Source organism: Streptomyces roseolus (assembly GCF_014649855.1).
Classification (GTDB): Bacteria; Actinomycetota; Actinomycetes; order Streptomycetales; family Streptomycetaceae; genus Streptomyces; species Streptomyces roseolus.
In genome coordinates, this window is the sequence record NZ_BMTV01000001.1 from 169260 (window position 1) to 225453 (window position 56194).

Here is a 56194-nt window from a genome sequence, read left to right on the forward strand (position 1 = left end):
CTCCAGGGCGTCGATGGCCTTGCGGCCCTCCGCCTTGGGGAGGGTGAAGGAGATGTCGGTGAGACCGGTGGAGGCCGCCGACACGTTCTGCACGATCATGTCGATGTTGATCTCGGCGTCCGCGACGGCCCGGAAGATCGCCGCGGCCTCGCCCGGCTTGTCCGGCACGCCGACCACGGTGATCTTCGCCTCGGAGGTGTCGTGGGCGACACCGGAGATGATGGCCTGCTCCACCTTGTCCCCTGTCGGTTCGTTGCTGACCCACGTGCCCTGGAGTCCGGAGAAGGACGAGCGGACATGGATCGGGATGTTGTAGCGGCGCGCGTACTCGACGCAGCGGTGCAGCAGCACCTTGGAGCCGGAGGCGGCGAGCTCCAGCATGTCCTCGAAGGAGATCCAGTCGATCTTCTTCGCCTTCTTCACCACACGCGGGTCGGCGGTGAAGACGCCGTCGACGTCGGTGTAGATCTCGCAGACCTCGGCGTCGAGCGCGGCGGCGAGCGCCACGGCCGTCGTGTCGGAGCCGCCGCGGCCCAGCGTGGTGATGTCCTTCTTGTCCTGGGACACGCCCTGGAAGCCCGCGACGATGGCGATGTTGCCCTCGTCGAGGGCGGTGCGGATCCGGCCCGGCGTGACATCGATGATGCGCGCTTTGTTGTGGACCGAGTCGGTGATGACACCCGCCTGGCTTCCGGTGAACGACTGGGCCTCGTGGCCCAGGTTTTTGATCGCCATCGCCAGCAGGGCCATGGAGATCCGCTCTCCGGCGGTCAGCAGCATGTCGAACTCGCGTCCGGCAGGCATCGGAGAGACCTGCTCGGCGAGATCGATCAGCTCGTCCGTCGTGTCGCCCATCGCGGAAACCACGACGACCACCTGGTGGCCGTTCTTCTTGGCTTCCACGATCCGCTTGGCGACGCGCTTGATGCCCTCGGCATCGGCAACGGAGGAGCCTCCGTACTTCTGCACGACAAGGCCCACGTGCGCTCCTCGCTCGGTCGGTGCCGCAGCCCGCGCTGCGGTCGGCTCAGTCTAACGAGCGACCGAAAAACACCGACCGGATATCACATCCTGAGACACTGTGCTCAGAGAATGATCAAAACTCCTTGGCCGCGCCCGAAGGGCGGCCGCGCAGGCCCAGGGGTCCGGCGATCTCCTGCAGCATGACCCGGCCCGCCTCTTCGGCGAGGTCGTCCTCGGTGAGGTCCTCGTCGGTGTCCAGGCCGTCGAGGGCGGCCAGCGGCTGGTCGAGGCGGACGTGGGCGACGAGGGACTGGAGAGCGCGGAGGGTGGCCGAGGCGGTGGGGCCCCAGTTGGAGAAGTAGGAGAACTGCCACCACCACAGCGCCTCGGAGGTGCGGCCCGCGCGGTAGTGGGCGAGGCCGTGGCGGAGGTCGGCGACGATGTCCGCGAGGTTGTCCGAGATGCGCGCCGGGACGGGGGCCTTGCGGGGCTCGTACGGGTCGAAGACCTCGGAGAAGACGTCCACCGGGTCGAGCATCGCGGCGAACCGCTCCCGCAGGTCGTCCACGTCCGGCTCCGGGCCCGTGTCCGTCTCGTACCGCTCGTCCGGGACGATGTCCTCATGCGCGCCGAGCCGGCCGCCGGCGAGGAGCAGCTGGGAGATCTCCAGGAGCAGGAAGGGCACCGCGCTGTCCGGCTCGTCCCCCTTGGCGACCTCGGTCGTGGCGACGATGAAGCTCTCGACCGAGTCGGCGATCTGGACCGCGAAGTCGTCGGGGTTCTGCGTGATGGAGTGCAGCGTGGGGTCAGACATCGAGGAGCCTCCCTGAGAGCTCACCGGCACCGGCCCGGTCCTCCCGCGCCCGGTCGTCATACATCTAGCAGCCTCCGCCCCTCGAAGGCACGGCCGAGCGTCACCTCGTCGGCGTACTCCAGGTCGCCGCCGACCGGGAGGCCGCTGGCGAGCCGGGTGACCTTCAGCCCCATGGGCTTGATCATCCGCGCCAGGTACGTGGCCGTGGCCTCGCCCTCCAGGTTGGGGTCGGTGGCCAGGATCAGCTCGGTGACCTCGCCGTCCGCGAGGCGGGCGAGCAGCTCCCGGATCCGCAGGTCGTCGGGGCCGACGCCCTCGATCGGGCTGATCGCGCCGCCGAGGACGTGGTACCGCCCCCGGAACTCGCGGGTCCGCTCGATCGCGACGACGTCTTTCGGCTCCTCGACCACGCAGATGACGGTCCGGTCCCGGCGCGGGTCGCGGCAGATGTTGCACTGCTCCTGCTGTGCCACGTTCCCGCAGACCGCGCAGAACCGGACCTTCTCCTTGACCTCCAGGAGGGCGTGGGCCAGCCGGCGCACGTCCGTCGGCTCGGCCTGGAGGACGTGGAAGGCGATCCGCTGCGCGCTCTTGGGACCGACGCCGGGCAGCCTGCCCAGCTCGTCGATCAGGTCCTGGACCACGCCTTCGTACAACGGAACGCCCTTTCCGGGTGTGCTCTTGCCTTCTTAACGGTAGTGGCTCGGCGTGCTCGCTAGAAGCCCAGGCCCGGCATTCCGCCCAGGCCCTGCGCCAGCGGGCCCAGCTTGGTCTGCTGGAGCTGCTGCGCGTTGTCGTTCGCGGCCTTGACGGCGGCCACGACGAGGTCCGCCAGGGTCTCGGTGTCCTCCGGGTCCACCGCCTTCGGGTCGATGACCAGGGCGCGCAGCTCGCCGGAGCCGGTCACGGTGGCCTTCACCAGGCCGCCGCCCGCCTGGCCCTCGACCTCGGTCGCGGCGAGCTCCTGCTGGGCGCGGGCGAGGTCCTGCTGCATCTTCTGCGCCTGCTGGAAGATCTGCTGCATGTTGGGCTGGCCGCCACCGGGGATCACGGTCACTCCTCGTGGGTCGAAGGTCGCCCGGTCACGTCTGGTGCCGGTGTTCCGAACGTCTCTGATCAGCTTAGCGAGCCCGTGCGAACCGTGGGGTCCGGCGCGGGGTCCGTCCACCGTGGTGGGGAGGCGTGGGCGTGGAGGTGGAATCCCGCGCCGAGTGCTGCTCCTCGCGGCTTGTGCCGGGTGGTGGGTGTGCTGATCGTGGTCACGCTCTGGTGCCGGTGGGCTGCTCGGGGCAGTCGGGGCCGGTCCGTTGGTGCGTGTCCCTCCGGACGCTTGCCCGCCAGGCCGTGGGGCCCGACGGGGGAGGGAACCCCGCGTCGCCTGGGCGCGGGGCGGTGGGTGCGTGGCCGGGTCGGGCCGGTCTTGGACCGGTCCGACCCGGCGGTCTTCGGGATGGTGGTGATGACGGCCGTGGCTTCGAGCCGGCCGGCCACCGTCCGGATGACCACCTGTCCGCTGGTGCGGTCGGTGACGGACTTGGTCTGGTGGGTGAGGCCGCGTGCGGCGATGCGGCGCCAGGCGCCCTGGTCGCGGTCACCCTGCCACCCGCAATCGGGCTGGGGGCAGAGGGCCCATTTCCAGCCCGGGGTGGTGGGTCGATCGGGTGCCTTGCGGTGCCGCAACGGGGTGAGGCAGTGCGGGCAGTGCCGGGAGGTGTTTCCGGCGGGGACGGTGACCACGGCGATACCGGTCTCGGCGGCGAAGTGCCGCATCCGGTCGGCGATCTGCCCGCGTACGGTCTGGGAGAGGCAGGTGTTCGTCGTGCGGCCCATGCCCCTGGCTTCCAGCGACCTGAGGTCTTCCAGGTAGATGACCGTGGGCCCGGCCGCGATGGCCTGGTCGACGGCCCAACGGGCCGCACTCCGGGCGAGGGCGTCGTTGAGGTTCGAGCGGCGCGCCGAGACGCGCCGGATCTCCTCCGCCAGCACCGCGTGCTTGCCGTCCAGGGCGGGGTCGGCGAGCCGGGTGTAGTGGCCGGTCTTGCCGTGCAAGTGCTCGGAGGTGCGGCGCAGCCGGTGTTGCTTGGCCACAACCCCGGCGGCCCGGAACTGGGCCCCGGCACCGAGGGCGGTGATGGTCCCGTCGGCGCGCAGCCGGGCGGCTCCCGCGGACAGCAGGGTATTCAGGCCCCAGTCCACCCCCAGGGCCACGGTGTGCCCGGTGCGCCGGGCCTGGGCACGGGATGGGTAAAGGCCAGGTCGGCCCGGGTGGTTCCGCCCGAGGGGCGCAGGGTAGGCAGGTGGAGCACCGCGTCCGCCGGGACCGTGGACGGCAGCTGGATCGGGCAGGCCACCCACGTCCAGTCGCCGTACGAAGTGGGGTCGGGCCGGACGGGCAGCTGGAGACGCAGCAGCGCACGGCGTCCGTCGTCGGAGCGTTCGATAGTGGCCTGCTGGCCGTCGCACGCGGCGAGCAGCAGCATCCGCGCCGCGCCCGGCGAGGGTTCCAGCTCGAACACACCGGCCGGAAGACGCCCGTGCCTGCGCGCGTACGCGGCGACCTGCCGGGTGCGGGAACGGATCACACTCGACGGCAGATGCTCCCCGCCGGGAATCGCGGCCCGTACCTGCTCCCACTCCGCAGGTGCGCGCTTGTCCGGAGCGGCGGGCCAGGCCGCCAGCACCCCGGAGATCACATCGGCGCGCCACTTCACCGACCGCAACATCCGCCCGGCCTGTTCCTGGGCCATGCGCACGATCCGGTCGTTCACCCGCACCCCGTCCGGCGGGGCGACCGTCCAGCCCAGCCGCCGCAGTGCCATCCACGCGTTCGACGGCAGGCTACGGCCCCCCGCGTCCGAACCCGACGCCAGCGTGTCCACATCGACAGCATTCCAGTGCCCGGACAGCAGCGCACCGGTCATCCCGGCGACCAGATCGGCGCACCAGCCCACCCGCTCCGCCAGAACGGCAGGCGTGATGACCTCCCCGGTCTTCTCGTCCACACCTGACCGGAGCAGGACGGGTGCGGAGGCGGTACGAGCCGCCTCCCCCTCGCCCAGCGGCAGCTTCCGGCCCACCGGCCCCCTCCCCTCACCCCTGGTGCCGTCATCCGGTCAACGACACCACCGCGGAAGGGTCACGCATTCGGTCCACGAACTCTTGGACGAAACCGACGCCTCCGCAAGCGCCCGGTCAGACCGACGGACAGCGCAGCACGGGAGATCCCTGAGGAAACCGATGAACCTACGTGGTCGGGGACCGCCCTGCCGCGACAACTCTTTCGAGTGAGAAACTGCGGGCTCCTCTACCTGATCAACACCCTCTTGCGGGCGGAAATCCCGGGATTCCGGGCCCGCCGCCCTCCATTCGGCGGTAGGAAGGGCAGGCACCACGTGCACCGCACGTCACAGAAGGACACGAGCGCCACGAACGCTGGGCTGAGCAGAGGAGTCCCCCGGTGAGCCACCAGCCGGAGATGCAGCCGCCGGGGCAGCCCGGGGAAGACGTCCCCAGAGATCTGACGGGGAAGCCCTTCCCCCTGGGCGACTGGGGCGAGCCCGCGGAGCGGCTCGACGAGCTCTACCGGTGGGTGGAGGCAGGCGCCCTGCGCACCGCCGAGTGGTACCTCTCGGACCGGGTGTGGAAGCGCCGCGCCGCCCGCGTGCTGCGGGCCGGCACGGCGCTGGGCGTGATCGCCGGGGCCGCGCTGCCGCTGCTCGACCTGACCGGGGCCGCCGAGGGCACGGCGGGCTGGGGCTACCTGTCGCTGCTGCTCGGCGCCGCCTGCATGGCCTGCGACCGGTACTTCGGGCTGACCTCGGGGTGGATAAGGGACGTGGCGACCGCGCAGGCGGTGCAGCGCCGGCTCCAGGCCCTCCAGTTCGACTGGGCCTCGGAGAGCGTGCGGGAGGTGCTCGGGCCGACGGAGGGCACCGCCAGCGAGGCCGCCGAGCGGTGCCTCGGGGTGCTGCGGCGCTTCTCGGAGGACATCACGGAGCTGGTCCGGGCGGAGACGGCGGACTGGATGGTCGAGTTCCGTTCGGGTCCGGCGCCGCTGGCGCTCCAGTCGGTCGGGGTCGTACCGGCCCGGCCGGAGGCGGCGCATCCGGCCGGCCGCTTCCCGCTGCCGCCGGGCACCCGGCCGAACATGCCGCGCCAGCGTCCCCCGGAGACCCGCTGAGGGCCCCCGGGGCGGCGCCGGGACGGTCTAGCTGAGCATGATCATCGAACCCTGGGCGAGGCTGCGGGTCGCCGCCGCGTGCAGCCCGAGCCAGACGTGCCGCTCGCGGGCGAAGGGGCCGTCGTCGTACGGCACCGGCGCGGCGGGCTCCTCCAGGCCGGTGGGCCGGGCGGGCGGCGCCGGGGCGGCCGGCGGGTTCATCGGGTCGATGCCGAGGGCCGGGGCGACGAACTCCAGTTCCCTCAGCAGCCCGTAGGAGGAGCCGAGCGGGCCGCCGCCCTCCAGGAGCTCGTCGTTGGAGAGCGGGACCGGGAAGTCGACCGGGACATAGGCGCCCGCGTGGTCGTAGTGCCAGACCAGGTGGGACTGCTGGGCGGTCGCCTCGAACATCTCCAGGAGCTGTTCGTAGTCGCCGCCGAGCTCGCCGACCGGCTCGACCGGCAGCCCGCAGATCGCCAGCAGATAGGCCCGGCGCAGGAAGTGCAGGGCTTCGTAGTCGAAGCCGGCGACCGGGGCGACGTCGCCGGAGAGGCCGGGCATGTACGCGTACACGGGCACGGTCGGCTGGCCGGCGGCGCTCAGCACGGCGTCGTAGGCGGCGAGGTCTTCGGCGAAGGGGTTGTCGGGGCTGTGGCACAGCACGTCGACGAGGGGGACCAGCCACAGGTCACAGGCCAAGGGAGGCTCGCTCTCCGTCAGTTCCGGGGAGGCCAGGGTAGTCGGCGGTGCCGACGACGCCCACCCGTGGGAGGCCTGCCCCGGGAAGCGCGGCCTCAACCCGGCGGCGGGTCACCGGCCGGTCCGGGCCTCCAGGCGGTCCGCCCACTCCAGGGCGTGCGCGTTGTAGGCGCGTACGACCCCGATGGCGGACTCCGCGTCGCCGCGGGTCACGGCGTCGATCAGGTCGATGTGGCCGGACCAGAGCCAGCCGTGCAGGGCGCGCTCGGCGCGCAGGTGGGGCACGGAGAAGGCCCAGGCCTGGACGCGGAGGCGGTGCAGGAAGTCGGCGATGGGGTCGTTGCGGGCGACGAGACGGGACAGCTCGCGCCAGTACCGCAGGTCGTAGCCGATGAGGACGTCCAGGTCGCCGGCGAGGGCGGCGCGGGCGGCGGCCTCGCCCCGGCGGCGGATCGACACCAGGACGACCCCGAGGCCGGGGTCGGGCTCGTGGAGCGCCGCCCGGGCCCGGGGGGTGTGGCCGCGGAAGAGTCCGTCGGCGACGAGCATCCGGGCCTCGACCATCTGCCGGTAGTCGGCCACCGAGAAGCGGTGGACGCGGAAGCCGCGGTGCTGGTCGGAGTCGAGCAGGCCCTGGGCGCAGAGGTCGACGAGGGCCTCGCGGACGGGGGTGGCGGAGACGCCGTACTGCTCGGCGATCTGCTTGACGGTGAACTCCTGGCCCGGCTGGAGACGCCCCGCGAGGACCTCGTCACGGAGCGCGTCCGCGATCTGCCGGCTGAGGGTGCTGCGGGTGACGGCGCTGTTCGCGGACGTGCCGGGCATGCGGATGGGAGCCCCTCCGTGAGGTTCCGCACGACTCTAACGGATGCCGGATCCGGGTCGGCCGGCCCCGGCGGGCCCGGCACCGCCCGCGGCCCGCGCCCACGCGCCGGGCCCTCAGCGGGGGTCCGGCGCCAGGAACGGGAAGGCGCGGTCCCGGCGCACGGGCACCGCGAAGGTGGCGCGGCTGCGGACCTCCATGAAGGCGTTGATGCCGTTGCGCCGCCGGACGCCGATGCGGCCGTCGTGGGTCGGGGCGTCGGCCGCGTTCATCGTCGCCCGGGTGGCGTTGAAGTCCTCCATGGTCCGCTGGAGCGACACGAAGTGGGTCCCCGGCACCCCGTGGTCGAGGGTCGCGAAGTCCCGGCGGTTGATGCGCGGGACACCGGCGAGGCGGGCGCGGCCGGTGGCCTGGGCGTGGCCCACGCGGCCGTGGTCGGCGGCCACCCGCGGCAGGCTGTCCGCGTCGCTCGTGGCGTCGTCGACCAGCTTCTCCGCCTCGTCGGCGCCGACGCGCGGCGAGTACATCAGGGCGCTGCGGGTGTCGGCGTCCTGTTCGTACCAGCTGTCGACGTCGAGCTCGATGTAGCTGACGTGCATGGTGGTGCCGCCGCGCAGCGGGCCGGAGGCGACGGAGATCCGCTCCTCGGGGGCCTGATTCCCGCGCAGCCCGGAGTGGAAGCCGAGCATCAGCGGCGCGCGGTCGGGTATGCCGGAGCCGGGGCGGCGGGCGGCGGGCAGACCGCGGCCGACGAACCCGGTGCGGACCTCGGCCAGCCGCAGCCGGTCCCGCTGGTCGAGGGGGCCGTCGCCGAAGAGCCGGCCGGTGACCTCGGCGAGGGTGGCCTCGTCGTCGGCGGCCAGGTGCAGGCAGGCGTCGTAGGACTCGAGGCGCGGGTTCTCCCAGCGCGCCATCGGGACGGGCCGGTTCACCGGGGACCGGACGCCGGTGTACGCCTCGAAGTAACCGGGTCCCCAGCCCAGGCAGGTGAGCAACCCCTGGGGTCCGTAGGGGAGTTCGCCCTCCAGGGTGCGCAGCGCCGACTCCAGGTGCGCGGCGTCGGCGGCCGTGGGCGCGCCGCCGGTGAGGTCGAGGAGGAGCAGCCGGTGGAAGCGCGGCGCGAGGGGGCGGCCCTCCTCGTCGTGGAGGAAGGTGCCCTCCCAGGCGTGCTGGGCCGCGGGCAGGTCGGTCATGACGGTTCCTCACGGTCGGGGCCGGCGTCGGCGCCCTCGGCGTCCCGGCGCAGCCCGGCGAAGGCCGCGTCCCAGTCGGTGAGCGGCTCGCCCGGCTCGTTGAAGAGGGCGAAGGTCGTGCCGCGGGCGGACGGCTCCTCCACGGCGGCGACCATCGCGGCGGCGAGGTCCGCGCGGGAGATCATGCCGTCGGTGCGCGGGTGCTGGGTCAGGGTCAGGGCGTGCGAGCCGGCCGGATCGTCGGTCATCCAGGTGGGCCGGACGATCGTGTGGGGCGCGGGGCCCGCGCGCAGGGCCCGCTCGGCGGCGATCCGCGCGGGCAGCAGGGTGGCGACGGTCCGGTTGAGCGGGTGGGCGGCGCCGTGGCCGACGGCGAAGGAGCTCAGCAGCACGAGGTGCGGCGGCGCCGGACGGACGGCGGCCTCGGCGAGGACCAGCCGGGTGGCGTGCTCGGTGTGGCGCACCGGGTCGCCCCGCTTCGGTACGAGGACGACGGCGTCCGCGTCGCGCAGCGCGGCCCGCAGGGCGGCCGCGTCCTCGACGTCGTCGACGAAGCGCACGTCGTGGCCCCGGCCGGCGGCGTGGCCGGCGACCCGGCGGCCGGTGGAGGCCGCGAAACCCGACGAGACGACGGCGATGCGGGCGGGGGCCGGCGCGGTCACGACGCGCCGCCGACGAGGAGGACGGCCTTGCCCGCGAGCCGGCGTTCCCGCAGGGCGGTCATCACCTCGGGCAGCCGCTCCCAGTCGTCGGTGCGGGCCACGACGGGCCGCATCCGCCCGTCGCGGATCGTGCGCAGCAGCAGGCCGAGGTCCTCCGCGACGGACTCGCCGGAGCCGAACACCCAGAAGGGGTGCAGGGTCTGGCGGGCGTGCGGGACGAAGGAGGAGATGGAGAGGGCCGCCGTGCGCCCCGACGAGGTGCCGAGGAGGACGAAGTGGCCGACGGGGGCGAGCATCTTCAGGGCGGCGGTCAGGACCTCCCCGCCGACGGACTCCAGGATCAGGTCGAAGGGGCCCTCGGCCTCGTCGGGGGAGGTGATCACGTGGCGGGCGCCGAGCGCGGCCAGGTCGAGCGTGCGACGGCTGCCGTGCAGCGCCGTCACCTCCGCGCCCTCGGCGGCGGCGAGCTGCACCGCGAAGGAGCCCACGCCGCCGCTGGCGCCGGTGATCAGCACGCGGCGGCCGAGCAGGGGTCCGCCGCGGCGCAGCGCGCGCAGGGCGGTCAGGCCGGCCACGCCGAGGGTGGCGGCCTCCTCGACGGCGACGCCCTCGGGGATCGGCGCGAGCCGGTCGACGGGGACGGCGGTGTACTCGGCCCAGCCGCCGAAGTCGGCCATCGCCGCGACCCGGGTGCCGGCGGCCGGTCCGGTGCCGTCGGCGGCCTCCTGGACGACGACGCCCGCCAGGTCCTGGCCGGGGCGCCAGCCCTCGGCGCGCTCGGCGAAGAGGCGCAGCTCGCCGCGGTTGACGGAGAACGCGCCGACGCGCACCAGGACTTCGCCGGGTGTCGGCCGCGGCAGGGCGACCTTGCGCAGTTCGGGTCCTTCGGGGGTGCCGACGTAGGCGCGGACGGCCTCGGGAAGGGGTGTCAGGGTCATGCCCCCCACGCTAGGAACGGGCGGCCGGGTGAGGGAAAGACCGGTCGGCGATGGATCCAGAAGCACTGGTGATGAATGGGGGCGGCACCTAGCCTGGCCCGGTGACTCCTGACGCCCGGCTGCTGCGCTACTTCCTCGCGGTCGCCGAGGAACGCAACTTCACGCGCGCCGCCGAGCGGCTGCACATCGCGCAGTCCGCGCTGAGCGCGCAGATCCGCCTCCTGGAGAGCCGGCTCGGCGTCCGGCTGCTCACCCGCACCACCCGGACGGTCGAGCTCACCGAGGCCGGCCGGGCCGCCCTCGAACGCGGTCCCGCCGCCCTGGAGGCGCTGGAGGAGGTGTGGGAGGCGGCCCGGCGCACGGGGCGCGGCGAGCGGGGGCCGCTGCGGCTCGCCTACAGCGCGACCACCGGGTACGGGACGGTGCCGCAGCTGGTGGAGGCCCTGGCGGAGCGCCATCCGGAGATCCGGGTCAGCGCGGAGATGACGCGGACGCCGGCCATCGCGCAGGCGATCCGGGAGGGCCGCGCGGACGCGGGGGTGGTCCGCGACTCGCCCCCGGTCGACGGGGTGCGGACCCGGCTGCTGCGCGAGGCGGCACAGGGGCTGCTGGTCTCCGAGGACCACCCGCTGGCCGGCGTCGCGTCGGCGCGCCTGGCGGACGCGGCTGCGTACCCCGTGCTCGTCCACGCCCGGGAGGCGAACCCGACCGCGTACGACGCCCTCGTCGGGATGTTCGTACGGGTCGGGCTGCGGGCGGAACTGGTGGAGCGGCCGATGGCCTTCGACCCCACCCAGCGGCTGCTGCGCGACGGGCAGGCGGTCGGCCTGGTGCCGGAGACGTCCCGGGACGGGCTGGCCGACTGGCTGCGCTGGGTCCCGCTGGAGGACGCGCCGCCGCAGCGGATCCACCTGGCGCTGCCGGACGGCCCGCTCGCACCGGTGGCGGCCCGGTTCGAGGAGGCGGCGCTGGCGCTGGCGGCGGCGGAGGGCTGGCTCCCGGCCTGAGCGCAGGTGACGGTGCCCTGCCGGTCCGTACGCGCGTGACGGCGCCCTCCCGACTCGTACGCGCGTACGGGTCGGGAGGGCGCAGGGCACGACCGGGGGCGGCCCCGGGACTACAGGCCCGCCGGGAGCAGGGGGATCAGCCCCCCGCGCCGCCCGGCGGACGGCCGCGCGGCGCCGGCCGCGACGGAGGCGGCCCCGGCGTGCGCCGTCGGGGCCCAGCTGACCAGGGCGGATCCCAGCGACATCCCGCCGCCGAACGCGGTGAGCACCAGCAGGTCGCCCTCGTCGAGGAGGCCCGCGCGGTGCACCTCGTCGAGGGTGACGGGCACGGACGCGGCGCCCGTGTTGCCGTACCGCTCCAGGGACAGGTGCATGGCGGCCGCGCCGAGCCCGAGCCGGGGCCTGACCTCGGCCAGCATGACGCCGTTGGCCTGGTGCGGGACGAGGTGCGCGACGTCCTCGCCCCGGGTGCCCGAGCGCTCCAGGAGGTCGCGGACGGCGGCGGGCAGGCGCTCGTTCACGAACGCGCGCACGCCCCGCCCGTCCATGCGGAAGAAGTGCCCGCCGTCCTCCAGGGTCTCGGCCGACGCGGGCCGCCGGCTGCCGCCCGCGGGCACGCTGATCAGGCCGTGCGCGCCGCCCTCGGTGCGCAGGTCGGTCCGCAGGATTCCGCGTTCCGCGGGCACGGGCCCCAGTACGACGGCCCCCGCGCCGTCGCCGAAGAGGATCGCCGTCCTGCGGTCCGAGTAGTCGAGGATCCGCGAGTAGACGTCGGCGCCGATGACGAGGCCGTACCCGTCGCCGCCGTCCGCGCGCAGCATCCGCTCGGTGACGGACAGGCCGTAGACGAAGCCGCTGCACACCGCGTTGATGTCGAAGCAGGCCGCCCGCCGCGCGCCGATCAGGTCCTGCACGATGCCGGCCGTCGCGGGCTGCGGGTGGTCGGGCGTCGACGTGGCCACGACGAGGTAGGACACGTCCGCCGGGCTCAGGCCGCACTGGGCGAGGGCCGCCCGCGCGGCCTCGGCGGCGAGGTCCGAGGTGGCCTCGTGCGGGGCCGCCCGGCGGCGTTCCCGGATGCCGGTCTTGCGCACGATCCATTCGTCGGAGACTCCCGCGGCGCGGGCTATCTCCTCGTTGCCTACCACCTGTTCGGGCAGCCGGGAGCCGGTGCCCACGATCCCGATGGGGTTGTGCATGGCCTCTCCTGAGGGTGGGTGGAAGCTCATCGGATGCCGCTCGCCGCCGGTTCCGGCGCCGGGGCGGCGGCCGGGGCCGTCGCCAGACGCTCCCAGCCCCGCCGTGCGGCGTGCTCGGCGAGCACCGGGTCGTCGCCGATCACGACCGCCTGCCCGGCGAAGGCCAGCAGTTCGGCGTCGGTGGCGTGGTCGCCGTAGGCGGTGCACGCGGCCCGGTCCAGTCCGCGCACGGCCGCGACCGCGCGCGCCGCCCGGCCCTTGGCGTCCCCGATCATCGGGGTGACCACCTCGCCGGTGAGCACGCCGGCGCGGACCACGGGGCGGGTGCCGATCGCCCAGTCGGCCCCGAGGTGGGCGCGGACCGGGTCCAGGCAGGCGAAGAAGGAGCCGGACAGCAGGACCACGAACTCGCCCCGCTCCTTGTGCCGTTCGAGCCGGGCCACCGTCTCGCCCAGGAAGACGTCGCCGCCCGTCAGCAGCGCGTCGAACCAGGCCCGGCCGGTCTCGGCGAGCTCGGCCCGGCGCTCGCCCGCGTACAGCCGGTAGTAGTCGCGGTTGATCTCCGCGCGGGGGACGCCGCGCGCCGCGTCCCGGTGCAGTCCCGCCGTCAGGCGGTCGTACGTGCCGTCCGGCTCGCCGCGGCGGGCCAGGTGGAAGCGGAGGAAGGAGAACATGCTCTTGACCCGGACGAGCGTCTCGTCGACGTCGAAGAAGGCCGCCCCGGGACGGGCGTTCCCGCCCGCCATCAGCCCAGGTCCCCGAGGCGCGAGAAGCCGAGGCCGAAGAGGCATATCGACTCGCCGTCCTGCCGGGCGTCGACCCGCACCCGGAGCTGGTCGACGCCGGCCCGGTCGCCCTCGCCGCCGTCCTCGCCCAGCTCCACCAGTCCGCCCTGCGTGTAGTACGCCCCGGCGGCGTCGCGGTCGGACCGGAGGACCTCGCCGACCTCCGCCGTCAGCTCCGTGGCGTGCTCCAGCTCGCCGAAGCGGCTGAAGACCACCGACAGGTCCGTGGGGAAGGTCCGCGACGGGGACATGCCGTGCACTTCGAGCGCCCCGAACAGGGCGAGCTGGCGGGCCGCCTCGGCGAGCACCATGCCGGGCAGGTGGTCCTGCGGGTGGTCGAACATGCTCGGGTGGTCGCCCGGGACGCGCAGCAGCGCCTCCGCCGTGGCGCCCTCCCGCGCGGCGTGGTCGATCACGACGTTGTCGCTGTTCTTCCGGCCGACGCGGTACGGCTCGACCGAGCCGCCGCGGCCGGTGTGCGGGTAGGCGTCCGAGCTGGGCAGCGCCTTGCCGTCGCGGTTGCGCAGCCGCAGCGCCAGGTAGTCCTCGGGGGACTTGAACCGCAGGCCGACCGAGGCGCGGCCGATGACGGTGCCCCGCACGTCGATGTCGATGTCGTAGTCGAGGCCGGTGGTCAGGCCCTCGCGCCTGCGGTGGCCGGAGACGGTGACCCGCAGGGTCATCGCGCACGGCGCCGCGCCGACGACGATCCGTTCCGGGCGCGTCAGGTGGATGCGCAGGTGGGTGAGGATGAACTTGTGGCCGGTGGGGACCCCGTAGAAGGCGTGCGCGCCGGCCAGGGCCGACTGCCTGCAGGCCTCCAGGAGCAGCACCGGGTCGTACATGCTCGGGCGGAGCAGGTGGTCGCCGTAGTAGGCGTGCGAGCGGGGCAGCTGGGCGCCCGCGAGGTAGCCGGTGTCGTCGACCGGCTTCAGGTCGGTGAGGAACACCTCGCCCACCGAGTCGCGGTGCACCAGGCCGCGGTCGACGGTGCGCGCGTAGCTCAGTTCGGGCGCCTCGGGAAGCGTTGCGGTCATGGAAGGAACCTGCCTTGTCGTGGGATGGGACGTGACGTGGTTCTCGGGGTGGAACGGTTCGGTGTGGGCCGCGGTACGGGACGGGGCCGGACTCAAGCGGCCCGCTCCAGGAGCGCGCCGGTCCAGGTGAAGCCGGCGCCGGCGCCGAGCAGGAGGACCCGGTCCCCGGGCGCCGTCCCGCCCTGGTCGGTGAGGTGGTGCAGACCGGCGATCTGGTCGCCGGTGCCCAGGTGGCCGACGGTGCGGCCGAAGTCCCACAGGGACCGGTCGCGGCCGCCGGGGAACTCGGGGAAGTAGTTCTCGGTGAGGAGCGGCAGCCCCAGGTTGGGGTAGACGACGTGGCGCAGGGCCGGGTCGTCGCCGTCCGGGAGCAGCGCGGCGCGGATCTCCCGGACCGCCGCGCGGGTGCTGTCGCGCAGCTGGTCCTTGCCCCGCTCGGCCAGGTAGCGCCGCTTGGCCGAGCGGACGTCGTGCTCGGCCGCCAGCAGCTCGGGCCGTTCGGGCGCGGGCGCCTCGTCCCGGTGCAGGCCCTCCAGGTGCGGGGCGCTGACCGTGTGCCGGCGCAGCATCCGCCAGCCGCCGCGGCGGTCGCTCCCCGGGGGCTGCGAGGTGAGGACGGCGGCGGCCGCGCCGTCCCCGTAGACGATGCCGTAGTCGGCGGTGAAGCGGTCGAACCCGGAGGAGCCGAACCGGTCGGCGGCGACGACCAGGGCCGTGCCGCGGCCGCGCCCCCGGAGGAATCCGGCGGCCATGTCGAGGACGAGCATCTGGGCGTTGCAGCCCTGGTTGACGGTGAGCGGCAGCGCCTGCGGGCAGCCGAGTTCGGACTGCAGCCAGGAGGCCGGCGCCCACAGCCGCTTGTGGCCGTGGCGGTGTATGGACGTGAGCACGACCAGGTCGAGTTCCCGCGCCTCGACGCGGGCGGCGCACAGGGCGTCGCGGGCCGCGCGGAGCGCCATGTCGGCCGGGTAGAGCGTCTCCTCGGCGCAGACGGTGGCGTATCCGGTGGCGCGGATCCGGTCGCCTTCGCCGCTCGGGTCGTACGCTTCGGCGGCCTTCTCGACGTCGACGCGCTCGGGCAGGTGGCTGCCGGTGCCGGCGATCGTGACGATCTCGGTCCCGGGGATGGTCGGGGCGGCCCGGTTCACGCGGCCACCTCCTCTCGTCGGTGGTCCGGTGTGCCGTCCGGCCGGCGCGTGTCCGGGGCGAGGACGGCCGCGACGTGCCGGTCCGGGCGGACCAGGACCGCGTCCGCGCCGGCGGGCAGCCAGGCGGACTGGCGGGTGGACAGGGCCAGGCCGCGGGTGCCCGCCGGGAGCGCCCCACGGTACGCCTCCGGGCGGACGCCGGGGCGGAACAGCGCGACGGGACGGCTCGGGTGGGGTACGTGGCCGGGCACGCGGGCGCCCGGGACGAGCTGGTGCGTCTCCCGGCGCGGCAGCGCGTCGGCGGGCCGCTCGGCGTACGTGGTGTAGAGCTGGCTCCACGCCTCGGCGTATCCGGCGAGGGACTCCCGGACGCGCCGGTGCAGGTCCTGGGTGGTCGCCTCCCGCATGGCCTGGAGCAGGCCGATGGCGCTGGTGGCCCGGCCCACCTCTGCGGCGGCGTGGCGGCGCTCCCGGGCGTAGTCGGCCAGGACGCCGTCGCCGGCCCGGCCCTCGACGAGGGCGGCCAGCCGCCAGGCGAGGGCGGTCGCGTCGGCGAAGCCGGTGTTCATGGCCTGGCCGCCGGCGGGCGAGTTGAGGTGGGCGGCGTCGCCGGCGAGGACGGCCCGGCCGCTGTGGAAGCCGGCGGCGAGCCGCTCGTGCACCTGGTAGTGGGCGAGCCGGTCGGTGCGCGCGAGGCGGAGCGTGGCGCCGAAGCCCAGCGCGTCGACGGCCCGGGCGAACGCGGCGCCGGTGACCCCCTCGTCGCGTCCGAGGAGTTCGGGGGCGGCGGGGCCGGCGACGCGGACGAGACCGCCGGGCAGGGGCAGCAGCGAGACGGCGCCGCCGGGGCCCACGTACATCGCCGACGTGTCGGGGTCGACCGCCTGCTGGGGGCTGCCCTCGGCGAGGAGGTAGCTCATGGGGTAGGTGATGCCGTCGAAGGCGAGGCCGAGTCGCCGGCGGACGTCGCTGCCCGCGCCGTCCGCGCCGACCAGGTAGCGGGCCGGGACGGTGAAGGTGCCGTGCGCGGTGGCGAGTTCGACGAGGAGCTGTCCGCCGGGCCCGTCCGTCCTGTGGTCCTCGTAGCGGACCGAGCGGAGCAGCCGGCCGCCGCGCTCGGTGAACGCCGTGGCCAGCGTCCGCTCCACCGCGGGCTGCGGGACGTTGAGGTAGTAGGGGTAGGGGGTGTCGAGTCCGGCGAACTCGACGGTGTGGACGGCGCCGTGGTGGAGGTGGAAGGCGATGCGCCGCTGGCGCACCCCCTGCCGTTCCAGTCCGGCGCGCAGGCCGAGGTCCTCGAGGGCCTCCAGGCTCGCCGCGTGCACCATGACGGCGCGCGTCCGCGGGTCGACGTCCGGGGCGCGGTCGATGACGGTGCACTCGATGCCTCGGCGGCGCAGTTCGCATCCGAGCATCAGCCCGGTGGGTCCCGCACCGACGATCAGGACGTCGGTGCCGTCGCCCGGGAACGCCCCGGATTCGGGAGGGTGGTTCATCGTTCTCCTCTCGCGCGGGAGGCGGAAGGCGGAAGCGGAGCGGGACGGAACGGAGCGGTGGGGGTGCCGGTGGCCGCGGCCGGGGCCGGGGGTGGACCCCGGCCGCGGGTTCGGGGGGTGCCGTCCGGTCAGTCGGTGCCGGCCGCGGCGCGGCGCTTGACGAAGAGCGCGACGAGCAGGCCGACGGCGATCAGGATCAGGCCGTTGGCGAGGATGGCGACGTTGATGCCGTGGAGCGTGGCGGCCTCGGCGGAGGAGTCCCCGCTCGCGCGGATCTGGGCGACCGCGATGGCGCTCATGATCGGGATGCCGATGGTGATGCTGACCTGCTGGGTCAGGGTGGTGATGCCGGTGGCCAGGCCCTGCTGCTCGTCGGGCAGGCCGGAGGTGGCCGTGACCATGAAGCCGACGATGGCGACGACGTGGGCGTAGCTGCTGAGGAAGGCCAGGCCGAGCACGGCGTAGAGCCAGCCGCGGGCGTCGCCGGCGAAGTACAGCGCGCCGACGGTGATGCCCTGGACGACGAGGCCGGCCACCAGGACCGCGCTGCTGCCGCCGAGGACGCCGATCCAGCGCGGGGCGGTGACGCCGCCGAGGAAGGCGCCGACGCCGAGCACGCCGAAGGTCAGTCCGGTCGCCATCGCCGAGTACCCCAGCACGTCCTGGAGGTACAGGGTGATCAGGAAGATCATGGCGGTGAAGCCGATGAAGGTGGCGGCGCCGCCGATGTTGCCCCAGGTCACGCTCCGCAGGCCCAGGACGCGCAGCGGGGCCAGCGGCTCCGGGGCGCGCAGCTCGATGAGGCCGAAGGCGATCAGCAGGACGACACCGACGGCCAGGGAGACCAGGGTGGTCGTGTTCGCCCAGCCGTACTGGCCGGCCGCGGAGATGCCGTACACGAGGGCGATGAGGCCGGCGCTGACGGTGACGGCTCCGGGGATGTCCAGCTTGCCGCCGCGGCGCACCTCGCCCTTGGCGAGGAGCATCGGGGCGACGACGATCAGCAGGACGCCGATCGGGACGTTGATGAAGAAGCCCCAGCGCCAGCTCAGCACGTCGGTGAGCAGGCCGCCGAGGATGGCGCCGCAGGTGAATCCGGCGGAGAGCATGGCGCCGTTGAGGCCGAGGGCACGGTCGCGCAGCGGGCCCTCGGGGAACGAGGTGGTGAGCAGCGCCAGGCCGGCGGGGGTGACCATCGCGGTGGCCAGGCCCTGGGCGACGCGGGCGGCGAGCAGCGGCCCCGACGAGTCCACCAGGCCGCCGAGCAGGGAGGCGACGGTGAGGAGGGCGAGGCCGGCGAGGAACACCTTGCGGGCGCCGACGAGGTCGGCGATGCGGCCGAACAGCAGGCTGAAGCCGGCCGCGCTCAGGGCGAAGGTGGTGGCGATCCACTGCAGGTTCTCCTGGGAGAAGTGCAGTTCACGGCCGATGACGGGGACGGCCACGTTCATGATCGAGAAGTCCACGGCCAGGGTGAACTGGGCGCCGAGGAGGAGGAAGAGCACCATTGTCTGACGGCGCGTCATCTTCCCGTCGGCCGGCGCCGGGGGCGGCGTCGCCGCCGGCGGCCGTCCCTCCAGCGTCTCCCCGGACTGGTTGATCGTTGACATGAGAGGCCTTTCGCTTCCTGTCGGTTGATTAGGCGTCGAGCATCCGGGGAAGAACCGAAGGCGAGCCAGTACCCGCCCCTTCATATGGCCGCCGTGGGTACCACTGGCCGGGTCTGTCTCGTGACGCGATGCCGTGCGTACCGTTCCGGCCATGACCGCAGACACCCGTTCCACCGTCGAGGCGTTCTTCGCCCGCGTCAGCAAGGGCGACGTCGAAGGCGCCCTGGAGTTCATCGCCGAGCCGGTCGACTGGTTCACCCCCGGCGACACCGCGCTCATCCCGTGGATGGGCCCGCGGAAGAGCCGCTCCGACGTCCGCGCCTTCTTCGAGATGGCCGGCGCGCACATGACCCCCGAGTCCTTCGAGACCGCCCACACGCTCGTCGACGGCGAACTCGCCGTCGTCCTCGGCTCCTTCCGGTACCGCGTGAACGCGACGGGCAAGAGCTTCGCCTCGGAGTTCGCGCTCGAACTCCGCGTCACCGACGGGAAGATCACCCGCTACCACATGCACGAGGACAGCTACGCCATCTCCCTGGCCTTCCACTGAGCCGACCCGATCCGCGAGCACGCAGGAGACCACCATGTCGAACGAGAACGAGTGCGATGTGCTCGTCGTCGGCGCCGGCCCGACCGGACTCACCGCGGCCTGCGAGTTGCTGCGGCGCGGGGTCAGGGTGCGGCTGATCGACTCCGCGGCGGGCCCGAGCGTCTACTCCAAGGCCATGCTCGTCTGGCCGCGCACCCTCGACATCCTCGAGGACCTGGGCCTCTCGGAGCACCTGCGGGACGTGTCCGTGGAGCTCCGCCGGATGACCTACTACTCGGAGAAGCAGCCGGTGTCCCGGATGCGGATGACCGAGGGCATGGCCCCGTACTGCCTGCCCCAGCGCAGCACCGAGGAGATCCTCACCGCCGGGCTCAAGGGCCTCGGCGGCTCCATCGAGCGCGGGGTGCGGCTCCTCGCCCTGCACGGCGTCGACTTCTCCGGCGCCATCGCGCCCGGCGGCGACGTCACCGCCACCCTCGAACACTCCGACGGCTCCGTCGAGCGGTTCACCGTGCCCTGGGTGATCGGCGCGGACGGTGCCGCCAGCGCCGTGCGCAACCAGCTCGGCATCGCCTACGAGGGGGCGACGTACGAGAACCGCTTCCTCATCACCGACGCCCGCATCGAGAACAACCCGCTGGCCCCCGACGAGATCCACTACCACCAGTCCCGGCTGGGCGTCCTGGCGATCGTCCCGCAGCCGCACGGCCTGTACCGCTTCTTCACCAACGCGCCCGCCGGACTCACCGAGGGCACCCTCGACGACATGCAGCGCCTGGTCGACATGCGCGGCCCCGGCGGGCTGCGCCTCGTCGACCCCGACTGGGTCACCACCTTCCGGCTGCACCGCAGGCGCGCCGCCTCCTTCCAGCTGAGCCGGGTCTTCCTGGCCGGGGACGCGGCGCACGCGCACAGCCCGATGGGCGGCCAGGGCCTGAACACGGGCATGCAGGACGCGCAGAACCTGGCGTGGAAGCTGGCCTCGGTGGTGCGGGGGCACGCGAGGCCCGAGCTGCTCGCCACGTACACCCCGGAGCGCGCCCCGGTGGCCGACGCCGTGGTCCGCGACACCGATCTGCAGACCCGCGCGGCCATGTGGACCGGCACCGGCCAGGTCCTGCTGCGCGACACGGCGATGAAGGCGCTCGACCGCACCCGCGCCCTCGACCGCTTCTACCTGCCGGTCGCGGCCGGCCGGCGCTGGGTGTACGCGCCCGCGCCGGGAGCCGCCCGGGGGCAGCGGGCGCACCGCACCAGCTGGTGCTCGCTCAGGTCCACGCTGCGCCGGCACGCCCGCGAAGGGGCGGCCCTGCCCCGTGAACTCGCCGTCGAGCTGGGCCTGGCCGGCCCCGGAGCCGACCCCGGTCCGTTCGCGGTGCTGGTCTCCCCCGACCCCCGGCGGGCCGCCGGGGCGGACCTCGCCGAGGCGGTGCGCCGGCTCGCGCAGCCCTTCGGCCGCGCGGTCCGCGTGGTGGACGTGGCGGCGGCGGCGCGCCGCGGCGGGCGGGGCCGGAAGGCCGACCTCCCCCGGCGCGCGGCCCGCGAACTGCACTGCGGACGGCCGGGTTTCCACCTGGTCCGCCCCGACGGCCACATCGTCCTGCACGGACACCGCGAGGACCTCGACGAACTGCACGCGGAGCTCGGGCGCCTGCTGCTGCCCCAGCCCGCCACCGACCATGACACCGACCGGGCGATCCGGTCCACCGGCACTCCCCTGGAGGCAACCATGGCCGTGACCGGCCGCTACGTTCCGCCCGCCCGCGTCGTCGGGGACGGCCCGCACAAGGTGATCGTGCTGCACTCGCTGTTCGGCGGGCACGAGACCTTCAGCGCCTGGTGGCCGTACCTGGACGGGAGCCGGTTCAGCTACGCCTTCATGGACGCGCGGGGCTTCAGCGACGCGCTCGACGAGGCGGGCACGTACAGCACGGACGAGATCGCCTCGGACGTGCTGACGCTCGCCGACCACCTCGGCTGGCAGGAGTTCTCCCTGATAGGCCACTCGCTGGGCGGCCAGCCGGCCCAGCAGGTGCTGCTCAAGGCCCCGGACCGGGTGCGCAAGCTGATCGGCCTCAGCCCGGTGCCGGCCTCCGGCATGCCGATCCCGGACGAGGACTTCCCGCTGTTCGCCGAGGCGGCGCACAAGGTGGAGAACCGCCGGATCGTCATCAACCTGACGACGGGCGACAAGCTCTCGTCGACCTGGGTGAACGCCTGGGCGGAGGCGTCGATGAAGGCGGTCGGCCCGGTCGCCTTCCGCAGCTACCTGGACTCCTTCCGCACCACGGACTTCTCGGCCCGGATCACCGGGGCCGAGGTGCCGGCCCTCGTGGTCGTGGGCGAGAACGACCCGGCGGTCACCGCCGAGGCGATGAACGAGACCTGGATGAAGCACTACCCCCACGGCGAGCTGGCGGTCATCGGCAACTCGGGGCACTACCCCATGGTCGAGACGCCCATCGCGCTGGCCACGCTGCTCGAGGACTTCCTCGCGAAGTAGTCCGCGAGGAGGCGGCGGATATCCGGTATTCCACCTGTCGGTTGCCCGGATATCCGCCGCGATTCGCCTCCCGCCCGACGGCCGCGGGCGCGCCGGCCGGCGGGTGTCGCCGGCCTTCCCCGGCGCCCCTGTTCCCCGGATCCCTGGTACCTCCCCCGCCAGGGGCCCGAGCCGTGCGGATCGGAACGAGGGAATGATTGATTCCCGGAATATCAATCATTCGGTTTCCGGGAACCCCCTCGTCATCTCCGGTAACTGCCGTCGGGACAACCCGACTTGATGAACTTCGGCCACTTGCTATGATCGCCGGACAACCGAATCACCGGGGCCGAGTTCGGGACCTGAAAGTTCAACGGGCAACCGACCCGGCCCGGCAGGACAACAGGGGGAATCACATGGGGCTCGCCTTGCGGAGACCGTGGCATTTGACGCGGCTCGTGAATATGCCATCGGGAACGAACCCGTCCACCGGCCCGTCGGGCCGGCCGTACTTACCGCCCCTCGGATCAAGATCGACGGGGGATTTCCCCCGCGCATGGATTTCGCGCACCGGCCGGCCGCGCCCGACACGCGTCGACGGCTGAGGAGGCGGTCATCCATGAAGAAGGCGACGGGGGAATTGGAGCTCGGGCGCTTCCTGCAGATCAGGCGCGGCCGGCTGAGTCCCGAGGACGTCGGGCTGACCGGTGACGCCGGGAAGCGGCGGCGGGTCTCCGGACTGCGGCGGGAGGAAGTGGCGCAGCTCGCCCGGGTGAGCGTCAACTACTACACCCGCCTCGAACAGGGGCAGAACGGCACCGCCTCTCCCGAGGTTCTGGACGCCCTGGCGACCGCCCTGCGACTGAGCCCGGACGAACGGGCCCATCTGCACGACCTCGCCGCCCGCTCGGGCCCGGCGCCGAGGAATCCGCAGCCCCTGACCGAGAGCGCCCGGCCGGCCGTGGCCCGCATGATCGCGGCCTACGAGAACGGGCCCGCCGTCCTGCTCGGGCGCCGGGTCGACATCCTGGCGTGGAACCGGCTCGCCCGGATCCTCTTCTCCGGCCACATCGACCTCGACCCGGCCGTCCGCGACGGAGACCTGCCCACCCGTGGCGGAGGCCTGCCCAACCTTGCCGAACTGGTGTTCCTGGAGCCGGGGTCCCGCGCGCTCTATCCGCATTGGATGGACGAGGCCCACGAATTGGCGGGATATCTTCGGGTCATGGCGGGCCGATATCCGGGTGACCCGCAGCTTTCCGCACTCATTCACCGCCTCAACGACAAGAGTCCGGAGTTCGCCGAGATCTGGTCCGGACATGTCGTCTGGGACAAGACCCACGGCACCCGGTCCGTGCATCACCCCAAGGTGGGACGGCTGACGCTGTCGTTCGAGACGCTTCGGCTCCCGGACGCCGCTGACCAGTGCATCGTCCTCTACCGGGCAGAATCCGGATCTTCCTCGGAAGCGGCGCTCGCCTCACTCCTGGAGGAATGAACCGGCGGCCGCGCATGGCCGGATTAAGGAATGATCCATAGGGGCAGGCTGGGGGCTGGCGGGGCGTTACATGCCCGTGGAACCGTGTTTCCATGAATGACGCAGCCCGCTTGGGCGATTTCCTCCGGTCCCAGCGCTGTCTCGTCACGCCCGAGGAGGTCGGCCTGCCTCCCGGCACGTCCCAGCGCCGCGTCCCCGGCCTGAGACGGGAAGAGGTGGCGCTGCTGGGCGGGATCAGTCACGACTACTACGCGCGCATCGAGCAGGGCCGGGTGCGGCGGGTCTCGCCCGCCGTCCTGGACGCGATCGCCCGCGCCCTGCTCCTCGACAACACCCAGCGGGCACACCTCTACTGGCTCGCGAACCAGGCCGCGGGCCAGGACGGGGCCGACGCCGTGCGGCGCGTCGCCTCCTCGATGCCGTCGCTGCCCGCGGTGGTGCTCAACCACCGCCACGACGTCCTGGACTGGAACCCGCTCGGGAGCGCGCTGCTCGCCTGGCACCTGCGCGGCACGGCGCCCCAGCCGGGCCCCGCCGCGTATCTCGTCGTCCGGCCCAACCTGGCCCGGATGGTCTTCCTCGACCCCCGCACCCGCGCCCTCTTCGGGGGACGCGACCGGCCGGCGGCCGGGGTGGCCGCCTCGCTGCGGGGAGCCGCCGAGCGGTACCCGACGGACCGCCGGCTCACCGGCCTGATCTCCGAACTGACCGAGAACAGCGCAGAGTTCACCGAGCTGTGGTGGCGGGCATCGGCCGCGTCGGCGGGCCCCGGGCCCCGGAACGCCTGCGGCCCGGTGACGTTCGACCATCCCGTGGCGGGGCGCATGGAGCTGTCCGTCGTCACCCTGGAACACCGCTCGGGCTCCGGCGAGCGGGCCGTGGTCTTCAGCGCCGAGGCGGGCTCCCCGTCCGAGCAGGCCCTCGCCCGGCTGCTCTCCCTCCTGCCGGGCCCGACGCGGTGCGGCGCGCCGGAGAGCGGCTAGACCCCCCGGGGACACCGGGCCCCGGGGGCCCGCCGGGGTGCGCCGACGGGGCGGGGCCCGTCGCGCGCCCCGGTGGGCCGGCGGTCAGACCGTGTGTTCGTCGGCGACGGCGAGGGCCGCGTCGAGGGCCGCCAGACCCTCCTTGACCTCGTCCTCGGAGACGTTGCAGGCGGGGACGGCGTGGGTGCGGTTCATGTTGACGAAGGGCCACAGGCCGTTCTTCTTCGCCGCGGCGCCGAAGGCGGCCATCGGCGCGTTGGCCTCGCCGGCCGCGTTGTAGGGGACGAGCGGCTCCCGCGTCTCCTTGTTCTTCACCAGGTCGAGCGCCCAGAAGACGCCCATGCCGCGGACCTCGCCGACGGACGGGTGGCGCTCGGCGAGCGCGCGCAGGCCGGGGCCGAGGACGGTCTCGCCGATGCGGGCGGCGTGCTCGACGACCTTCTCGTCCTCCATCACCTCGATGGTGGCGACGGCGGCGGCGCAGGCCAGCGGGTGGCCGGAGTAGGTGAGGCCGCCGGGGTAGGGGCGGGTCGCGAAGGTGGCGGCGATCTCCTCGCTGATGGCGACGCCGCCGAGGGGCACGTAGCCGGAGTTGACGCCCTTGGCGAAGGTCATCAGGTCGGGGACGACGTCGAAGTGCTCGGCGGCGAACCACCTGCCGGTGCGGCCGAAGCCGGCCATGACCTCGTCGAGGACGAAGACGATGCCGTACCTGTCGCAGATCTCGCGGACGCCGGCGAGGTAGCCGGGCGGCGGGGTCATGATGCCGGCGGTGCCGGGGACGGTCTCCAGGATGATCGCGGCGATGGTGCCGGGGCCCTCGAAGGCGATGGTGTCCTCCAGGTGCGCGAGGGCGCGCTCGCACTCCTGGGCCTCGGTCCCGGCGTAGAACGGCGAGCGGTAGAGGAAGGGCGCCCAGAAGCGCACCACGCCGGCGGAGCCGGTGTCGGAGGCCCAGCGGCGGGGGTCGCCGGTGAGGTTGATCGCGGTGGAGGTGGCGCCGTGGTACGAGCGGAAGGCGGAGAGCACCTTGTGGCGGCCGGTGTGCAGCCGGGCCATCCGGACGGCGTTCTCGACGGCCTCGGCGCCGCCGTTGGTGAAGAAGATCTTGTTCAGGTCGCCGGGGGTGCGCTCGGCGATGAGGCGTGCGGCCTCGGAGCGGACGTCGACGGCGAAGGCGGGCGCGAAGGTCGCGAGCTTCCCGGCCTGCTCCTGGATGGCGGCGACCACCTTGGGGTGCTGGTAGCCGATGTTGGTGTAGACGAGGCCGCTGGTGAAGTCGAGGTAGCGGTTGCCGTCGTAGTCCCAGAAGTACGAACCCTCCGCGCCGGCCACGGCGAGCGGGTCGATCAGGCCCTGGGCGGACCAGGAGTGGAAGACGTGCGCGCGGTCCGCGGCCTTGACGGCGGCACCGGCCTGGGGATCGGGTACGACATGAGGGGTCATGCCTCCGCACTGTAAGGAACCGCAGGTGGGACGGCCATCACCATCTTGTCCACCGAGAACGCGCCGGACGCGACACTGTGCTCTGCGGGACGGCGGCTGCGGATTCCGGCGCGGCTTCCGACGCGGATTCCGGCGGCGGCGGGCGGTTTCCGCGCGGCGGTGCGCGGATTCCGGTGGACAGGGCGCGGTCGGGCGCGACAGCCTGCCGTCATGACCTCCAGGACCGTTCACCTCGCCGTGTACGACACCCTCGCCGACTGGGAGACGGGGCACGCCACCGCGTGGCTCGCCCGGGACGGCTTCACCGTGCGGACCGTCGGCGCCGAGGCAGGGAAGCCCGTCACCACGATCGCCGGGGTGCGGATCGTCCCCGACCTCGCCCTGGCCGACCTGCGGACCGAGGACAGCGCGCTGCTGATCCTCCCGGGGGCCGAGAAGTACGACGAGGGCGACGAGCTCGCCCCCTTCACCGCCGCCGCCCGCGCGTTCCTGGACGCCGGGGTGCCGGTCGCCGCCATCTGCGGCGCCACCGCCGGGCTCGCCCGGGAGGGCCTGCTCGACGACCGGGCGCACACCAGCGCCGCGTCCTTCTACCTCGCCGCCACGGGGTACGCGGGCGGGGAGCGGTACGTGGAGGCCGACGCGGTCACCGACGGGGACCTGATCACCGCCGGGCCGACCGAGCCGGTCGCCTTCGCCCGCGAGATCTTCGGCCGGCTCGGCGCGTACGAGGGGAAGCGGGACGCCTGGTACCGGCTGTTCCACCACTCCGACCCGGCCGCCTTCGCGGAACTGAACGGCTGAACCGGCGGAACGAGCTGCGCGTCATGGACACGTCGGGGGGCGGTGCCGCCACCAGGGCCTTCGGGTGGGGGACGGTCGGGGCCGCGGTCGCGGCGGTGCTGTGCGCGCCGGCGCAGGTGTCCGCGTATCCGCCGCTGGTGCCGGAGGTGGCGCTGGCGGGGGTGTCGGCGCTGTGCGCCGCGGGCTGGGTGGCGGCCTCGTACCGGCTGCGGGGGAAGGGGCCCCTCGACGCGCCGCCGCGCAAGAGGCGGCCGGACAACAGGGTGCTGCCGTACCTCTTCGCCTTCGGGGTCCCGGTGTCCACCGTGACCGCGCTCCTCCTGCTCTTCACGCCGAGCAGCGCGCGGGGGCAGTGGGAGGAGCGGATGGAGGCGGCCGGGTACGGGGAGCACCGGGTGCCGGTGGTGCGGCTGGCGGGGAAGCCGGAGTACGTGCCGAAGGGCGAGGACAACGACCCGTATTACCTGACCGACGTCGTGGTGCGGGTGCCGTTCCGGGACGGGGCCCGTGAGGTCACCGTGAAGGGGTACTCCACCGCGCCCGAGCCGCCCGCGCCGGGCACGGAGCTGGCGGTGTACTACGCGCCGGGGGCGCCGGACGGACCGGTGAGCGAGCAGGACCGGGTCGGCCTGGACGGGGCGACCGTGACCTGGCTGGCCGTGTTCTTCGTGTGGCCGTGGGCGATCGTCGCCGGCTGCATGCTGAAGTCGCACCTCGGGGTGTCCGCGGTGCGGCGGGTGCGGCGCTTCCGGCCGGTGGTGCACCTGCCGGCCCTCGGGATCCTGCTGGCAGGGATGGTGCTGCTGCTGCCGGTGGCGCTGGAGTTCCCGGTGGCCGGGTTCGCCCGGCTGCCGGCCTTCGTCGGGGCGTTCGCGCCCGCGCTCGCCCTGACCTGGGTGGTCAGGACGAGCGGGTAGGGCGCCGGTGCCGCTAGCAGTACAGGTTCGCGCCCGCCGGGACGCCGAGGATCTGGGTGAACTGCTGGTACTTGGTGACGCGGCTCTGGACCTGGGCGGGGTTGCCGCCGTTGCACTCCAGGCTGCCGTTGATGGCCCAGATGGTCTGGCCGAAGCCGGCGCCGTTGACCATGGCGTTGTGGGCGGTCATGGTGCCGGGGCCGTTCTGGGTGTTCCAGTACCAGAGGCCGGTCATCATGGCGACGTCCGGCTCGCGCTCGACGCGCCAGGGGTTGTTCAGCAGGTCGATGCCGAGGGCGTCGCCGGCGGCCTTGTAGTTGAAGTTCCAGGAGAGCTGGATCGGGCCGCGGCCGTAGTAGGCGGCCTGCCCGGCCGGGCAGCCGTAGGGCTGCTTCGCGTCGCAGTAGTGCGGGTAGTTGGCGGTGTTCTGCTCGACGATGTGGACGAGTCCGCCCGTCTCGTGGGCGACGTTGGCGAGGAAGGCCGCGGCCTCCTGCTTCTTCACGGTGTCGCTGCCGGTGCCGGCGAAGGCCGGGTACTTCTTGGTGGCGGCGACCAGGCCGGCGTACGTGTAGAAGGGGTTCCGGTTCGGGAACATCTGGTTGAACTGGGCCTCGGTGACCACGAATCCGGACGGGTCGGGGGTGCCGCCGCCTCCGCCGGTGCCGCAGACGCCCTCGTCGCGCCAGACGTCGGTGGAGCCGGGACGCTCGTTCTGCGTCCACCACTTCGCGTACCAGTTGTGTCCGTTGTACGAGGCGGTCATGCCGCCGGTGTAGACCTGGCCCGAGTTCCAGGCGGTGACGCAGGCGGGAGCCGCGCCGGCGGTGGCGGGGAGCAGGATCGCGAGCCCGAGCGCCGTACACAGGGCGGCGAGCAGGGCGAGAAGACGTCGCATGCGCTGTCGTCCTTCCGGTGGGGGGAAGGCCAGCGAAGCGGCACTGGTCTGTACCTGTCAAGGTCTAGACCAGGATTCGCCCCCTGGGACCCGGGTCACCAGGGGGCGGAAGAAAGGTTTCTGACGGGCCGTCGGGGCCGATGTCTCAGATCCTCGGCACGGCGGCTCCTCAGATCATCAGGACGATGCGGCCCGGGCGGTGGCCCGCCTCCGCGCGGCGGTGGGCCTCCGCCGCGGACTCCAGCGGCAGCACGTCGGCCACCCGGGTCGCGAGGCCGCCCGTGCCGACCAGTCCGAGCAGCTCCTTCAGGAGCGCCGCGTCGGGGCGGCCGGTCACCGCGTCCACCCGGACGCCCCGTTCGGCGACCGGGACCCGCTCGCCGGAGGCGGAGACGAAGACCCCGCCGTCCTTGACGGCCGGCAGCAGCGGATCGGCGACCAGCGCCGCGTCGAAGACCCCGTCCACCCCGTCCGGCGCGGAGCCGAGCACCCCGGCGACCGCCTCCGCCGGCGTCCCGCGCGGCACCACCGCGTCGGCCCCGAGGACCCGCAGCTCGTGCGCGTCGTCGCCGTGGCCGAGGGCGACCACCCGGTGGCCGGCCCGCGCCGCCAGCTGCACCGCGAACCGGCCCACCACCCCGCTCGCCCCGGTGACGAGGACCGTCGAGCCCTCCGGCAGCGCCATCAGGTCCAGCGCCTGCGCGGCGGTCACCGCGGAGAGCGGCAGGGAGGCGGCCGCCGTGAAGTCCACCTCGTCCGGGACGGGGGCCAGCCACTCCGGCTCCACCAGGACGGTCTCGGCGTACGTCCCCGCGCCGGTCCCGTCCTCCACCCAGGGCACGAAACCGGCCACCCGGGTGCCCTCGGGGAGCCCCGGGGCCGGGTCGGCCAGGGTGCCCGCGAAGTCGTATCCGAGCACGAAGGGCGGGGCCAGCGCGCCGAGCGCGGCGGCGTAACGGCCGGAGCGGATCTTGAGGTCCGCCTGGTTGACCCCGGCGGCCCTGAGCCGCACCCGGACCCGCCCCGGAACGTCCGCGGGGTCCGGCTCCGGGCGGCGCACCGCCCGGAGGACCTCGGGTCCGCCGTAGGCGGTCACTTCGACGACACGCATGGGGTTCCTCCTCCGGAAGGCCCCCTCACGGCCATTACATCCACGCTCCGACGGCCCGGGCAACCCCGGCCGGGCCACCCGGACGACCCCGCCCCGGGGTCCCGCGGGCCGCCGCTGAACGAGCGGCGAACTCCCCGTGTCGAGCCGCTGCACCGACCCCGCCTTCGCACACCCGTCCGTACCGTTCCGGCCATGGAGTGGATAACCGCCGAGAACGTGATCGCCGTCGTCACCGCCCTGATCGGCGTCCTCGTCTCCGTCGCCGCCGTCTGGATCGGCCGCATCACGCCGGGCAAGCGGCTCGGCTACCGCGTCCAGCTCAACACCCTCCTCCACAAGGAGCGCGACACCCAGGACGGCGGGGTGATGACCGTCCGCGACGGCGAGGTGCTCGGCAGCGCCTCCGACGGCGCCACCCTCGTCCTCCTGCGCGTCGAGAACGACGGCGCCGTCGACATCACCCACGGCGACTACGCGCTCGACACCGGGGGCCACGCCCTGCGCTTCACCTTCGGCGAGGGCGCCTCCGCCGTCGACGTCTTGGGCGTCGTCGCCACCGTCCCGCAGGGGTGGGACTCGCTCCGCGACGACCTGAAGCACGAGCCGAAGCTCAGCCGGGCCGGGAACGCCCTCCTGGTCCCCCGGGTCGCCCTCGCCCCCGGCCAGTACTACAAGCTGCTCGTCCAGCTCGCCGGGCCCGCCACCGACGCCGCCATCGAGGCCCACGGCACCATCGCGGACGGCAGGATCCTCCGCAACCGCTCCACCACCCCCGACGACGAGTCCGGCCGCTTCGGCCCCGTCGCCCGCACCGTCACCGTCGTCCTCACCGCCTGTGTGGTCGCGCTCGCCGCGATCATCGTCCGCGAGCAGACCCCGCCGCCGATCGGCTGCGCCCGCGGCAGCCTCACCGTCACCGGATCCACCGCCTTCGCACCCGTCGCCCGGGAGGTGGCCGAGGCGTACGAGAAGGACTGCGCGGGCGCCACCGTCACCGTGGACGCCGACGGCTCCACCGCCGGCGTCCGCGACCTCGCCGCGGCCGGCGCGGCCACGGGCGGCAAGGGCTCCCCCGCCGTCATCGCCCTCTCCGACGGCCACGGCCCGGCCGGCCACCCCCGGCTGCGCGAGCACATGGTCGCCGTCTCCCTCTTCACCGTCGTCGCCCACGACGCCGTGCCCGTCGAGAGCCTCACCCTGGAGCAGATCCGCGCCCTCTACCGCGGCGACGTCGCCCGCTGGAACCGGCTGGAGGGCCCCGGCCTTCCGGCGGACCTCCCCGACCTGCCCGTCCTCCTCGTCAGCCGGGACGCCGGCTCCGGCACCCGGGAGGTCTTCCAGCGCCGGGTCCTCGGCCGCAACGAGCCCGCCAACTCCTCCCGCGACTGCGCCACCGTCGACGACAAGGAGGCGAAGGTGGTCCGCTGCGAACTCGACTCCACCGACCAGGTCCTGGCCACCGTCGCCCGCCTCCCCGGCGCCCTCGGCTACGCGGAGCTCGGCGCCGGCTCCGCCGCGCAGGGCCTGCACGGCATCGCCCTCGACGGCCGCGGCCCGGTCCTGGACGAGCTGGGCTCGTCCCCGTACCCCTACCGGGAGATCGAGTACGCCTACACCTGGGGCGATCCGCCGACCGACTCCCTCACCGCGAGCTTCCTCGCCTACCTGACGCGCGGGCGCGGGCAGGACATCGTGCGCGCCCGCGGACACCTGCCGTGCGCCACCCCGAAGGGGCTGCGGGTCTGCGGCGAGGAGTGACCGCCTTCGGACCGACGGGCCTGCGGGCCGACGGGCCTCCGGGCCGACACCGGACCGTGACCCCGACCGCGCCCCGGGCCGTCCGCCGCGTCTGGCATCCTCTTGCCACGTGGAGCCATTGAACGCGGAAGACCCGGTCGCCATCGGCCCGTTCCGACTCGTCGGCCGTCTCGGGGCCGGCGGCATGGGCCGGGTGTTCCTCGCGCGTTCGGCCGGCGGGCGGACCGTCGCCGTGAAGGTGGTGCACGCCGAGCTCGCCGCCCAGGAGGAGTTCCGGCGCCGCTTCGCCCGCGAGGTCGATGCGCTGCGGCGGGTCGGCGGCACCGGCACCGCGCCCGTCCTCGGCTCCGACACCGCCGCCGCCTCCCCGTGGGTGGCCATCGGGTACGTGCCCGGCCCCTCGCTGCGGGCCGTCGTCGGCGACGAGTACGGGCCGCTGCCGCCCGCCACCGTCCGCGCCCTCGGCGCCGGCCTGGGCCGGGCCCTCGACCACGTCCACCGGGCCGGGCTCGTCCACCGCGACCTCAAGCCCTCCAACGTGCTGCTGACCGTCGACGGCCCCCGGATCATCGACTTCGGCATCGCCCGGGCCGTCGACACCGTCACCGACGGCGGCCTCACCAGCACCGGCGCCGTCGTCGGCTCCCCCGGCTTCATGTCGCCCGAGCAGGTGCGCGGCGAGAAGCTGGGCCCGGCCTCCGACGTCTTCTGCCTCGGCTCGGTCCTCGCCTACGCGGCGACCGGCCGCTCCCCCTTCGGTACCTCCGACAGCGGCGTCCACGCGCTGATGTTCCGGATCGCCCACGACGACCCGGACCTGACGGACGTGGCGCCCGAGCTGACCGGGCTGATCCGGGCCTGCCTCGCCAAGGACCCGGCGCAGCGGCCGACGGCGGCCGAGATCGCCGAGACCCTGCCGGTCGCCGACCCCTGGCTGCCCGCCGACGTCCTGGCCCGCCTCGGCCGGCACGCGGCGCGGCTCCTGGAGGCGGAGAGCGGGGACGGCCCCGAGGGGCCTTCCGGGGCGGAGCGCACGGCGGGCGGCGCGGCCTCCGGCGCCCCGACGCCCGCCCCCGGTCCCGGCCTCGCCCCCGGTCCCGCGTCGGACCCGGGACCGGACCCGGAGCCGGTCCGGCCCCGGTCCCGTGCGCGGCGCCGCGTCCTGGCCGCCGCCCTCGCGACCGCCGCCGTCGTCGCGGCGGCGGGCGTCGGCTACGCGCTGTGGCCGCTCGGCGGCCCCGGCGCCACCCCCGACGGCAAGGGCACCCCCGCGTCCTCCTCGTCCTCCGCCTCCTCCGCGCAGCCCGCCGGGGCGGTGCCCGCCGCCTTCCTCGGCGCCTGGGAGGGAGTCCTGCGCGGCACCGAGGAGAGCCCGCGCGAGACCGTCCGGATCGAGCTCGTGCAGGGCGCCGTCGGCACCAAGACCGCCGTCTACACCCACGTCGGCGACGGACGCCTGTGCATGGGCCGCTCGCGGCTCGTCTCCGCCGACGAGGACAAGGTCGTCCTCGGGGAGTCCGACGTCACCACCAGCGTGCCCGCCGGGCGGTGCATGGCGGCCGCCCACCAGACCCTCGCCCTGCGCTCCCCCGAGGTCCTGGAGTGGACCTCGGGCGCCGCGAAGGCCACCTTCCGCAAGGCCCGCACCGGCGCGGCGGTCCTGCCCGCGGCGTACCTGGGCCGGTGGAAGATGAAGCCGCTCGTCGACGGCCCGGAGGCGGACCGCTACACCGACGAGGTGACGATCACCCAGGGCGCGGTCGGCGCCGCCGTCCTGCGCTCGCTGAGCTCCTACCCGCGCACGGACGAGGAGGGCAACACGCTGTCGGACGCCGTCAACTGCAGCTGGACGGCCATCCTGGCGAGCACCACGCCCCCGTACGTCCTCGGCCCCATGGCCCTGGAACCCGGCGCCGACCCGGAGTGCGTCCGCGACGACCCCGGCAGCTACCTGGTGCTGACGACGTACAAGGGCGAGGAACTCCTCCAGGTCTACCCGATGTACGACACCGAACCGGGCGAGTACCACCGGCAGGACTGACGCCCCCGGCGGGCGTCACCCCCCGAACAGCTCCAGGGCGGCCCGCACCGAGTCGAGCAGCGGCTGCCCGAGCGCGCCGACGGTCGCCGCGATCCCGGCGATGGCGAACAGCGTCCGCCGCCGGTCCGACCCGGCCGCGGCCTCGCCGAGCCCCGCCAGCCCCTCGTCGAGGGCCTCCCGGTCGGCCTCGGGCAGCTGCCCGCGCAGCGCCGCGGCCAGGCCCCGCACGACGGCGAGCGCCTCCGCCTGTTCCGGGGTGAGTGCGGGGGCGGGGGCGTAGTGGTGGTGGACGATGCCGTCGTTGTACCGTCCGCCGTGCATGTTCACGGTGTCGCCGCTCATTTCAGGATCCCCTTGTTCCCGGAGCCGCCGTACATGTTCACGACGTCGCCGAAGTAGTAGTTGCCCGGGTTGCCGATGGCCAGCGAGGCCACGCGCTCGTGGAGCTGCGCGTCGGTGTTCTCGATGGCGTGGGCGATCCTGTGGACGAGGCCGTGGAGCAGTTCCGGCGGCCCGGTCACGAGCGCGGTGGACTGCCCGTTGGTCTCGATGGCCAGGGTGAGGTGGGAGCGGGCGGTGACGACCGCGAGCATCTCGGCGAAGAGGTAGATCAGGCCGATGACCAGGGCGCCCCGGGCCAGGCCGATCAGCACCGAGCCGCCCGCCTCGTCGCTCCCGTAGGGATCGCGCGGGGCGTTGAGCTCGGTCAGCCCCTCGGCCACGGTGAGGAGGAGGAAGGCGAGGACGAACCAGGCGAGGCGCTTGCCGAAGAGCATCACGGCCTCGGAGCGCCGGGGCCGGAGGACGAAGGTGTAGACGCGGACGACGTTCTCCAGCGGATAGGCCGCTCCGCCGACCCAGAGGACCCTGCGGTCCACGCGCAGGTCGAGAGGACTGCTGCCCTGGAGATGGACGGGACCCGGCTTCCCCGGCCCGGGCGGTCCGGGCGATCCGGGTGGTCTCGGCGGTCCGGGCGGTCCGGGCGGTCTCGGCGGGGCGTTCTGGTCCATGGTTCCCCCTGTGACGCATGGGCGTGCGAACGTGCAGGGAGACTCATTAAGGGGTCGACTCCCCTGAAAAACAAGGCTGGTTCAAGCCTCGGAAGAGGGCCGGGACGCACGGAGGGCCCGCGCCCGGCCGAACCGGGTGCGGGCCCTCCGCGGGTGCGCGGGTCCTACAGGAAGGAGTTGATCTCGATGGTCTCGGTGCGGCCGGGGCCGACGCCGATGGCGGAGATCGGGGCGCCGGACATCTCCTCCAGCGCCTTCACGTAGTTCTGCGCGTTCTTCGGGAGGTCCGCGAAGGTCTTGGCCTTCGTGATGTCCTCCGACCAGCCGGGCAGGGTCTCGTAGATCGGCTTCGCGTGGTGGAAGTCGGTCTGGGAGTACGGGAGCTCCTCGACGCGCTTGCCGTCGATCTCGTACGCGACGCAGACCGGGATCTCCTCCCAGCCGGTCAGCACGTCCAGCTTGGTGAGGAAGAAGTCGGTCAGGCCGTTGACGCGGGTGGCGTAACGGGCGATGACCGCGTCGAACCAGCCGCAGCGGCGGTCGCGGCCGGTGGTGACGCCCCGCTCGCCGCCGATGCGGCGCAGCGCCTCGCCGTCCTCGTCGAAGAGCTCGGTCGGGAACGGGCCGGCGCCGACGCGGGTCGTGTACGCCTTGAGGATGCCGATGACCCGGCTGATCTTCGTCGGGCCGACGCCCGCGCCGGTGCAGGCACCGCCGGCGGTCGGGTTCGAGGAGGTGACGAAGGGGTACGTGCCGTGGTCCACGTCCAGGAGGGTGCCCTGGCCGCCCTCGAAGAGGACGACCTTGCCCTCGTCGATGGCGTTGTTGAGGATCAGGGTGGTGTCGGCGACGTACGGGCGGATCTGGTCCGCGTACTGGAGCATCTCCTCGACGATCCGGCCGGACTCGATCGCGCGGCGGTTGAAGACCTTGGCGAGGAGCTGGTTCTTCTGCTCCAGGGCCGCCTCGACCTTCTGCTCCAGGATCGACTGGTCGTACAGGTCCTGGACCCGGATGCCGACGCGGTTGATCTTGTCCGCGTAGGTGGGGCCGATGCCGCGACCGGTGGTGCCGATCTTGCGCTTGCCGAGGAACCGTTCCGTCACCTTGTCGAGGGTGACGTTGTACGGGGTGATCAGGTGGGCGTTGCCGCTGATCAGGAGCTTCGACGTGTCGACGCCTCGCTCGTTCAGTCCGCTCAGCTCGGAGAGCAGGACCGCCGGGTCGACGACGACTCCGTTCCCGATCACCGGGGTGCACCCCGGGGAGAGGATTCCGGAAGGGAGGAGGTGGAGCGCGTACTTCTGGTCGCCCACGACGACCGTGTGGCCGGCATTGTTGCCGCCCTGGTAACGCACCACGTAGTCCACGGATCCACCGAGCAGGTCGGTGGCCTTTCCCTTGCCCTCGTCACCCCACTGAGCACCGAGCAGCACAAGTGCGGGCACAGGCGTACACCCCTTCCGGGTGGGGCATGTCCAAGGTCAGGGGGCGTACGCCGCCTCACCGGTGTGCCCCGGAATAGACGAAGCCCCTGGCGCAATAGCGCAAGGGGCTCTTGCACAAAGATGCTACCCGAGGAAGGACCGAGGTGTCGGATCACGACCAGCTGCTGGTCATCGTCGACCCGGTCGCCCGCCGAAGTGACGGCGAGTCCGTGCGGATCGCGAAGGATGTCCTGTCCGCGGGAGCGGAGGCGAAGATCTGCCTGCCGGACTCCCCCGAGGAATTCTCCCGGGCCCTGTCCCGGCGCGGCTCCCGCCGCCCCGTGGTGCTCGGCGACGACCGGGCGCTGCTGCGCGCGGTGGCCCTGCTGCACCGGGACCGGGCGCCGCTCTCGCTCGTCCCGATCGGCCCGCCGGACGCCCTGGAGGTCGCGCACGGCTTCGGCGTGCCGCGCGGCGCCGTGGCGGCGGCCCGGACGGTCCTGGACGGGGCGGTGCGGAGCCTGGACCTGCTGGTGGACGACAGCGACGGGGTGGTCCTGGGCGAGCTGCGGGTGCCGGCCGTGCCGGTTCCGGCGGCCGGCACCGCCCCCTCCGTCTGGGGGACGTGCCGCTCCCTGGTGCGCACCCTGGTGCGGCCGGCGCCGCCGTTCCCCGGCGTCCTGGTGCACCGGCTGCGGGTGGAGGCGGACGGCGTGCTGCTCGCGGACGTGGACGCCCCGGTCACGGCGGTGACGGCCCGCCCGGCGGACACCGGCCACGGCACGGCCGAGGTCACCGTCCACCCGTCCGGCCCCGCCGCCGCGCCCCGCCGCGCCGTCGCCGGATCCCTCACGGTCTCGGGCCCGGACTTCCGCTACCGCGCCGACGGCCGCACCACGGGCCCGGTCCGCCGCCGCACCTGGACGGTCCGCGCCGACGGCTGGGGCCTGACCCTGCCCCGGGAGCCTCAGGACGCGGCCGGCTCCTGACCCCTCCCGGCCGGCTCCCGGGCCGCCCTCCGTTCCCGCCAGCGGTCCATCAGGGTGAGCATCTCCTCCTGCATGAAGGCGAAGAAGTCGGCGGTCTCGGTGGTGCGGGCGCCGGCGGCCGTGTCGGGGCCGAGGGTGGCGGCGCCGTCGCGGAGGACCTTCTCCCAGCGGAGGAGGACCTGGTCACGGCGGGTGAAGGTCTCGTACCAGATCTCGTTGTGGAGGACGTACCGCTCGCGGCGGGTGCCCGGTTCGCGTTCGCGGGCGACCATGCCGACCTGGGTGAGGTAGCGGATCGCACCGGAGACGGCGGCGGGGCTGATCCTGAGCCGTTCGGAGAGCTCCGCCGAGGTGAGGGAGGCGGTCTCGGAGGCGAGCAGGGCGGCGAAGACCCGGGAGGCCATCCGCTGCATGCCGGCCTCGGTCAGCTCGCCGGCGAAGCGCTCCACGAATCGGGAGACGGCCTCCTCCTGCGGCGGGGTGCCTTCGGTGCTGGTCATGGCACGACTCTATACCGCGCCTTTTTACGGTTCCTTAACTTCACAAGTTTGTGAAATAAGCGTACGTTCCGAAGCATGACGAACGCCATCAGCGTCACCGGCCTCCACAAGTCGTTCGGCCGCACCCACGCCCTCGACGGACTCGACCTCACCGTCGCCGCCGGCGAGGTCCACGGCTTCCTCGGCCCCAACGGCGCCGGGAAGTCCACCGCCCTCCGCGTCCTCCTCGGGCTGCTGCGCGCCGACTCCGGCACCGCCCGGCTGCTCGGCGGCGACCCGTGGGCCGACGCCGTCGCCCTCCACCGGCGGCTCGCGTACGTCCCCGGCGACGTCACCCTCTGGCGCAACCTCTCCGGCGGCGAGGTCATCGACCTGTACGGGCGGCTGCGCGGCGGCCTCGACCGGGCCCGCCGCGCCGAGCTGATCGAGCGCTTCGAGCTCGACCCCACCAAGAAGGGCCGCACCTACTCCAAGGGCAACCGGCAGAAGGTCGCCCTCGTCGCCGCCTTCGCCTCCGACGCCGAGCTCCTCGTGCTCGACGAGCCCACCAGCGGCCTCGACCCGCTGATGGAGGAGGTCTTCCAGGAGTGCGTCCGCGAGGCCCGCGACCGGGGCCGCACGGTCCTGCTCTCCAGCCACATCCTCAGCGAGGTCGAGACCCTCTGCGACCGGGTCAGCATCGTCCGCAAGGGCCGCACGGTGGAGTCGGGCTCGCTCGCGCAGCTGCGCCACCTGACCCGCACCAGCGTCACCGCCGAACTCGCCGGACCGCCCCGGGGGCTCGACCGGCTCGCCGGCGTCCACGACCTGCGCGTCGAGGGCCGCACCGTCCGGCTCCAGGCCGACACCGACCAGCTCGACCCCGTCCTCGCCGCACTGCTCGCCGCCGGCGTCCGCTCGCTCACCAGCACCCCGCCCACCCTGGAGGAGCTCTTCCTCCGCCACTACGCGGACACCGGGGTGGCGTCATGACCGCCCTGGCCGGCACCGGCACCCTCACCCGGCTCGCGCTCCGCCGCGACCGGCTGACCCTCCCCCTGTGGGCCGTGGTCACCGGCGGCCTCGTCGCCTCCGGACCCGGCTCCCTCGGCGGGCTCTACGGCACCCCCGAGGCACGCGCCGAACTCGCGGCCTCCATGACCGCCGACAGCTCCCTGCGCTCCCTCTACGGGCCGGTCTTCTCCGACTCCCTCGGCGGACTCGTCGCCTGGCGCTTCGGCACCTTCGCCGCCGTCCTCGCCGCCGTCGCCTCGCTGTTCCTCGTCGTCCGGCACACCCGCGAGGAGGAGGAGACGGGCCGGCAGGAACTTCTCTCCGCCGGAGCGGTGGGCCGCCGGGCCCCGCTCACCTCCGCGCTGCTCGCGGCGCTGACGCTCAACGCCGCCACCGCCCTCCTCGTCGTCGCCGGACTCGCCGGCCAGGGCCTCGCCGGGGCGCTCGCCCTCGGCCTCGCCGTCGGCGGCACCGGCATGGTCTTCGCGACCGTCGCCGCGCTCGCCGCCCAGCTCACCGAGAGCGCGCGGCTCGCCAAGGGCCTCGCCGGCGGCGTCCTCGGCCTGGCCTTCGTGCTGCGGGCGGCGGGCGACTCCGGCGACGCCTCCGGCTCCTCCCCGCTGACCTGGCTGTCCCCCGTCGGCTGGGCCGAGAACGTCCGCGCCTACGGCGACGAACGCTGGTGGGCGCTGCTGCCGATCGCCGCGGCCGTGCTCGTCCAGACGCTCCTCGCGTACGGGCTCGCCGCGCGGCGCGACGTCGGCGCGTCCTTCCTCGCCACCCGGCCCGGCCCCGCCGCCGGCCGGCTCGCCACGGCCGGCGCGCTCGCCCTCCGCCTCCAGCGCGGCGCGCTGACCGGCTGGGGGCTCGGCTTCCTCCTCGGCGGACTCGTCCTCGGCGGCATGGCGGACGGCGCGGCGGAGCTCGTCGGCGACAACGAGCGGGCGCGGGAGATCTTCCGGCGGATGGGCGGCCAGGACGGGCTGACCGACGCCTTCCTCGCCACCCTGGTCTCCCTCTTCGGGATGCTCGCCGGCCTGTACGCGGTCGGGGCGGTGCTGCGGGCGCACGGCGAGGAGACCTCGGGGCGGGCGGAACCACTGCTCGCGGCCTCGCTCGGGCGGGTGCGGTGGGCGGCGGGCCACCTCGCCCACGCGTACGCCGGCTCCGCGCTGATCCTCGCCCTCGCCGGCCTCGGCCTCGCCCTCTCGTACGGCGACGACCTCGGCCCGCTCGTGGGCGCGGCGCTCGTCCGGCTGCCCGCCGTGTGGACCCTCGCGGGGGTGGCGGTGCTGCTGTGGGGCGCGGCGCCGCGGGCGGCCGCGGCCGGGTGGGGAGCGGCGGGCCTGTGCCTGGCCCTCGGCTGGATCGGCCCCGCCCTGGGCCTCCCCCGGGCCGTGCTCGACCTCTCCCCCTTCGCCCACCTGCCCACGCTGCCCGGCCCGGACCCGGAGTGGACCGCGCCCCTCCTGCTCACGGCGCTTGCGGCGGCCCTCACCGCGGCCGGTCTGGCGGGGCTGCGGCGCCGCGACCTCCAGGTCTGAGGCGGGTCATACCTCCACGAGCAGCGACTCGAAGCCGCGGATCACGTAACCGGGTTTCCGGACGGGATCCGCGGCGAGCCGCAGGCCGGGCGCCCGCTCCCGCAGGGCGCGGAAGACCGCGCCGAGTTCGAGGCGGGCCAGCGGGGCGCCGAGGCAGTAGTGGATGCCCGCGCCGAAGGTGACGTGCGGGTTGTCGGCGCGGGTGAGGTCCAGCGCGTCCGCCGTGGGGCCGAAGCGGGCCGGGTCGCGGTTGGCGGAGCCGAGCAGGAGGGCGACCTGCGCGCCGCGGGGGATCACCGTCCCCCCGACCTCGATGTCGTCGAGGACCCACCGCTCGAACATCTGGAGCGGCGTGTCGTAGCGGAGGAGTTCGTCCACGGCCGTGGACAAATTCCCGGCGGAGAGGGACGGCCAGGCGTCGTGGCGCAGCAGCGTCCCCACCCCGCCGACCGTCGTGTTCACCGTCGCCTCGTGCCCCGCGTTCAGCAGCAGCACGCAGGTGGAGACCGACTCCTGCTCGGTCAGCTCCTCGACCCCGACCAGCGCGGAGACCAGGTCGTCGCCGGGGTCGGACCGGCGGCGCGCGATCAGCCGGCGCAGGTAGTCGGAGAAGTCGACGGAGGCGCGGACGGCCGCGCGGGCGGTCTCCTCCGACGGGTTCAGCTCGAACATCCCGCAGATCGCCGCCGACCAGGGCCGCAGCATGGCCCGCTCCTCGTCGGACTCCGGGATGCCCAGCATCGCGGCGATGACCGCGACCGGCAGCGGTTCGGCGACCGCCGCCTGGAGGTCGCCGCCGCCCGCCGCCACCAGCTCCGCCACGAGGCCGTCCGCCAGCTCCCGCACCGTCGGCGCGAGGCGCTCCACCGTCCGCGGGGTGAAGGCCCGGGAGACCAGCCGCCGGATGCGGGCGTGGTCGGCGCCCTCCAGGTCGAGCAGCCCGTGGTCGTTGAGGGTGTGGAAGGGCTCGTGCCGCGGGTCGGGCGCCTCGCGGCCGAACTCCTCGTGGGTGAAGCGGTGGGTGTACGTGCGCCCCAGGCGCCGGTCCCGCAGCAGCGCCGACACGTCCGCGTGGTGCGGGACCAGCCACTGGCGCGTGCGCCCGTACCAGTGGACGCGGCCGGTCTCCCGCAGCCGCGCGTAGGCCGGGTACGGGTCGGCGACGAACTCGGGCGACCAGGGGTCGAACACTGCGGCGGCGTCCATGCGGGGACGCTACCGCCCGACCTGCACCAGGCGCGCCTCGTACGCGAAGACCGCCGCCTGTGTCCGGTCGCGCAGGCCCAGCTTGACCAGGATCCGGCTGACGTGGGTCTTGATGGTCGACTCGGCGACGACGAGGTGCCCGGCGATCTCCTGGTTGGACAGGCCCTGGGCGATGAGGACCAGGACCTCCGTCTCGCGCTCGGTGAGCTCGCCGACCTGCGCGACGGCGGGCGCCCTCGGCGCGGTGTCGGCGGTCCGCGCGAACTCGGTGATGAGCCGCTTCGTCACGGTCGGCGCGAGCAGCGCCTCGCCCGCCGCGACGATCCGGACGCCGTCGGCGAGCTGCCGGGCGGAGGCGTCCTTGAGGAGGAAGCCGGACGCCCCGGCGCGCAGCGCCTGGTAGACGTACTCGTCGAGGTCGAAGGTGGTCAGGACGAGGACCTTGGCGTCCGCGTCGGCGGCGACGATCTCGCGGGTGGCCTCGATGCCGTTGAGTTCGGGCATCCGGATGTCCATGAGGACGACGTCGGGGCGCAGCGCGGCGACCTGCGCGACCGCCTCCCGGCCGTTGACGGCCTCGCCGACGACCTCGATGTCCGGCATCGCGCCCAGCAGCACCGAGAAGCCCTCGCGGACCATGATCTGGTCGTCGACGATCAGCACCCTGATCACTGGCCGGCCCCTTCGCGCTGGACGGGGACGAAGACGGCGACCTCGTAGCCGCCGTCGTCCGTCGGTCCGTCGGTCATCTCCCCGCCGAGCATCGTGACGCGCTCCCGCATGCCGGTGATGCCGTGCCCGGCGCCCGGGGAGGGCTTCACGAGTCCGCGCGCCGGGCCGTTGGCGATCCTCAGCCCGAGGCCGCCGAGCACATGGCTGACCTCGACCTTCGCGTCGGCCCCCGGCGCGTGCCTCAGCACGTTGGACAGGGCCTCCTGGACGATCCGGTACGCGGAGAGCTCCACGCCCTGCGGCAGTTCGCGCACGGCGCCCGTCACCGCCATGGACACGTCGAGGCCGGCCTCCCGGACGTTGGCGACCAGCCCGTGCAGGTCGGCGAGGGTCGGCTGCGGGGCGTCGGGGGCCTCGTAGTCCTCGGCGCGGACGACCCCGAGGATGCGGCGCAGCTCGGTGAGGGCGGCGACGGCGTTCTCCCGGATGGTGCGGAAGGCCTGCTCCAGCTCCGGCGGCGGGTTCTCCACCCGGTAGGGCGCGGCCTCGGCCTGGATGGCCACCACCGACATGTGGTGCGCGACGACGTCGTGCAGCTCGCGCGCGATGGTGGTCCGCTCTTCGAGGAGGGTCCGCTTGGACCGCTCGACGGCGGTCACGGTCTGCTGGGCGGTGACCTCTCGGGCCGCCTGGCGGCGGGTCTGGACGACGGCGACGACCAGCAGGAGGAGGGCGGAGACGAAGACCATCTCGGCGCCGTTGAAGCCGTACCCCGAGCCCATGCTCAGGAAGAAGGAGGTGAAGGTGGCGTACGCGGAGGTGATCACCCACATCCACGCGGCGGCCCGGGGTCCGGTCCGCAGGGCGACGATCACCAGGACGAAGAGGTGGGCGGCGAAGGAGCTCGGCGCCCAGGGCCAGCCGTCGTACCCGGTCAGGTAGGCGATGAAGGGCGTCGAGCCCGTCGAGAGCCAGAAGGCGGTCGCCGGACGGCTCAGGGTGAGGAGGACGGCGGCCGTCGGCACCAGGCAGGTGACGAGGGCGACCGGCCCGACGGAGGCGTTGATCTCGTCGAAGGCGAGGAGGAAGGTCACCAGGGCGAGGAAGCCGATCGCCGCGTGCGGCAGCAGCCCGGCGCGCGGGCGCAGCCGCCGGGGCAGGAAGCGCAGGGCGGGGCTGTCCGGCGTGAGCCGGGGCAGCGGGCGGTAGCCGAGGGCGTCGCCGGAGAGGTCTTCGCGCAGACCGCCGAGCGCGTCCAGCGTCATGCGGAGCTCGGGGCTGCGGCTGCCCGTGTCGGGGGTCTGTGTCGGATTCACGCCGACCACGGTACGGAACGCCCGGGGAGGCCCGCGTCCCGCTGGATGCGGATCCCGGGCCGTCCCCCTTGAGTACTACGCGGGCCCCGCCCCGGTCAGGACGTCTTGGGCCAGACGTAGAGGGTGCCGCTGGCGGTGTCCTCGCCGCCGATGCCGCCGTCGCCGATGTGGTCGATCGTCGCCATGGCGACGGAGCCCTCGGTCGTCACGGAGCAGATGGCTGCGCCGACGACGAAGCCGGCCTGCTCGATCGTCCCGGAGTCGTTCAGGTCCATCGGGGGCAGGCCGGTGTTCGAGACCTTGCGGCAGTTCTCCGCGGTGTGCGGGGTGTCGGCCCGCAGGAGGCCCACCCGGGTGTTGGGGACGCCCCGCAGACGGTAGTCGCTGCCGCCCGTGCAGGTGTCCGGCCAGTAGTGGAGCTCGGCCCCGCCGGGCTCCCCGATCCTTCCGTCGTCCTCCTTCTCGACGCGGCTCAGGCCCGTGTCGAGGTCGATGAGCTGCTGCTCGTGGTTGGTGCAGGGCGCGGGGGTGAGGCCCCACGAGGACTCGCGCGCCGGGCCGTGGCCCCGCGGAGGGGCCAGGTCCACCCGGGTCGTCGACGTGCCGGACGCGCTGGGGAGGGGGCTGTCGGGCGGGTCGAGGGGCGCCGGCGTCCCGGTCCCGTCGGCGGAGGCGGAGGCGGAGGCGGTCGTGGTCGGCGCCGCCGGCTCTTCGGAGGAGGCCGCGTCCGCGGAACCCGAGGACGCGGAATCCGAGGAAGAAGAGCCCGCGGAAGGGGCCGAGGACGCGGCGGCCGCGGCGGGCGCGTCGTCGCGGTCCATGTCCACGATCAGGCTGGCCACGATGCCCAGCAGGGGCAGGGCGATCCCCGCCACCCACCACGCCCACCGGGGCTGTTCCGCCCGGGGCGGGCCCGGCGGCGGCTGCGGAGGAAGGTGGCCGGGCGAGTACCGCGGGGGCGTGGAGGAAGGCGGGTGCTGCGGAGGGGGCGGAGGCGCCGCACCCATCTGGTCGTCGGTCCCCATGAGCCCCTGATCCCCCTTCTCGTCACGGCAGTTGAAACACCCGGAGAATATCCGCAGCCGCCGACGGCCGTTGGGGAAAAAGGGCCCGGCGGGACCGCCGCGGCCCTCAGAACGCCAGCTGGGCGAGTTCCTCCGCGACGACCGCGCACGCGTCGGCCGCCGGGTCGACGAGGGGGAAGTGGCCGACGTCCTCCAGGAGCGTGAGGCCGACGGTCTCGCCCGCCTTCGCCGCCGCCTCGACGAAGGCGTCGGCGACCTCGGCGGGGACGGTGAGGTCCGCGCGGCCCTGGACGAGGACGGTGGCGATGCCGGTGGGCAGCAGCCGCGCCGGATCGGTGGCCGCGGCCCGCTCCTCGTACGCCTCCTCGCCGCCGAGCAGCTGGGTCACCGCCCCGCCGCAGACGTCGAGTTCGCGGGCCCGGTCGAAGTGGCCGATGGGGGCGAGGGCGACGACGCCGCGCAGCGCGGGCGGGGCGGGCAGCCGCCAGGGGGAGCCGGCGGGCAGCACGTGCCGGGCGGCGGCCCACAGGGCGAGCTGGCCGCCGGCCGAGTGCCCGGTGAGGACGGTGCGGTGCGGGTCGGCCTGCGGCAGGTGGTCCGCGGCGAGCTCCGGCACGGCGTCGAGGGCGGCGGCCACGTCGTCGAAGGTCTCCGGCCAGCGGCCCGCGACCGGGGTCGTGCCGTCCTGGTGGGGGAGCCCGGGGCCGCGCCGGTACTCGACGCTGGCGACGGCGAAGCCGCGGCGGGCGAGGAAGTCCGCGAAGGGGCTGAGGTGCCGCCGGTCGTAGGGGGCGCGCCAGGCGCCGCCGTGCAGGACGACGACGAGCGGGGCGCGTCCGGCGCCGGTCCTGGGGGCGTACAGGTCGACGATCTGGTCGGGGTGGTCGCCGTACGCGGCGGTGGCGTCGGGGGGGACGGCCGGGTGCGAGAAGGCCGATGCCTCTTCGGCGGCGTCGCGCGCGGCGGGGTCCGGCATGGGGGGTTCCAACCTCTCGGTGACGGGGCCGAATCGGCCTGACCTGCGGGGACCGTATCAGGGTCCGGGCCCCGCAGATCAGGTGATGGTCATCCGATCCGACGGTCCGTCACCGGCCGTGCGTCACGGGCGAGTCGGCCGCGCCGCGTCGGGTGCCGAGGCCAGGACGTCGGCGAGGACGCGGGCCGCGCGCTCGGCGTCCGCGAAGCCGACGTACAGCGGGGTGAAGCCGAACCGCAGGACGTCGGGGCGGCGCAGGTCGCCCACCACGCCGCGCTTGATCAGCTCGGGCATCACGGCGGGCGCGTCCGCGCAGGCCAGCGCCACCTGGCTGCCGCGTTCGGCGTACGCCTCCGGGGTGACCGGGGTGACCCGGCCCTCGGGGACGTAGGCCCGCACGCACTCCAGGAAGAAGTCCGTGAGCGCGAGGGACTTGGCGCGGACGGCGTCGACGGCGACCCCGTCCCACACGTCGAGCGCGGCCTCCAGGGCCAGCATGGACAGGATGTCCGGGGTGCCGACGCGGCCCCGGACGGCGCCGTCGGCGGGCCGGTAGCCGGGCGTCATGCCGAAGGGGTCGGCGTGCGAGGTCCAGCCGGGCAGCGGCGAGTCGAAGCGGCCCTGGTGGCGCTCGGCGACGTACAGGTACGCGGGCGAACCGGGGCCGCCGTTGAGGTACTTGTAGGTGCAGCCGACCGCCAGGTCGACGCCGTGCTCGTCGAGGCCGACGGGCAGGGCGCCGGCGCTGTGGCACAGGTCCCAGACGGCCAGCGCGCCCGCCGCGTGGAGGGCGGCGGTGGTGCCGGGCAGGTCGTGGAGCCGGCCGGTGCGGTAGTCGACGTGGTTGACGAGCGCGAGCGCCGTCCGCCTCCCCGCCGCGGCGGGGATGTCGGCCGGGTCGAGGGCCACGATCCGGTGACCGGTCATCCGGGCGGCGGACTCGGCGACGTACCCGTCCGTGGGAAAGGTCGACGCGTCCACCAGGATCTCGTCGCGTCCCTCTTCCGCGAGGCGGGCCGCCGCGACGACCGCCTTGAAGACGTTCACGCTGGTCGAGTCGCCGGCGACGATCTGTCCGGCGGCGGCGCCGACGAGCGGGGCGATCCGGTCGCCGATCCGCTCGGGGGCGGTCCACCAGCCCGACTCGTCCCAGGAGCGGATCCGCAGCTCGCCCCACTCGCGGCCGATGACGTCGGCCATGCGGGCGGGGACGTGCGCGGGGAGCGCGCCGAGCGAGTTGCCGTCGAGGTAGACGGTCTCCTCGTCGAGCGCGAACTTCGCGCGGTGGCCGGCGAGCGGGTCGGCGGCGTCGAGCTCCCTGGCTCGCTGGTACAGGTCAGACATGGCTGCGGGCCGTCCAGAGCTCGGGGAACACGTTCTTCTGGGCGCGCTTCTCCAGCCAGGCGACGCCGGCGGAGCCGCCGGTGCCGGTCTTGGAGCCCATCGCGCGGCGGGTCGCCACCAGGTGGTCGTTGCGCCATCGCCAGACGAGTTCGGCGACGTCGCTGAGGGCCTCGCCGAGGCGGACGAGCTCCTCGTTCTCCTGCGGCGCCGCGTACAGCGCCGCCCACACGGCCTCGACCTGCGGCGAGGGCTCGTAGCGCTGCGCCAGGTCGCGGGTGAGGACGGACCGCGGGACGGGCAGGCCCCGGCGGGCGAGGAAGCCGAGCACCTCGTCGTACAGGCTGGGCTCGTGCAGCGCCTTCTCCAGCTCGGCGTGGACGCGCGGCGCGCCCCGGTGCGGGACGAGCATGGACGCCGACTTCTCGCCGAGGAGGAACTCCATGCGGCGGTACATCGCCGACTGGAAGCCGGAGCCCTCGCCGAGCGCGCCGCGGTAGGCGTTGAACTGGGCGGGGGTGAGCTGGGAGAGCGGACGCCAGGAGTGGTTGAGCGCCTCCAGCTCGCGGACCGAGCGCTTGAGGGCGTCGACGGCGACGGGCAGGCGCTCCTCGCGCAGGGCGCGGCTCGCGGTCTCCCACTCGTGGACGATGACCGTGAACCACAGCTCCATGACCTGGGTGGTGACCAGGAAGACCATCTCGCCGGGGTCGTCCGAGCGGAGGTGCTGGAGGTGGGTGAGGACATCCGCCTGGACGTAGTCCTCGTAGGGCGTCGTGCCGGCGAAGTCGAGGTTCGGCGCGTCGACGACCGGTCCGGTTCCGGGGGAATCGGCAGAACCAGAAGTGGGTGACATTTCTGTCTCCTCGGTACGGGCTACCGGGTAGCGGTCCGCTCCACCGCGCGCGCTCGACGGCGTGCCACGGGAGCTCCGGTCCCCTCGGGAGGCGTGCTCCCTCGCACGCGTCCCAAACGCATCATGACACGATCGGACCGGTGATGTAGATCCCCTCTTCGTCATACGGAAAAGCGTTCGAACGACATCCGTTGAGGCCCTTGATCTGCTGCATCATCGCGGGCGCGAGCTTCCCCGGCCCCCCGCAGCCCATGTGCTGCCGGATCCCGATCTCGTGCCCGACCTCGTGGTTGATGATCAGGTGGCGGTACTCCTCCGGGGGTCCGGCGAAGGTCGGCGAGCCCAGCATCCACCGCTTGAGGTTCACCACGACGCCGTCGGCGGTCTCGCAGTTCAGCTCGCCGTGCGTGTCGAGGCCCTGGCGGGCGCAGAGCGCGTCGGCGGTGTCGGGGGTGGCGATCCGGATCACGAAGTCGGCGTTCGACGCCACCAGCTGGAAGCGGCCCCGGCCGTGCGCGGCCCAGCCGCGCGGATGGGCGAGGATCGCCTCGATCTCTTCGGCGGTCCCCCGGGCGGAGAGGTCGACGCCGTCCTCGATCTGCACCCGGTAGCGGCGCAGGGTGCCGCTGGTGCCGGTGATCCTGCCGGAGGCGGTGACCGAGGTGAAGGTGCCGGGCCCGGACTGCGGCACGGTCGGGGTCTTCTTCTCGGTGGCGGTCGGCGTCGGCTTCGGCTTGGGCTTCTTGCTCGGCGTGGGCTTCGGCTTCGGTTGCGGCGCGGCGGTCGTCGTGGACGGCGCGGGGGCCCGCGGCGTCGCGGAGGGCGGGGAGGAGGTCGCCGCCTCCTCCCGCTCCTCCTGGAAGTGGGCGAGCGCCACGCCCGCGCCGAGCGAGACGCCCATCAGGACCAGGGTCGACAGGACGAGCCGGCCGCGGCGCGTGACGCGCGTCCCCGCCCCGCCGCTCCGCCGGTCACCACGGCGCCGGACGGGCGCTCCCCGCTTGCCCACGACAGTTCCCCCCTGTTTCCGGCCGGTCCGGGGATCGTACCGGCCGGGGGTGACGGCCCGGCCCGCCCAGGGCCCCGGCGGCAGCCCCCGAGGAGTCCGGCGGCCGTCCCAGGGAGTCCGGCGGCCGCCCCGGGGGGACCGGCGGGGAGGCCGGCGCCCGCACGCCCCCCGCGCCGGGGGGCGCGGTCACGCCGCGGGCTTCTTCAGCAGCTCCACCAGGGAGGAGAAGCTGTCGGCGGCGTGGCCGGCGTCCATGCCGCGCCGGAAGAGCTCGACGACCGCGGCCGGGAGCGCGGTGTCGACGCCCGCGTCCGCGTGGGTGTGCAGGACGTGCTCGACGCTGGCCGTCCCCATGGCGAGGCGGTCCACGTCGCCGGTGTGCCGGCCGGCGTCGACGCGCTCGGCGTAGAAGGCGAAGAAGCCCGGCAGCGAGTGCGCGGTCTCCACGGCGTGCGGCAGGACGTCCGCCGCCTTGAGGCCGTTGGCGTCGGCGAGGGCGATCGCCTGCCAGTAGCTCAGCATGGAGGTCCAGAACATGACCATGCCGATCTGGTACATGAGCGCGGCGAGCCCGGGGTCCTCGCCGCGGTGGTCGGTCCGCCCGGTGATGACCTCCAGTGCGGGCCGGTGCCGGTCGAAGACGTCACGCGGGCCGCTGTAGAAGGTCGAGGACTCGGCCTGGCCGATCCCGGAGGGCGGCACGGTGACGCCGCCGGTCAGCTGGACGGCGCCCCGCTCGGCCGCCCACCGCGCCGCGGCCCGCGCCTTCTCGGGCGTGTCCGAACTGAGGTTGACCAGGACCCGGCCGTCCAGCGCGCCCTCGGCGGGTCCCAGCGCGGCGTACACGGCGTCGTAGTCCGTGAGGCTGAGGACCACCAGCTCGTTGGCGGCGAGGGCCTCCTTCACGCTCGGCGCGAGGACCGCCCCGCGGGCGACCAGGGCGTCGGCCCGGGCGGCGGTGCGGTTCCAGACGGTGACGTCGTACCCGCGGTCGAGGAAGGCGCCGGCCATGGCCTGTCCCATGGGGCCGAGACCGATGACGGTGACCGACGGCGTGGTGCTGTTCATGACGGATCTCCATTCCTCACTAAAACGAGCGCTCTATTTAGTGCGCGGTGAGAACGTAGCACACCTCTAGAACGAACGCTCTACCCAATGCCTCGGTACGGTGGGGGCATGCAGACCAGCACACGGGACCGGATCGTCGTCGCCGCCGCGCGACTCCTGCAGCGGCAGGGCTACGTCGGCACGGGAATCAAGCAGATCGCCCAGGAGGCACAGGCCACCCTCGGCTCCGTCTACCACTTCTTCCCCGGCGGCAAGGAGGCCGTCGCCGTCGCCGCCCTCCGGCACGGCAGCGAGAAGTTCGGAACGCTCCTGCGGGAGTCGCTGGACGAGGCCGACGACCCGGCGGAGGCCGTCACGGCCTGCACCCGGCGGCTCGCCGGCGACCTGCGCGCGTCGGGCTGGACCGACGGCTGCCCCGTCACCGCGGCGGCCCTGGAGACGCTCGGCACCGACTCCGAGATCCAGCGGACCTGCGCCGAGGCGCTGAACGAATGGGAGGGACTGATCCGCGACAAGCTGCTGCGCGGCGGCCTCTCCCCCGAGGACGCCCGGGACCTGGCGAGCACCGTCCTCTCCGCCCTGGAGGGCGCCGAGGTCACCGCCCAGGTCAACCGCAGCGAGGAGCCGCTGCACGCGGTGGGCCGGCAACTCGCCCGCCTCGTCCGCTCCTACGAGGTCCGGGTCGAGACGGCCTGGAGCCCTCCTCTTCGCCCCCGGTGACGGCCGTGTCGACCCCGTCCACGAGTGGCAGACTGCTCCCATGACGACGCACAAGAACCTGCTCGGCGGCCCGGAGCCGACGTACCTGCCCGAGAACGAAGAGGCGTACCGCCTCCTGGGCGAGGAGTCCCGGCCGCCGGCCGAAGTGGCGGCGAAGGACCCCACGTTCTCGCTCGCCTGGGCGATGCTCGCCGACGACGCCTTCGAGGCGGGACGGGTGATCGAGTCGTACGCGTACGCGCGCACCGGCTACCACCGCGGTCTGGACGCGCTGCGCCGGGCCGGCTGGAAGGGGCACGGCCCCATCCCCTGGGAGCACCGGGCCAACCGCGGGTTCCTCCGCTGCCTCGCCGCCCTCGCCCGTGCCGCCGGCGAGATCGGGGAGACGGACGAGCAGGAGCGGTGCCGGCAGTTCCTCAAGGACAGCAGCGCCGAGGCGTACGCCGAGCTGAACCCGTAACGGCCCCCGCGGCCGGGACGTCCGACGGCACCGGGTACCGGCCGGCTACTCGGTGCCCGGGTCCAGCGGCGGGGCCGTGAGGGAGCAGTGGGTCTTGCAGGTGGGGTGGCAGGGGGCCGGCCGGGAGGTGCGCAGGGTGGCCCAGGAGAGGGCCGCGCCCAGGACGAGGACGCCGGCGCAGAGGGGCATCGCCCGGTCGAAGGTCGCGTCGAACTCCGTCGGCGAGAGGTACGCCGTCGGCCCCATGCCCGTGAGCAGCGGCAGCGCCGCCACCGCGACCAGGCCCGCCGCCCGGGCCGCCGCGTTGTTGATGCCGCTGGCGAGCCCCGCGCGGGCGATGTCGACGGAGGCCAGGACCGTCGCGGTCAGCGGCGCGACCAGCACGGTCATGCCGAGGCCGAGCACGGCGAGGGCCGGCAGCACGTCCCGTACGTACGACGGGGCCTCCCCGACCCGCAGCATCAGCAGCATCCCCGCCGCGCACAGCAGCGGGCCGACGGTCAGCGGGACGCGCGGCCCGATCCGCTCCCCCAGCTCGCCGGACTTCGCGGAGAACAGCAGCATCAGCACGGTCGTCGGCAGCAGCGCCGTACCGGCGGCGAGCGCCGAGTAGCCGGAGACGACCTGGAGCTGGAGCGCGGCGAGGAAGAAGAAGCCGCCGAACGCCGCGTACACGCAGAGCGTCACCACGTTCACGGCGGTGAAGAGCCGGGACCGGAAGATCGACGGCGGCATCATCGCCCGCTCCCCGCGCCGCCGCTCCAGCGCCACGAACCCGGCCCCGGCCAGGAGACCGGCCGCCCCGGCCCACCAGAGCGCGTCGATCAGCCCGTAGGTGACGAGGCCGAGCGCCGCCGCGCCGAGCACCGCCCCGAGCACGTCGAAGCGCTGCCCGTGGGCGGCCTCGTCCCGCGACTCGGGAACGTGCCGCAGCGCGACCGGCACGCAGAGCGCGGCGAGCGGCACGTTCAGGAGGAAGACCCAGCGCCAGCCGGGCCCGTCGACCAGCCAGCCGCCGACGAACGGACCGACCGCCGCCCCGACGCCGCCGAAGCCGGACCAGAGGCCGACCGCGCGGGCCCGGTCGTCGGGGTGGAAGCTCGCCTGGATCAGCGCGAGCGACCCGGGGGTGAGCAGCGCCCCGCCGACGCCCTGGAGGGCCCGCGCCGCGACGAGCACGCCGGCGTTCGGCGCGAGGCCGCACAGCAGGGAGGCGAGCGCGAACCACACGACGCCGACGACGAAGATCCGGCGCCGCCCGTACCGGTCGCCGAGCGAGCCGCCGAGCAGGATCAGCCCGGCCAGCGTCAGCATGTACGCGTTGACGGTCCACTGGAGCGCCGCGAGGTCGGCGCCGAGGTCCTCGCCGATGTGCGGCAGCGCCACGTTGACGACGGTCGAGTCGAGCAGGGCCATCGCCGAGCCGAGCACGGTCGTCAGGACGATCCACCGCCCCCGGGCGGAGGCCATCCGTACCTCGGGCGCGGCCACGCTCATGCCTGCATGGTCCCCCGTCCCGGGAGCTCCCGCCTCCTCAGACACCGTCGGTCCGCAGCCGCGCCGCCGCCCTGACCAGCGCGTCCACGCCCCGCTCGGCCTTGGCGCGGGGGCAGCCCACGTTGAGCCGGACGAAGCCGGGGGTGCCGTACGTGCCCCCGGGCATGATCGCGACCTTCTCCGTGCGGACCAGTTCCTCCTGGAGCCGCGTCTCGTCGATGCCGAGCGGCCGGAGGTCGATCCAGGCGAGGTAGCCGGCCTGCGGCGGCGTCCAGTCGACCCCCGGCAGACCGGCGCGGAGCCGTTCCCCGACCATCGCCATCGTTCCGGCGACATAGCGGCGGAGCCCGTCGAGCCAGGGCGCGCCGTGCCGGTAGGCGGCGATGTGGGCGGTGAGGGAGAGGACGGCCGGAGAGGCGAGGCCCTCGGCGGTCTCCATCCGCCGCAGGAACTCCGTCCGCTCGTCGGGGTCGCCGATGATGCCGTACGAGCCGGAGAGCGCCGGGAAGTTGAAGGCCTTGGTCCCCGAGGTGATCAGCGCCCAGCCGCGGCCCCGGCCGGGCTCGGCGATCCGGCTCCACGGGACGTGGCGGTGGCCGTCGGCGGTCAGGTCGGCGTGGATCTCGTCGCTGACCACGGTCACGTCGTGCCCCTCGGCCAGCTCGCGGAAGCCGGTGAGCTCCTTCTCGGTCCACACCCGGCCGGTCGGGTTGTGCGGGGAACAGAGCAGCAGCATCCGGCTGTCCGGGCGGGCCAGTTCCCGCTCCAGGGCCTCCGCGTCCCCGACCGGGACCCCGCGCAGCTCGCGCCCGAGCCCGGTGACGGCCTTGCGGAAGCCGTCGTACGTGGGGGTGTGGACGACCACGCCGTCACCGGGCCCGGTCCACATCTGGAGCAGCTGGGAGAGCTGGCTGAGCACCGAGGGCGCGTAGACCAGGGACTCGATGTCGATCGCGGTGTCGAACCGGGTCGCGTACCAGTGCCGCACCGCCTCCCGGAAGCCCTCGGACCCGCCGAGCCGCCAGTCCGTGTAGCCGAGGACACCGTGGTCGATCCGGGCGCGCAGCGCGTCGAGGACCTCGGGCGGGGAGGCGAAGTCCATGTCGGAGATGGTGAAGGGAAGCAGGTCGGAGACGCCGAAGCGGTCCGCGATCCCGTCCCACTGCACGGACCAGGTGCCCCGCCGGTCCCGTATCTCGTCGAAGTCGTCCATCGGGCTCCTCACTCCCCTTCCCCTCGGGTACGCGAAGGGCCCGGCATCCACGCGGGGATGCCGGGCCCTTCGGTCACGGCTTACTTCAGCTTCTTGCCGGCCGAGCGCAGCGCCTCGCACGCCTCGGTGACGCGCGCGGCCATGCCCGCCTCGGCGAGCTTGCCCCAGGTGCGCGGGTCGTAGGTGGACTTCTTGCCGACCTCGCCGTCGACCTTCAGGACGCCGTCGTAGTTGCGGAACATGTGGTCCACGACCGGACGGGTGAAGGCGTACTGGGTGTCGGTGTCGAGGTTCATCTTCACCACGCCGTTCTCGATGGCGGTGGCGATCTCCTCGGCGGTCGAGCCGGAGCCGCCGTGGAAGACGAAGTCGAACGGGGACGCCTGGCCGAACTTCTCGGCGACACCGGCCTGGAGGTCCTTGAGGAGCTCCGGGCGCAGGACGACGTTGCCCGGCTTGTAGACGCCGTGCACGTTGCCGAAGGAGGCGGCGAGCAGGTAGCGGCCCTTCTCGCCCAGGCCCAGGGCCTCGGCAGTGCGGATGGCGTCGTCGACGGAGGTGTACAGCTCGTCGTTGATCTCGTGGCTGACGCCGTCCTCCTCGCCGCCGGTCGGGGTGATCTCGACCTCAAGGATGATCTTGGCGGCGGCGGCCTTCGCGAGCAGCTCCTGGCCGATGGCCAGGTTGTCGGCGAGGGTCTCGGCGGAGCCGTCCCACATGTGCGACTGGAAGAGCGGGTCGCGGCCGGCCTTGACGCGCTCGGCGGAGATGTCGAGCAGCGGGCGGACGTAGCCGTCCAGCTTGTCCTTCGGGCAGTGGTCCGTGTGCAGCGCGACGGTGATGTCGTACTTCGCGGCGACGATGTGGGCGAACTCGGCCAGGGCGACGGCGCCCGTGACCATGTCCTTGCTGTACTGGCCGCCCAGGAACTCGGCGCCACCGGTCGAGATCTGGATGATGCCGTCGCTCTGGGCCTCGGCGAACCCGCGCAGCGCCGCGTGGAGGGTCTGGGAGGAGGTCACGTTGATGGCCGGGTAGGCGAACTTGCCAGCCTTCGCCCGGTCGAGCATCTCGGCGTAGACCTCGGGGGTTGCGATGGGCATTCGTCCGCTCCTTGTGATGTGCGGGTGTGCGTTGCTGTATCCCTGACCTAGGGCGACGTCATCGTCGGTGCCATCTTTCCAGACTCTTGTACGGGCTCCCACGGGCACCGCACGCCGAAAGGCGGGGTGTTTCACGTGAAACACCCCGCCTTTCGACAAAAGCGCAGGTCAGAACCGTACACGGCGAGATCCGGGACCTACGTCACGACTTCGCGGCGGTTCGTCCGTGCGACTAGGCGAGTCCGAGCTCGTCAAGAGCGAAGGCGTAGAGGTACGGGACGCCCGCCGTGCCGCTGATCTTCTCGCCGGCGCCGGTGGCGCGGTCCACGATCGTGGCGACGGCGACGACCTCGGCACCGGCCGCGCGGGCCGCCTCGACGGCGGTCAGCGGGGAGCCGCCGGTGGTGGAGGTGTCCTCGACGATCAGGACCCGGCGGCCCTTGATGTCCGGGCCCTCGACCTGGCGCTGCATGCCGTGGGCCTTGGCGGCCTTGCGGACGACGAAGGCGTCCAGGCGCTCGCCGCGCGCGGCGGAGGCGTGCAGCATCGAGGTGGCGACGGGGTCGGCGCCCAGGGTGAGGCCGCCGACCGCGTCGAAGTCGAGGTCCTTGACCAGGTCGAGCATGACCTGGCCGACCAGCGGCGACGCCGCCCCGTCCAGCGTGATCCGGCGGAGGTCCACGTAGTAGTCGGCTTCCAGACCCGAGGAGAGGGTCACCTTGCCGTGCACCACGGCCTTGTCCTTGATCTGCTGGAGCAGTTCAGCGCGTACGTCAGTCATGCCCCGAGCTTAAGGGCGCCGAGGTCACGGCCGCTGCCAGGCCCAGACGCTCTCGACCTCCAGCGGGTCGATGGGGGTGACCAGGCGCGGGTGGGTGTTGAGGCCGTTCGGCGGGCCGGACTGCGGCTCGACGCAGACGGCGTCCTCGGGCTCGTCGTAGATCACCACCCACTCGGCACGGCTGCTCACCGTGAGCGCCAGCTCGCCCGGCCAGGTGAGGGTGACGTCGACGCCCTCGGGCATGCCGAAGCAGTCGTCCCAGGGGCCGGGCAGCGGAGGGATGCGGCGGCCGGTGGGCAGGTGGTCCTCGCCGCGCTCCTCCTGCCAGCCGGGCGTGAAGTCGAGGCGGACGTCCTCGCCGCCCGCGCCGAGGTTCCGCAGGAACCAGGGGTGCCAGCCGGCCTGCGCCGGGAAGGAGTCGTCGTACGCCTCCACCCCGAACTTCAGCGTCAGCCGGTCCTCGGCCAGTTCGAGGACCTGGGTGACGCGCCCCTTGTACGGCCACGGGTCGTCGAGCTCGCAGGTGAGGACGGCCTCGGTGGCGGTGGCCCGTGCCACCGTCCAGGCCCGGTCGCGGACGGTGCCGTGGATGGCGTGCGGGGGCGCGTTGACGGGCAGCCGGTGGGTGGTCGCCCCGTCGCGGAACCGGCCGTTCTCGGTCCGGCCGCACCAGGGCACCATCGGGAAGCTGCCGTAGCGCTCGCCCTGCTTCAGGACCTCGGTGCCCGCGATGCGCAGGCTCTCGATCCGGCCGCCGCGTGCGGCGTTGATGGTCAGCTCGGCGTCGCCCGCCGTCAGTCGCGTCAGGTTGCTCACGCCCCGACCCTAAGTCCTGGCGGGCGCCGGATTGGACCGTTTCAACGCGGGACTTTCCCGGAGTGCGACGCGGCGGCTTCGCCGGGGTTCGACGTGGTCCTCCGCCGGGGCCCCTCAGCGGCGGCGGCGCAGCGCCCGGGTGACGACGACCACGGAGGCGAGGGCGAGGGCGGCGGCGGGGGCGACCCAGCGGAGGGTGGCGCCGGCGGTGCTCGGCGAGGGGGCGGGCACGGGGGCGTACCGGCCGCGCGGCGGCGCGTGGTCGACCTCCTCGGCGCTCCGGCCGATCATCGTCCGGCGGGCGTGGGCGGCCTCGGCGGCGGGCTTCGCGGCGGGGAACTCCTGGGCGGCGGCCGGTTCGAGGCGGACGTCGTCGCCGAAGCCGGACTCCTCGTCGAAGACGGCCTCCGCGTCGAAGACGGCTTCCTCGTCGAAGCCCGGCGCCTCGCCGAAACCGGCCTCCTCGCCGCCGGATCCGCCGTCCGCGCCGGCCCCGTCCCGGCCGGCCGTGTCCGCGCCGCCGACGGCGCCCGTGCCCGTACCGAAGGAGGTGTCGCCGTCGGGGGCCCGCTCCGCGGCGAGCTCGGCCGCGAGGGTCGCGGCGGACTCCACGAAGGCGTCCAGGAGGCGGTCGCGGGCGGCGTCGCGGGC

The 56194-nt window shown here is 74.0% G+C and carries 54 protein-coding genes (2 of these 54 only partly in view); 15 read left to right on the forward strand and 39 right to left on the reverse strand.

Annotated elements, in window-relative coordinates:
- From IE245_RS00760 to IE245_RS36645, 6 genes are all read right to left on the reverse strand, one after another.
- Positions 1-981, reverse strand: the 5' portion of a protein-coding gene (locus tag IE245_RS00760; protein WP_189944590.1) for an aspartate kinase. Its footprint begins 288 nt before the window's first position; the window shows 981 of its 1269 coding nt (coding positions 1-981); its start codon is at positions 979-981; the stop codon falls past the left edge of the window.
- 115 nt (positions 982-1096) lie between these two features.
- Positions 1097-1777: a DUF5063 domain-containing protein gene (locus tag IE245_RS00765; RefSeq protein WP_189944591.1), complete on the reverse strand. Its 681-nt coding sequence runs from the start codon at positions 1775-1777 to the stop codon at positions 1097-1099.
- A 56-nt stretch (positions 1778-1833) separates the two neighbouring features.
- Positions 1834-2433, reverse strand: coding sequence for a recombination mediator RecR (recR, locus tag IE245_RS00770; protein ID WP_189944592.1), 600 nt, complete (start codon positions 2431-2433; stop codon positions 1834-1836).
- Positions 2434-2492: 59 nt separating this feature from the next.
- On the reverse strand, positions 2493-2828 hold the full coding sequence (locus tag IE245_RS00775; protein WP_169093058.1) for a YbaB/EbfC family nucleoid-associated protein: 336 nt from the start codon (positions 2826-2828) through the stop codon (positions 2493-2495).
- A gap of 65 nt (positions 2829-2893) precedes the next feature.
- Complete coding sequence (locus IE245_RS36640; protein WP_229851014.1) at positions 2894-3985, reverse strand: zinc ribbon domain-containing protein; 1092 nt, start codon at positions 3983-3985, stop codon at positions 2894-2896.
- The gene (locus tag IE245_RS36645; protein ID WP_229851015.1) at positions 3958-4779 is read right to left on the reverse strand and encodes a hypothetical protein; all 822 of its coding nucleotides are present in this window, start codon (positions 4777-4779) and stop codon (positions 3958-3960) included. Before IE245_RS36645 ends, IE245_RS36640 begins: the two co-directional genes overlap by 28 nt.
- A gap of 473 nt (positions 4780-5252) precedes the next feature.
- On the opposite strand from IE245_RS36645, the gene IE245_RS00785 reads away from it, so the two are divergent.
- Positions 5253-5957: an SLATT domain-containing protein gene (locus tag IE245_RS00785; protein WP_229851038.1), complete on the forward strand. Its 705-nt coding sequence runs from the start codon at positions 5253-5255 to the stop codon at positions 5955-5957.
- A 27-nt stretch (positions 5958-5984) separates the two neighbouring features.
- Here IE245_RS00785 and IE245_RS00790 read toward each other — a convergent pair whose 3' ends face one another.
- The 5 genes from IE245_RS00790 to IE245_RS00810 all read right to left on the reverse strand — a co-directional run bounded on the left by IE245_RS00790 (position 5985) and on the right by IE245_RS00810 (position 10251).
- Positions 5985-6635: a putative DNA-mimic protein gene (locus IE245_RS00790; RefSeq protein WP_189944594.1), complete on the reverse strand. Its 651-nt coding sequence runs from the start codon at positions 6633-6635 to the stop codon at positions 5985-5987.
- A gap of 111 nt (positions 6636-6746) precedes the next feature.
- A complete protein-coding gene (locus IE245_RS00795) occupies positions 6747-7460 on the reverse strand; it encodes a GntR family transcriptional regulator (protein WP_189944595.1) in 714 nt (237 codons plus the stop codon).
- A gap of 114 nt (positions 7461-7574) precedes the next feature.
- Positions 7575-8651: a DUF7405 family protein gene (locus tag IE245_RS00800; protein WP_189944596.1), complete on the reverse strand. Its 1077-nt coding sequence runs from the start codon at positions 8649-8651 to the stop codon at positions 7575-7577.
- Entirely contained in the window at positions 8648-9313 is a 666-nt protein-coding gene (locus tag IE245_RS00805; RefSeq protein ID WP_189944597.1) for an NAD(P)H-binding protein, read from the reverse strand. Before IE245_RS00805 ends, IE245_RS00800 begins: the two co-directional genes overlap by 4 nt.
- Positions 9310-10251, reverse strand: coding sequence for a zinc-binding dehydrogenase (locus tag IE245_RS00810; protein WP_189944598.1), 942 nt, complete (start codon positions 10249-10251; stop codon positions 9310-9312). Before IE245_RS00810 ends, IE245_RS00805 begins: the two co-directional genes overlap by 4 nt.
- Positions 10252-10352: 101 nt before the next feature.
- Between IE245_RS00810 and IE245_RS00815 the strand changes: the two genes are divergently transcribed.
- Positions 10353-11258, forward strand: a complete 906-nt coding sequence (locus tag IE245_RS00815; RefSeq protein ID WP_189944599.1) for a LysR family transcriptional regulator — start codon at positions 10353-10355, stop codon at positions 11256-11258.
- Between the two features lie 110 nt (positions 11259-11368).
- On the opposite strand, the gene IE245_RS00820 is transcribed toward IE245_RS00815, so the two are convergent.
- From IE245_RS00820 to IE245_RS00845, 6 genes are all read right to left on the reverse strand, one after another.
- Entirely contained in the window at positions 11369-12457 is a 1089-nt protein-coding gene (locus tag IE245_RS00820) for a 3-oxoacyl-ACP synthase III family protein (RefSeq protein WP_189944600.1), read from the reverse strand.
- Positions 12458-12483: 26 nt separating this feature from the next.
- On the reverse strand, positions 12484-13203 hold the full coding sequence (locus IE245_RS00825) for an HAD family hydrolase (protein ID WP_189944601.1): 720 nt from the start codon (positions 13201-13203) through the stop codon (positions 12484-12486).
- Positions 13203-14279 carry a ScbA/BarX family gamma-butyrolactone biosynthesis protein gene (locus IE245_RS00830; RefSeq protein ID WP_189944602.1) on the reverse strand — a complete coding sequence of 359 codons (1077 nt, stop codon included), beginning with the start codon at positions 14277-14279 and terminating at the stop codon, positions 13203-13205. Before IE245_RS00830 ends, IE245_RS00825 begins: the two co-directional genes overlap by 1 nt.
- A gap of 92 nt (positions 14280-14371) precedes the next feature.
- Positions 14372-15427: a ketoacyl-ACP synthase III family protein gene (locus IE245_RS00835; RefSeq protein ID WP_189944603.1), complete on the reverse strand. Its 1056-nt coding sequence runs from the start codon at positions 15425-15427 to the stop codon at positions 14372-14374.
- The gene (locus tag IE245_RS00840; protein WP_189944604.1) at positions 15424-16923 is read right to left on the reverse strand and encodes an FAD-dependent oxidoreductase; all 1500 of its coding nucleotides are present in this window, start codon (positions 16921-16923) and stop codon (positions 15424-15426) included. The genes IE245_RS00835 and IE245_RS00840 overlap by 4 nt, the downstream gene beginning before the upstream one ends.
- Positions 16924-17051: 128 nt before the next feature.
- A complete protein-coding gene (locus IE245_RS00845; protein ID WP_229851016.1) occupies positions 17052-18533 on the reverse strand; it encodes an MFS transporter in 1482 nt (493 codons plus the stop codon).
- A 151-nt stretch (positions 18534-18684) separates the two neighbouring features.
- On the opposite strand from IE245_RS00845, the gene IE245_RS00850 reads away from it, so the two are divergent.
- From IE245_RS00850 to IE245_RS00870, 4 genes are all read left to right on the forward strand, one after another.
- The gene (locus IE245_RS00850) at positions 18685-19083 is read left to right on the forward strand and encodes a nuclear transport factor 2 family protein (RefSeq protein WP_189944605.1); all 399 of its coding nucleotides are present in this window, start codon (positions 18685-18687) and stop codon (positions 19081-19083) included.
- Positions 19084-19117: 34 nt separating this feature from the next.
- The gene (locus tag IE245_RS00855; protein WP_229851017.1) at positions 19118-21586 is read left to right on the forward strand and encodes an alpha/beta fold hydrolase; all 2469 of its coding nucleotides are present in this window, start codon (positions 19118-19120) and stop codon (positions 21584-21586) included.
- Between the two features lie 418 nt (positions 21587-22004).
- Positions 22005-23063, forward strand: a complete 1059-nt coding sequence (locus IE245_RS00865; protein WP_229851018.1) for a helix-turn-helix transcriptional regulator — start codon at positions 22005-22007, stop codon at positions 23061-23063.
- A 92-nt stretch (positions 23064-23155) separates the two neighbouring features.
- Complete coding sequence (locus IE245_RS00870; protein WP_189944606.1) at positions 23156-24046, forward strand: helix-turn-helix domain-containing protein; 891 nt, start codon at positions 23156-23158, stop codon at positions 24044-24046.
- A gap of 84 nt (positions 24047-24130) precedes the next feature.
- On the opposite strand, the gene IE245_RS00875 is transcribed toward IE245_RS00870, so the two are convergent.
- Positions 24131-25492, reverse strand: a complete 1362-nt coding sequence (locus tag IE245_RS00875) for an aspartate aminotransferase family protein (protein WP_189944607.1) — start codon at positions 25490-25492, stop codon at positions 24131-24133.
- 210 nt (positions 25493-25702) lie between these two features.
- Here IE245_RS00875 and IE245_RS00880 point away from each other — a divergent pair, with 210 nt between their 5' ends.
- Positions 25703-26296, forward strand: a complete 594-nt coding sequence (locus IE245_RS00880) for a DJ-1/PfpI family protein (RefSeq protein WP_189944608.1) — start codon at positions 25703-25705, stop codon at positions 26294-26296.
- 23 nt (positions 26297-26319) lie between these two features.
- Entirely contained in the window at positions 26320-27213 is an 894-nt protein-coding gene (locus IE245_RS00885) for a hypothetical protein (protein WP_189944609.1), read from the forward strand.
- A 13-nt stretch (positions 27214-27226) separates the two neighbouring features.
- On the opposite strand, the gene IE245_RS00890 is transcribed toward IE245_RS00885, so the two are convergent.
- The gene (locus IE245_RS00890; RefSeq protein WP_189944610.1) at positions 27227-28111 is read right to left on the reverse strand and encodes a glycoside hydrolase family 19 protein; all 885 of its coding nucleotides are present in this window, start codon (positions 28109-28111) and stop codon (positions 27227-27229) included.
- 169 nt (positions 28112-28280) lie between these two features.
- The gene (locus IE245_RS00895; RefSeq protein ID WP_189944611.1) at positions 28281-29222 is read right to left on the reverse strand and encodes an NADP-dependent oxidoreductase; all 942 of its coding nucleotides are present in this window, start codon (positions 29220-29222) and stop codon (positions 28281-28283) included.
- 192 nt (positions 29223-29414) lie between these two features.
- Here IE245_RS00895 and IE245_RS00900 point away from each other — a divergent pair, with 192 nt between their 5' ends.
- Both IE245_RS00900 and IE245_RS37625 read left to right on the forward strand, forming a co-directional pair.
- Positions 29415-30980: a PstS family phosphate ABC transporter substrate-binding protein gene (locus tag IE245_RS00900; protein WP_189944612.1), complete on the forward strand. Its 1566-nt coding sequence runs from the start codon at positions 29415-29417 to the stop codon at positions 30978-30980.
- Between the two features lie 109 nt (positions 30981-31089).
- Positions 31090-33021: a serine/threonine-protein kinase gene (locus tag IE245_RS37625; RefSeq protein ID WP_189944613.1), complete on the forward strand. Its 1932-nt coding sequence runs from the start codon at positions 31090-31092 to the stop codon at positions 33019-33021.
- Positions 33022-33036: 15 nt separating this feature from the next.
- On the opposite strand, the gene IE245_RS00910 is transcribed toward IE245_RS37625, so the two are convergent.
- The 3 genes from IE245_RS00910 to IE245_RS00920 all read right to left on the reverse strand — a co-directional run bounded on the left by IE245_RS00910 (position 33037) and on the right by IE245_RS00920 (position 35479).
- Positions 33037-33363 carry a hypothetical protein gene (locus tag IE245_RS00910; protein WP_189944614.1) on the reverse strand — a complete coding sequence of 109 codons (327 nt, stop codon included), beginning with the start codon at positions 33361-33363 and terminating at the stop codon, positions 33037-33039.
- Positions 33360-33899, reverse strand: coding sequence for a DUF6232 family protein (locus tag IE245_RS00915; RefSeq protein ID WP_229851019.1), 540 nt, complete (start codon positions 33897-33899; stop codon positions 33360-33362). The genes IE245_RS00910 and IE245_RS00915 overlap by 4 nt, the downstream gene beginning before the upstream one ends.
- Positions 33900-34195: 296 nt before the next feature.
- Positions 34196-35479 carry an adenylosuccinate synthase gene (locus IE245_RS00920; protein ID WP_189944615.1) on the reverse strand — a complete coding sequence of 428 codons (1284 nt, stop codon included), beginning with the start codon at positions 35477-35479 and terminating at the stop codon, positions 34196-34198.
- Between the two features lie 143 nt (positions 35480-35622).
- Here IE245_RS00920 and IE245_RS00925 point away from each other — a divergent pair, with 143 nt between their 5' ends.
- Positions 35623-36447: a diacylglycerol kinase family protein gene (locus IE245_RS00925; protein WP_229851020.1), complete on the forward strand. Its 825-nt coding sequence runs from the start codon at positions 35623-35625 to the stop codon at positions 36445-36447.
- Here the strand turns inward: IE245_RS00925 and IE245_RS00930 are convergent.
- Positions 36426-36947: a GbsR/MarR family transcriptional regulator gene (locus tag IE245_RS00930; RefSeq protein WP_189944617.1), complete on the reverse strand. Its 522-nt coding sequence runs from the start codon at positions 36945-36947 to the stop codon at positions 36426-36428. The two genes, IE245_RS00925 and IE245_RS00930, sit on opposite strands and share 22 nt — an antisense overlap.
- 75 nt (positions 36948-37022) lie before the next feature.
- Between IE245_RS00930 and IE245_RS00935 the strand changes: the two genes are divergently transcribed.
- The gene (locus IE245_RS00935) at positions 37023-37919 is read left to right on the forward strand and encodes an ABC transporter ATP-binding protein (protein ID WP_189944618.1); all 897 of its coding nucleotides are present in this window, start codon (positions 37023-37025) and stop codon (positions 37917-37919) included.
- Positions 37916-39484, forward strand: coding sequence for an ABC transporter permease (locus IE245_RS00940; protein ID WP_189944619.1), 1569 nt, complete (start codon positions 37916-37918; stop codon positions 39482-39484). The genes IE245_RS00935 and IE245_RS00940 overlap by 4 nt, the downstream gene beginning before the upstream one ends.
- A gap of 6 nt (positions 39485-39490) precedes the next feature.
- Here IE245_RS00940 and IE245_RS00945 read toward each other — a convergent pair whose 3' ends face one another.
- The 9 genes from IE245_RS00945 to IE245_RS00985 all read right to left on the reverse strand — a co-directional run bounded on the left by IE245_RS00945 (position 39491) and on the right by IE245_RS00985 (position 48953).
- Positions 39491-40690, reverse strand: coding sequence for a cytochrome P450 (locus IE245_RS00945; RefSeq protein ID WP_189944620.1), 1200 nt, complete (start codon positions 40688-40690; stop codon positions 39491-39493).
- 9 nt (positions 40691-40699) lie between these two features.
- Positions 40700-41362: a response regulator gene (locus IE245_RS00950; protein WP_189944621.1), complete on the reverse strand. Its 663-nt coding sequence runs from the start codon at positions 41360-41362 to the stop codon at positions 40700-40702.
- Positions 41359-42687, reverse strand: a complete 1329-nt coding sequence (locus IE245_RS00955) for a sensor histidine kinase (RefSeq protein ID WP_373305242.1) — start codon at positions 42685-42687, stop codon at positions 41359-41361. The genes IE245_RS00950 and IE245_RS00955 overlap by 4 nt, the downstream gene beginning before the upstream one ends.
- A gap of 86 nt (positions 42688-42773) precedes the next feature.
- Entirely contained in the window at positions 42774-43553 is a 780-nt protein-coding gene (locus IE245_RS00960; RefSeq protein ID WP_229851021.1) for a hypothetical protein, read from the reverse strand.
- Positions 43554-43809: 256 nt separating this feature from the next.
- The gene (locus tag IE245_RS00965; RefSeq protein ID WP_189944622.1) at positions 43810-44679 is read right to left on the reverse strand and encodes an alpha/beta hydrolase; all 870 of its coding nucleotides are present in this window, start codon (positions 44677-44679) and stop codon (positions 43810-43812) included.
- A gap of 123 nt (positions 44680-44802) precedes the next feature.
- Positions 44803-46023 carry a kynureninase gene (gene kynU / locus IE245_RS00970; RefSeq protein ID WP_189944623.1) on the reverse strand — a complete coding sequence of 407 codons (1221 nt, stop codon included), beginning with the start codon at positions 46021-46023 and terminating at the stop codon, positions 44803-44805.
- Positions 46016-46876 (reverse strand): tryptophan 2,3-dioxygenase family protein, encoded by an 861-nt coding sequence (locus IE245_RS00975; protein ID WP_189944624.1) that lies wholly within the window; start codon positions 46874-46876, stop codon positions 46016-46018. Before IE245_RS00975 ends, kynU begins: the two co-directional genes overlap by 8 nt.
- 121 nt (positions 46877-46997) lie before the next feature.
- A complete protein-coding gene (locus tag IE245_RS00980) occupies positions 46998-47885 on the reverse strand; it encodes a DUF3152 domain-containing protein (protein ID WP_268256504.1) in 888 nt (295 codons plus the stop codon).
- 186 nt (positions 47886-48071) lie between these two features.
- Positions 48072-48953: an NAD(P)-dependent oxidoreductase gene (locus tag IE245_RS00985; RefSeq protein WP_189944625.1), complete on the reverse strand. Its 882-nt coding sequence runs from the start codon at positions 48951-48953 to the stop codon at positions 48072-48074.
- Positions 48954-49061: 108 nt separating this feature from the next.
- On the opposite strand from IE245_RS00985, the gene IE245_RS00990 reads away from it, so the two are divergent.
- Together IE245_RS00990 and IE245_RS00995 are read left to right on the forward strand one after the other, a co-directional pair.
- The gene (locus IE245_RS00990) at positions 49062-49673 is read left to right on the forward strand and encodes a TetR/AcrR family transcriptional regulator (RefSeq protein WP_189944626.1); all 612 of its coding nucleotides are present in this window, start codon (positions 49062-49064) and stop codon (positions 49671-49673) included.
- A gap of 40 nt (positions 49674-49713) precedes the next feature.
- Entirely contained in the window at positions 49714-50133 is a 420-nt protein-coding gene (locus IE245_RS00995) for a DUF3151 domain-containing protein (RefSeq protein WP_189944627.1), read from the forward strand.
- A gap of 45 nt (positions 50134-50178) precedes the next feature.
- On the opposite strand, the gene IE245_RS01000 is transcribed toward IE245_RS00995, so the two are convergent.
- The 6 genes from IE245_RS01000 to IE245_RS01025 all read right to left on the reverse strand — a co-directional run.
- Complete coding sequence (locus IE245_RS01000) at positions 50179-51630, reverse strand: MFS transporter (RefSeq protein ID WP_189944628.1); 1452 nt, start codon at positions 51628-51630, stop codon at positions 50179-50181.
- Positions 51631-51667: 37 nt separating this feature from the next.
- Positions 51668-52843 (reverse strand): MalY/PatB family protein, encoded by a 1176-nt coding sequence (locus tag IE245_RS01005; protein ID WP_189944629.1) that lies wholly within the window; start codon positions 52841-52843, stop codon positions 51668-51670.
- Positions 52844-52923: 80 nt separating this feature from the next.
- Positions 52924-53946 carry a class II fructose-bisphosphate aldolase gene (gene fbaA, locus IE245_RS01010; protein WP_189944630.1) on the reverse strand — a complete coding sequence of 341 codons (1023 nt, stop codon included), beginning with the start codon at positions 53944-53946 and terminating at the stop codon, positions 52924-52926.
- A gap of 232 nt (positions 53947-54178) precedes the next feature.
- Positions 54179-54727: an orotate phosphoribosyltransferase gene (gene pyrE, locus IE245_RS01015; RefSeq protein WP_189944631.1), complete on the reverse strand. Its 549-nt coding sequence runs from the start codon at positions 54725-54727 to the stop codon at positions 54179-54181.
- Between the two features lie 24 nt (positions 54728-54751).
- Positions 54752-55543, reverse strand: a complete 792-nt coding sequence (locus tag IE245_RS01020; protein WP_189944632.1) for an aldose epimerase family protein — start codon at positions 55541-55543, stop codon at positions 54752-54754.
- A gap of 114 nt (positions 55544-55657) precedes the next feature.
- On the reverse strand, positions 55658-56194 hold the 3' portion of the coding sequence (locus IE245_RS01025; RefSeq protein WP_189944633.1) for an SRPBCC family protein. 381 nt of this gene lie beyond the right edge of the window; the window shows 537 of its 918 coding nt (coding positions 382-918); its start codon lies beyond the right edge, outside the window; it ends in the stop codon at positions 55658-55660.

Excerpts from the sequence above, each read along its gene's own strand:
- IE245_RS00830 (WP_189944602.1), bottom strand. The coding sequence starts at position 14,279 with ATGACCGCAACGCTTCCCGAGGCGCCCGAACTGAGCTACGCGCGCACC.
- fbaA (WP_189944630.1), bottom strand. The coding sequence starts at position 53,946 with ATGCCCATCGCAACCCCCGAGGTCTACGCCGAGATGCTCGACCGGGCG.
- IE245_RS00880 (WP_189944608.1), top strand. The coding sequence starts at position 25,703 with ATGACCTCCAGGACCGTTCACCTCGCCGTGTACGACACCCTCGCCGAC.
- IE245_RS00895 (WP_189944611.1), bottom strand. The coding sequence starts at position 29,222 with ATGCGTGTCGTCGAAGTGACCGCCTACGGCGGACCCGAGGTCCTCCGG.
- IE245_RS00840 (WP_189944604.1), bottom strand. The coding sequence starts at position 16,923 with ATGAACCACCCTCCCGAATCCGGGGCGTTCCCGGGCGACGGCACCGAC.
- kynU (WP_189944623.1), bottom strand. The coding sequence starts at position 46,023 with ATGTCTGACCTGTACCAGCGAGCCAGGGAGCTCGACGCCGCCGACCCG.
- IE245_RS00990 (WP_189944626.1), top strand. The coding sequence starts at position 49,062 with ATGCAGACCAGCACACGGGACCGGATCGTCGTCGCCGCCGCGCGACTC.
- IE245_RS00825 (WP_189944601.1), bottom strand. The coding sequence starts at position 13,203 with ATGGCGGGCGGGAACGCCCGTCCCGGGGCGGCCTTCTTCGACGTCGAC.
- IE245_RS00910 (WP_189944614.1), bottom strand. The coding sequence starts at position 33,363 with ATGAGCGGCGACACCGTGAACATGCACGGCGGACGGTACAACGACGGC.
- IE245_RS00965 (WP_189944622.1), bottom strand. The coding sequence starts at position 44,679 with ATGCCGGACCCCGCCGCGCGCGACGCCGCCGAAGAGGCATCGGCCTTC.
- IE245_RS00870 (WP_189944606.1), top strand. The coding sequence starts at position 23,156 with ATGAATGACGCAGCCCGCTTGGGCGATTTCCTCCGGTCCCAGCGCTGT.
- pyrE (WP_189944631.1), bottom strand. The coding sequence starts at position 54,727 with ATGACTGACGTACGCGCTGAACTGCTCCAGCAGATCAAGGACAAGGCC.
- IE245_RS00850 (WP_189944605.1), top strand. The coding sequence starts at position 18,685 with ATGACCGCAGACACCCGTTCCACCGTCGAGGCGTTCTTCGCCCGCGTC.
- IE245_RS00930 (WP_189944617.1), bottom strand. The coding sequence starts at position 36,947 with ATGACCAGCACCGAAGGCACCCCGCCGCAGGAGGAGGCCGTCTCCCGA.
- IE245_RS00995 (WP_189944627.1), top strand. The coding sequence starts at position 49,714 with ATGACGACGCACAAGAACCTGCTCGGCGGCCCGGAGCCGACGTACCTG.
- IE245_RS00940 (WP_189944619.1), top strand. The coding sequence starts at position 37,916 with ATGACCGCCCTGGCCGGCACCGGCACCCTCACCCGGCTCGCGCTCCGC.
- IE245_RS00975 (WP_189944624.1), bottom strand. The coding sequence starts at position 46,876 with ATGTCACCCACTTCTGGTTCTGCCGATTCCCCCGGAACCGGACCGGTC.
- IE245_RS00795 (WP_189944595.1), bottom strand. The coding sequence starts at position 7,460 with ATGCCCGGCACGTCCGCGAACAGCGCCGTCACCCGCAGCACCCTCAGC.
- IE245_RS01000 (WP_189944628.1), bottom strand. The coding sequence starts at position 51,630 with ATGAGCGTGGCCGCGCCCGAGGTACGGATGGCCTCCGCCCGGGGGCGG.
- IE245_RS00785 (WP_229851038.1), top strand. The coding sequence starts at position 5,253 with ATGCAGCCGCCGGGGCAGCCCGGGGAAGACGTCCCCAGAGATCTGACG.
- IE245_RS00900 (WP_189944612.1), top strand. The coding sequence starts at position 29,415 with ATGGAGTGGATAACCGCCGAGAACGTGATCGCCGTCGTCACCGCCCTG.
- IE245_RS00820 (WP_189944600.1), bottom strand. The coding sequence starts at position 12,457 with ATGCACAACCCCATCGGGATCGTGGGCACCGGCTCCCGGCTGCCCGAA.
- IE245_RS00800 (WP_189944596.1), bottom strand. The coding sequence starts at position 8,651 with ATGACCGACCTGCCCGCGGCCCAGCACGCCTGGGAGGGCACCTTCCTC.
- IE245_RS00875 (WP_189944607.1), bottom strand. The coding sequence starts at position 25,492 with ATGACCCCTCATGTCGTACCCGATCCCCAGGCCGGTGCCGCCGTCAAG.
- IE245_RS00885 (WP_189944609.1), top strand. The coding sequence starts at position 26,320 with ATGGACACGTCGGGGGGCGGTGCCGCCACCAGGGCCTTCGGGTGGGGG.
- IE245_RS00810 (WP_189944598.1), bottom strand. The coding sequence starts at position 10,251 with ATGACCCTGACACCCCTTCCCGAGGCCGTCCGCGCCTACGTCGGCACC.
- IE245_RS00945 (WP_189944620.1), bottom strand. The coding sequence starts at position 40,690 with ATGGACGCCGCCGCAGTGTTCGACCCCTGGTCGCCCGAGTTCGTCGCC.
- IE245_RS00890 (WP_189944610.1), bottom strand. The coding sequence starts at position 28,111 with ATGCGACGTCTTCTCGCCCTGCTCGCCGCCCTGTGTACGGCGCTCGGG.
- IE245_RS00935 (WP_189944618.1), top strand. The coding sequence starts at position 37,023 with ATGACGAACGCCATCAGCGTCACCGGCCTCCACAAGTCGTTCGGCCGC.
- IE245_RS00855 (WP_229851017.1), top strand. The coding sequence starts at position 19,118 with ATGTCGAACGAGAACGAGTGCGATGTGCTCGTCGTCGGCGCCGGCCCG.
- IE245_RS00845 (WP_229851016.1), bottom strand. The coding sequence starts at position 18,533 with ATGTCAACGATCAACCAGTCCGGGGAGACGCTGGAGGGACGGCCGCCG.
- IE245_RS00765 (WP_189944591.1), bottom strand. The coding sequence starts at position 1,777 with ATGTCTGACCCCACGCTGCACTCCATCACGCAGAACCCCGACGACTTC.
- IE245_RS01005 (WP_189944629.1), bottom strand. The coding sequence starts at position 52,843 with ATGGACGACTTCGACGAGATACGGGACCGGCGGGGCACCTGGTCCGTG.
- IE245_RS00985 (WP_189944625.1), bottom strand. The coding sequence starts at position 48,953 with ATGAACAGCACCACGCCGTCGGTCACCGTCATCGGTCTCGGCCCCATG.